This window comes from Pantoea sp. Tr-811, from assembly GCF_011752535.1.
Classification (GTDB): Bacteria; Pseudomonadota; Gammaproteobacteria; order Pseudomonadales; family Pseudomonadaceae; genus Aquipseudomonas.
In genome coordinates this window covers 284918-341856 of the sequence record NZ_VWXJ01000005.1, presented here as the reverse complement: position 1 = coordinate 341856, position 56939 = coordinate 284918, and the positions used below count along the sequence as shown (strand labels likewise).

Here is a 56939-nt window from a genome sequence, read left to right as displayed (position 1 = left end):
CTGTTCGACACGGTGGCCGCCATCGTCGAGCCGCTGCGCGGTGACTTCGACCCGGCCGACGCCCGTAACGGCAGCCTGCGCCTGGGCTTGGGCGAGGGCATTGCCCGGCAGGTGGTGCAACTGGTGGCCAGGGACGAACAACGGCGCAATTTTGCCTTGATGCGCAGCGGCAACGATATCGTCGTGCCAGGCGTGCACGCCAACATCGGCGGCGGTTACCCGGCATCCACCCGCGAGCAGGTGCTGTTGAGCAAGCCAGGTTCCAGCCGCGTGCCGCAACGGGTGCCGGCTGAAAAGACCCAGGCCTACGCCCAGGCCCAGGCGCTGCTGGCCGAGCTGGGCGAGCCTGGGGCACGGGTGCTGACCTGGGACGTGGCGCTGGGCGATGCCTGGGCGCGCCGGGACGCACCGGAAAAGCAGGTGTATGCGGCGGTGTACCGGGAGCGTGAAGTCAGCGGGCACCTGTCGCGGGTGTACCTGAGCATCATGCGTGAGCTTGGCCTGCGCGGCGGTGTGCCGTTCTTGCCACCGGGCGATGACGAGGCATACCGGGTGCCGGGCGAGTTGCAGGCCATCAGCGACCAGTTGCATGAGCAGGTGCTGGCCGGCGGGCGGGCGTTGTCGGCCGAGCAGGAGGCGTGGCTGCGCGAGCGGTATGTGCATGCCTCGGCGCATTGGAATGCGCTGAAGGGCGTGCGCAGCGGCGCGCTGGAGGTGTTGTTCGTCAACCGGCCTGCGCAGGGGGGCAGGGTGGTGCACGACAACCCGGTTTGACAATGCCAGCAGGCGCCCTGCAATTGCGTGGTTACAATTTTGGGTAGGAGCGAGCGTAGCTCGCGATGGGCTGCAAAGCAGCCCCAGCGTCATGAGCCGCGAAGCTGGGAACCTGGGGCCGCTGCGCGCCCCATCGCGAGCTACGCTCGCTCCTACAAGGGCGCGCTTGGGGCTCGGTGTCAGAGCTCGCTGACGAAAGTACCAGTGCCATCGAGGATATTGCGCAGGGTCAGCGCCACCTCTTCCAGGTCGGTTCCCGCCGATGTCAGCACGATCTCCAGCGCCTCGTCTCCCTTCAGCGCATCGCGGTCCCCGGCCGCCACCTCGATCAGCAGGCGCTGGGCGCTGAGCGTCACCTTCAAGCCATCGAGCGTCGACGGTTCGTCATCCAGGGTCAGGTCGACGGTGTCCTCGTCCGGGTAGCGGGTCAGCAGGAACATCTGCCCCTTGTCGCTGTGGCAGCACAAGGTGGCCATGTTGTCCTCCTCGTCATCGCAAGGGGTGGCGAACAGCACGGCGGTCTTGATTTGCATGGTTACGGCTCGGCTTGGCGGAAATGAAGGGGAATTCTGACAGCCTTGTACCCATCCATAAACGTAAAGTTGCCAGCCCTTGACCGAAATTGTCGCAGCACCGCAAGCGGCAATGACCGATCAGTCGTTAAGCTTCGGCGAGCCCGGAACGTGCCCGTCGCGTTCCCTGTCTGGTTTTTTGCCGTCCGCCTTGCCCGGTGTTGACTATCGTTGATCCGTAATTGGCGGACGCACGCGACGCTTCAACTACTACAAAGCCCAAGCGGAGTACCACAGATGGCGTTCTTCACCGCAGCCAGCAAAGCCGACTTCCAGCATCAACTGCAAGCGGCCCTGGCGCAGCACATCAGCGAACAGTCCCTGCCACAAGTGGCACTGTTCGCCGAGCAGTTCTTTGGCATCATCTCTCTGGACGAACTCACCCAGCGCAGGCTTTCCGACCTGGCCGGCTGTACCCTTTCTGCCTGGCGCATCATCGAGCGCTTCGACCCCGAACAGCCGCAGGTGCGGGTGTACAACCCCGACTACGAACGCAATGGCTGGCAGTCGACCCACACCGTGGTCGAGGTGCTGCACCATGACCTGCCGTTCCTGGTCGACTCGGTGCGCACCGAGCTCAACCGCCGCGGCTACAGCATCCATACCCTGCAAACCACCGTGCTCAGCGTGCGCCGTGGCGCCAAGGGCGAGCTGGCCGAGCTGCTGCCCAAGGGCAGCCAGGGCGAAGGCGTGCAGCATGAGTCGCTGATGTACCTGGAGATCGACCGCTGCGCCAATGCCGCCGAACTGAACGTGCTGGCCCGCGAGATCGAGGCGGTGCTGGCCGAAGTGCGCGTGGCGGTGGCCGACTTCGAGCCGATGAAGGCCAAGCTGCGCGAGGTGGTCGCCCTGGTGGAGAACACCGCCTACGGCCCGGCCCAGCACGAGAAGGGCGAGGTCAAGGCCTTCCTCGAATGGCTGCTGGACAACCACTTCACCTTCCTTGGGTACGAAGAGTTCACCGTGCAGGGCGATGCCGCCGGTGGCCAGATGGTCTATGACGAGCCGTCGTTCCTCGGCCTGCCGCGCCGCTTGCGCGTGGGCCTGAGCGCCGAGGAGCTGCGCATCGAAGACTACGCCGTGGCCTACCTCAACGAGCCGCTGCTGCTGTCGTTCGCCAAGGCCGCACTGCCTAGCCGCGTGCACCGCCCGGCCTACCCGGACTACGTGTCGATCCGCCAGCTGGACGCTGCCGGCAAGGTGGTCAAGGAACACCGCTTCATGGGCCTGTACACCTCGTCGGTGTATGGCGAAAGCGTGCATGCCATCCCGTACATCCGCGTCAAGGTCGCCGAAGTAGAGCGCCGTTCGGGCTTCGACCCGAAAGCCCACCTGGGCAAGGAGCTGGCCCAGGTGCTCGAAGTGCTGCCGCGCGACGACCTGTTCCAGACCCCGATCGACGAGCTGTTCAACACCGTGATGTCGATTGTGCAAATTCAGGAACGCAACAAGATCCGCGTGTTCCTGCGCAAGGACCCGTACGGCCGCTTCTGCTACTGCCTGGCCTACGTGCCGCGGGAAATCTACTCCACCGAAGTGCGGCAGAAGATCCAGCAGGTGCTGATGGAGCGCCTGAAGGCCAGCGACTGCGAATTCTGGACCTTCTTCTCCGAATCCGTGCTGGCGCGCGTGCAATTGATTCTGCGGGTCGACCCGAAGAACCGCATCGACATCGACCCGCAACAGCTGGAAAACGAAGTGATCCAGGCCTGCCGCTCGTGGCATGACGACTACTCGGCACTGGTGGTCGAGAACTTCGGCGAGGCCCAGGGCACCAACATCCTCGGCGACTTCCCCAAAGGCTTCCCGGCCGGTTACCGCGAGCGCTTCCCGGCGCATTCGGCGGTGGTCGACCTGCAGCATGTGCTGGCGCTGTCGGAAAGCAAGCCCCTGGCCATGAGCTTCTACCAGCCGCTGACCCGCCTGGGCGACCGCCTGCTGCACTGCAAGCTGTACCACGCCGATACCCCGCTGGCGCTGTCGGATGTGTTGCCGATTCTGGAAAACCTTGGCCTGCGCGTGCTTGGTGAGTTCCCCTACCGCCTGCGCCATGCCAGCGGCCGCGAGTTCTGGATCCACGACTTCGCCTTTACCTACAGCGAAGGGCTGGACCTGGACATCCAGCAGCTCAACGACACCCTGCAGGACGCCTTCGTCCATATCGTCAACGGCGACGCCGAAAACGACGCCTTCAACCGCTTGGTGCTCACCGCTGGCCTGCCATGGCGCGACGTGGCGCTGCTGCGCGCCTATGCCCGCTACCTCAAGCAGATTCGCCTGGGCTTCGACCTTGGCTACATCGCCAGCACCCTGAACAACCACACCGACATCGCCCGCGAGCTGACCCGGTTGTTCAAAACCCGCTTCTACCTGGCGCGCAAGCTGGCCAACGATGACCTGGACGACAAGCAGCAACGCCTGGAGCAGGCGATTCTCACCGCCTTGGACGATGTTCAGGTGCTCAACGAGGACCGCATCCTGCGCCGCTACCTGGACCTGATCAAGGCCACCCTGCGCACCAACTTCTACCAGCCCGATGGCAACGGGCAGAACAAGCCGTACTTCAGCTTCAAGTTCAACCCCAAGCTGATTCCCGAGCTGCCCAAGCCTGTGCCCAAGTTCGAGATATTCGTCTACTCGCCGCGGGTCGAGGGCGTGCACCTGCGCTTTGGCAACGTTGCCCGCGGCGGCCTGCGCTGGTCGGACCGCGAGGAAGACTACCGCACCGAGGTGCTGGGCCTGGTCAAGGCGCAGCAGGTGAAGAACTCGGTGATCGTGCCGGTCGGTGCCAAGGGCGGCTTCCTGCCACGGCGCCTGCCGCTGGGCGGCAGCCGCGACGAGATCGCCGCCGAGGGCGTGGCCTGCTACCGCATTTTCATCTCGGGCCTGCTCGACATCACCGACAACCTCAAGGACGGCGGCGTGGTGCCACCGGCCAACGTGGTGCGTCACGATGACGACGACCCCTACCTGGTGGTGGCTGCCGACAAAGGCACCGCGACCTTCTCCGACATCGCCAACGGCATCGCCATCGACTACGGCTTCTGGCTGGGCGATGCATTCGCCTCCGGCGGCTCGGCCGGCTACGACCACAAGAAAATGGGCATTACCGCCCGCGGCGCCTGGGTGGGCGTGCAGCGCCACTTCCGCGAACGCGGCATCAATGTGCAGCAAGACCCGATCACCGTGATCGGCGTGGGCGACATGGCCGGCGACGTGTTCGGCAACGGCCTGCTGATGTCCGACAAACTGCAACTGGTGGCGGCGTTCAACCACCTGCATATCTTCATCGACCCGAACCCGGACCCTGCCACCAGCTTCGCCGAGCGCAAGCGGCTGTTCGACCTGCCGCGCTCGGCCTGGAGCGATTACGACACCAGCATCATGTCCGAAGGCGGCGGGATCTTCCCGCGCAGTGCCAAAAGCATCGCCATCAGCCCGCAGATGCAGCAACGCTTCGCCATCGAAGCCGACCGCATGACCCCCACCGAACTGCTGCATGCCTTGCTCAAGGCACCGGTCGACCTGCTGTGGAACGGCGGCATCGGCACCTACGTCAAGGCCAGCAGCGAAAGCCATGCCGACGTTGGCGACAAGGCCAACGACGCCCTGCGGGTCAACGGTAACGAACTGCGCTGCAAGGTGGTGGGCGAGGGCGGCAACCTGGGCATGACCCAGCTCGGCCGGGTCGAGTTCGGCCTCAATGGCGGCGCCACCAACACCGACTTCATCGACAACGCCGGCGGCGTGGACTGCTCCGACCACGAGGTCAACATCAAGATCCTGCTCAACGAAGTGGTGCAGGGCGGCGACATGACCGAGAAGCAGCGCAACCAGCTGCTGGGCAGCATGACCGACGAAGTGGCCGGCCTGGTGCTGGGCAACAACTACAAGCAGACCCAGGCACTGTCGCTGGCGGCCCGCCGTGCCCGCGAGCGGATTGCCGAATACAAGCGCCTGATGGCCGACCTTGAAGGCCGCGGCAAGCTGGACCGGCCCATTGAGTTCCTGCCGTCGGAAGAGCAATTGGCCGAGCGCCTGGCGGCTGGCCAGGGCCTGACCCGCGCCGAGCTGTCGGTACTGATTTCCTACAGCAAGATCGACCTCAAGGAGCAGTTGCTCAAGTCGCAGGTGCCTGACGACGACTACCTGACCCGCGACATGGAAACCGCCTTCCCGCCGTCGCTGGTCAGCAAGTTCGCCGAGGCCATGCGCCGCCACCGCCTCAAGCGCGAAATCGTCAGCACCCAGATCGCCAACGACCTGGTCAACAACATGGGCATCACCTTCGTGCAGCGCCTGAAGGAGTCGACCGGCATGAGCCCGGCCAACGTCGCCGGGGCCTATGTGATCGTGCGCGACATCTTCCACTTGCCGCACTGGTTCCGCCAGATCGAGGCGCTGGACTACCAGGTACCGGCGGAAATTCAACTGACCCTGATGGACGAGCTGATGCGCCTGGGCCGCCGCGCCACCCGCTGGTTCCTGCGTAGCCGGCGCAACGAGCAGGATGCCGGGCGCGACGCCGCGCACTTCGGGCCGAAAATCGCCCAGCTGGGGCTCAAGCTCGACGAACTGCTGGAAGGCCCGACCCGCGAGCGCTGGATGGTGCGCTACCAGGGCTTCGTCGACGCCGGGGTGCCAGAGCTGCTGGCGCGCATGGTGGCGGGCACGACCCACCTGTACACCCTGCTGCCGATCATCGAGGCCTCGGACGTCACCGGGCACGATCCGGCGCAGGTGGCCAAGGCGTTCTTCGCCGTGGGCAGCGCACTGGACCTGACCTGGTACCTGCAGGAAATCAGCAACCTGCCGGTGGAGAACAACTGGCAGGCCCTGGCCCGCGAGGCGTTCCGCGACGACATCGACCTGCAGCAGCGGGCGATCACCATTTCCGTGCTGCAGATGGCCGATGCGCCAGAGGACATGGACGCCCGCGTGGCGCTGTGGGCCGAGCAGCACCGGGTGATGGTGGAGCGCTGGCGCGCCATGCTCGACGACCTGCGCAATGCCACGGGCACCGACTATGCGATGTACGCGGTGGCCAACCGCGAGCTGGTCGACCTGGCCATGAGCGGGCAGGCGGCGGTGGTGCCTTCCTGAGCCTTGCGGCCAGTGAGTAAAAAGCCCCGGCAGTGATGCCGGGGCTTTTTTTGTTCAGCTGTGCCGGCCTCTTCGCGGGGCAAGCCCGCTCCTACAGGTTGCTTGTAGGAGCGGGCTTGCCCCGCGAAGAGGGCCGCTCAGGATTACTTGAACCTGCGCTCCACACCTTTCTCCACCAAAATCTTCGCGGAAATTTCTTCCACCGAAAAATGCGTGGAATTGATGTTGGGAATGTTCTCCCGGCGGAACAGGTTTTCCACCTCGCGTACCTCGAACTCGCACTGGGCAAAGCTCGAATAGCGGCTGTTGGGCTTGCGTTCGTGGCGGATGGCGGTCAGGCGGTCGGGGTCGATGGTCAGGCCGAACAGCTTGTTGTGGTGCTTTTTCAGCACCGCCGGCAGCTGCAGGCGCTCCATGTCGTCCTCGGTGAGCGGGTAGTTGGCGGCGCGAATGCCGAACTGCATGGCCATGTACAGGCAGGTTGGGGTCTTGCCGCAACGCGACACGCCCACCAGGATCAGGTCGGCCTTGTCGTAGTAATGGGTGCGCGCGCCATCGTCGTTGTCGAGGGCGAAATTCACCGCCTCGATACGCTCCATGTAGTTGGAATTGCCGCCAATCGAGTGCGACTTGCCCACCGAATACGACGAATGGGCGGTCAATTCTTGCTCAAGCGGGGATAAAAACGTCGAAAAGATGTCGATCATGAACCCGTTCGACGTTGCCAGGATCTCGCGGATGTCCTGGTTGACGATGGTGTCGAAGATGATCGGGCGCATGCCATCGCGCTCTGCGGCCGCGTTGATCTGCTGCACCATGGTCCGCGCTTTGTCGGGCGTGTCGATGTACGGACGGGTGAATTTGTTGAACGGTATGCTCTCGAATTGTGCGAGCAGGCTCTGGCCCAGGGTTTCGGCAGTGATGCCGGTGCCATCGGAGATGAAGAACGCGGTTCTTTTCATTTGCGATATGGGCCTTAAGCTGATGACGTTTCTTGGATATGATAAGTTCGGTTTGCCGAATGCGGCTGTCGGCATTCTGACATATTTTGCGAACCTATTTTCCAGGTACAGGCCACAAGCGCCCGGCCCAGTCAAAGCAGGCAGGCGGGCGCCCTTGAGCTTTTCCAATACAGTTAGTGGAGAGATCACCTTGGTAGAGTACGTAGTTTCCCTCGATAAGCTCGGCGTCCATGATGTGGAGCATGTGGGGGGCAAGAACGCATCCCTGGGCGAGATGATCAGCAACCTTGCCGGTGCCGGCGTGTCGGTGCCGGGCGGCTTTGCCACGACGGCTCAGGCGTACCGTGATTTTCTCGAACAGAGTGGCCTGAACGACCAGATCCACGCGGCCCTCGACGCCCTCGACGTGGACGACGTCAACGCCCTGGCCAAAACCGGCGCGCAGATTCGCCAGTGGGTCATGGAGGCCGAATTCCCGGCCCGCTTGGATTCGGAAATCCGTACGGCCTTCGCTGAAATGTCCAAGGGCAACGACAACATGGCCGTGGCCGTGCGTTCCTCGGCCACCGCCGAAGACCTGCCAGACGCCTCGTTCGCCGGCCAGCAGGAAACCTTCCTCAACATTCGCGGCGTCGACAACGTGATCCGCGCGGCCAAGGAAGTGTTTGCCTCGCTGTTCAACGACCGTGCCATCGCCTACCGCGTGCACCAGGGCTTCGACCACAAGCTGGTGGCCCTGTCCGCAGGCGTGCAGCGCATGGTGCGTTCGGAAACCGGCACCGCCGGCGTGATGTTCACCCTCGACACCGAGTCGGGCTTCCGCGACGTGGTGTTCATCACCGGCGCCTACGGCTTGGGCGAAACCGTGGTGCAGGGTGCGGTCAACCCTGACGAATTCTATGTGCACAAGCAAACCCTGGAAGCAGGCCGCCCGGCCATCCTGCGCCGCAACCTGGGCAGCAAGGCGATCAAGATGGTCTACGGCGACGAAGCCAAGGCCGGTCGCTCGGTCAAGACGGTCGAAGTCGACCGCGCCGAACGCGCACGCTTCTGCCTGAGCGACGACGAAGTCAACGAGCTGGCCAAGCAGGCCATGATCATCGAGCAGCACTACCAGCGCCCGATGGACATCGAGTGGGCCAAGGACGGTGACGACGGCAAGCTGTACATCGTTCAGGCGCGCCCTGAAACCGTGAAGAGCCGCGCCAGCGCCAACGTCATGGAACGCTACCTGCTCAAGGAAAAGGGCAAGGTGCTGGTCGAAGGCCGCGCCATCGGCCAGCGCATCGGCGCCGGCAAGGTGCGCGTGATCAACGACGTGTCCGAGATGGACAAGGTGCAGCCAGGCGACGTGCTGGTGTCGGACATGACCGACCCGGACTGGGAACCGGTGATGAAGCGCGCCAGCGCCATTGTCACCAACCGTGGCGGGCGCACTTGCCACGCGGCGATCATCGCCCGTGAGCTGGGCATTCCCGCGGTGGTCGGCTGCGGCAACGCCACCCAGGTATTGAAAGACGGCCTGGGCGTGACCGTGTCCTGCGCCGAAGGCGACACCGGCTTCATCTTCGAGGGCGAGCTGGGCTTTGACGTCAAGCAGAACTCGGTGGACGCCATGCCGGAGCTGCCGTTCAAGATCATGATGAACGTCGGCAACCCGGACCGCGCCTTCGACTTCGCCCAGCTGCCGAACGAAGGCGTGGGCCTGGCCCGCCTGGAGTTCATCATCAACCGCATGATCGGCGTGCACCCCAAGGCGCTGCTGAACTACGCAGGCCTGCCGGCCGACCTCAAGGACAGCGTCGACAAGCGCATCGCCGGCTACAACGACCCGGTTGGTTTCTATGTCGAGAAGCTGGTCGAGGGCATCAGCACCCTGGCGGCGGCCTTCTACCCGAAAAAGGTCATCGTGCGCCTGTCGGACTTCAAGTCCAACGAGTACGCCAACCTGATCGGCGGCAAGCTGTACGAGCCGGAAGAAGAGAACCCGATGCTGGGCTTCCGCGGCGCCTCGCGCTACATCAGCGAGTCGTTCCGTGACTGCTTCGAGCTCGAATGCCGTGCACTCAAGCGCGTGCGCAACGAAATGGGCCTGACCAACGTCGAGATCATGGTGCCGTTCGTGCGCACCCTGGGCGAAGCCAGCCAAGTGGTCGACCTGCTCGCCGAAAACGGCCTGGCCCGTGGCGACAACGGCCTGCGCGTGATCATGATGTGCGAACTGCCGTCCAACGCCATCCTCGCCGAAGAGTTCCTGGAATACTTCGACGGCTTCTCGATCGGCTCCAACGACCTGACCCAGCTGACCCTGGGCCTGGACCGCGACTCGGGCATCATCGCCCACCTGTTCGACGAGCGAAATCCTGCGGTGAAAAAGCTGCTGGCCAACGCCATTGCCGCGTGCAACAAGGCCGGCAAGTACATCGGCATCTGCGGCCAGGGCCCGTCAGACCACCCGGACCTTGCCAAGTGGCTGATGGAGCAGGGCATCGAAAGCGTGTCGCTGAACCCGGATTCGGTACTCGAAACCTGGTTCTTCCTGGCCGAAGGCCAAGGCGCGGCCTGATGCGGTAAATTGCGGGGGCGCGTCTGGCGCGCCCCCGCCTGGTTTTTTCCAGGGCGAGCTCCAGTGATGGATCCCGCCCTTTTTTGTGCTATCTAAGCAACCTTATGCAAAGCAGCAGCAACCTATTTCCCGTGGCCCTGCTCAGTGCCGAACGCCGCGGCGACCTCAGCGAAGACGTGTACCGGATCAAGGCTGGCAACAGCCCGGACCCCAGCGTCGAACTGGCCGTGACCCGCCTGGGCCTGGCCGACCAGGGCCCGTGCCTGGGCGTGCCGGTGATTCTTGTGCACGGCAGTTTTTCCAACCGCAGGTTCTGGTATTCGCCCAAGGGCATTGGCCTGGGCGCCTATTTGGCGCGGGCCGGGTTCGATGTGTGGATTCCTGAAATGCGCGGCCATGGCCTGTCCCCGCGTAACCGTGACTGGAAACACAACAGCGTGGCCGCCTATGCCCGCGACGATTTGCCGCTGATTGGCGCCTTCGTGCGTGAGCAGTCCGGCCAGGCGCCGCACTGGCTGGGCCATTCCCTGGGCGGCACGACCCTGGCGGCGGCGCTGGGCGGCGGCTTCCTGGCAGCGGAGCTGGTGGCCAGCGTGGCGATGTTCGGCACCCAGATCAGCCGCGTCTACTGGCCGTTGAAGGTGCCGCCGGTGACCTGGGGCGCCAAGCTGCTGCTCAAGCGCTGGGGGCAGATTTCCGGGCCGCGGTTCAAGCGCGGCCCGGAAGACGAGCCCATCGGCCTGGCGTTGGAAAGCCTGCGCTGGCATGGCTTGTTCGGGCGTTTTGGCGACAAGCACGGCGACTGGTGGGCCGGGCTGGCAGAGGTCGATGTGCCGTTGCTGGCCGTGGCCGGGGCGGGGGACTTCCAGGACCCGGTATGGGCCTGCCGCAAGCTGTTCGACCAGTTGGGCGGGGCGCGCAAGCAGTTCCTGCGCCTGGGGCCTGAAGCAGGCTTCGAGGCGTTCGGGCATGTCGACATGCTGGTGAGCAAGGCGGCGCAGGTGCAGGTGTGGCCGCTGGTGGAGCGCTGGTTGCGTAACCCGCTGCTGCCGGTGCATGAGTCGACGGTGGTGCGTGAGCCAGTGCCTGTGGGCTGAATTTGGTTCGCCTGTGCCGGCCTCTTCGCGGGGCAAGCCCGCTCCTACAAAGATAATGCATGACGTGTGTAGGAGCGGGCTTGCCCCGCGAAGAGGCCGGCACAGGTTAACCACAACTGACTGCCCGGTCCCGGATGACGCCAGCAGCGTCTACGGTGTAGCCTTGTCCGACACCCGCTTTCGTTGTGACTGACAGGAGCTTCCCATGCAGCATTACGTAACGCCCGACCTGTGCGATGCCTACCCAGACTTGGTCCAGGTGCTTGAGCCGATGTTCAGCAACTTCGGTGGCCGCGATTCGTTCGGTGGCCAGATCGTTACCATCAAGTGCTTCGAAGACAACTCGCTGGTCAAGGAGCAAGTCGAGCAGGACGGCAAGGGCAAGGTCCTGGTGGTCGATGGTGGTGGTTCGCTGCGCCGTGCGCTGCTGGGCGACATGCTCGCCGAAAAGGCCGCCAAGCATGGCTGGGAAGGCCTGGTGATCTACGGCTGCGTGCGCGATGTCGACGTGCTGATCCAAACCGACGTCGGCGTGCAGGCCCTGGCCAGCCACCCGATGAGAACCGACAAGCGGGGCATCGGCGACCTGAACGTGGCCGTGACCTTTGCCGGGGTGACGTTCCGCCCAGGCGAATACCTCTATGCCGACAACAATGGCGTGATCATCTCGCCAAGCCCGCTGAAAATGCCGGAGTGATGCGCCGCACGCGCTGATGGAGTGTTGATGTTCGAGGAAGACAACGCGCAGTGGGGGCTGGTGCATGCCCTGGTGCTCGATGGTAAAGGCGGCGCGCGCCCGATTGCCCGCACCGAGCTGGACAACCTGCAGTTGCAGCCCCAGGAAAGCCTGTGGCTGCACTGGGACCGTAGCCATCCACAGACCCGTACCTGGCTGTTGCAGGACAGCGGCCTGAGCGAGTTCGCCTGCGAACTGCTGCTGGAGGAAAACACCCGGCCACGGTTGTTGCCCCAGCCAGGCGAGCAGATGTTGCTGTTCCTGCGCGGGGTCAACCTGAACCCCGGCGCCGAACCCGAAGACATGGTGTCGGTGCGCATCCATGCCCAGGCCCAGCGGGTGATTTCGCTGCGTCTGCGCCCGCTTCGGGCCAGCGATGAAATGCTCCAGCAGCTGGAAGAGGGCAGGGGGCCGAAATCGGCGTCCGAGCTGTTGCTGCTGATGGGTGATTTGCTCACCGAAAAGGTCCAGAGCCTGGTCAGCGACCTGTCGGAGCAGGTCGACCTGGAAGAGGAAAAGGTTGAATCCGACGAACGGTATACCCCTGAGCACGGCAGCCTGCAGCAGATCCGCCGCCGCGCCGCTGGCTTGCGCCGGTTCCTGGCGCCACAGCGCGACATCTATGCCCAGCTGTCGCGCAGCAAATGGAGCTGGTTCTGCGATGCCGATGCCGACTACTGGAACGAGCTGAACAACAGCCTGATCCGCTACCTCGAAGAGCTCGAACTGGCCCGCGAGCGCGCCGCGCTGCTGCTGGAGAGCGAAGACCGCCGGCGCAGCGAGCGGATGAACCGCACCATGTACCGCTTCAGCATCATCACCTGCATCTTCCTGCCCATGAGCTTTCTCACCGGGCTGCTGGGGATAAACGTGGGCGGCATTCCCGGCTCAAGCAGCCCTTATGGCTTCCTGGTCGCCTGCCTGATCGTGCTGGCCCTGGCGGTGGGGCAGTGGTGGATGTTCCGGCGGTTGCGCTGGGTATGACAATGCCATGCCTGCACCGCCCTCTTTGCTCCCACAAAGGCCCTGCGGATAACCCTGTGGGAGCGGGCTTGCCCGCGAAGAGGGCAGCGCGATGTGTGACCCATCGCCTGGCCACCTCGTCTCTGAGTGACATTGCGCGAGGTGCCCATGCACGATCCGTTTGAACAATCCCTGCGTGACCTGCTCAACGCGTCGCCGTCTGGTGAAGACCGTGACGACGCCGCCTGCCTGGGTCGCGTACTGAAAACCGCCAACCGCCAGGTGGGCGCCGGTGACCTGTTCAGCTTGCTTGGCCGTTGGAGCCAGGCGCTGCTGATCGCCGTGAACAATGGCTCGGCGCACGTTGCGCCGGTGCGCCGACACTCTACCCGCAACGCTGCCACTGGCAGCAAAGCAGATAAGGCCGATTGAATATGGAACTCGATCTCTGGACCCAGAGCCTGGTCACTGCCATGACCGCCCTATGGACCAAGGTGGCGAACTTCATCCCCAACCTGTTTGGCGCGCTGGTCGTGGTGCTGCTCGGGTTCGTGGTGGCCAAGCTGCTCGACACACTGCTCTCCAAGTTGCTGGCCAAGTTCGGCCTTGACCGCCTGATGGCCGGCACCGGGCTGACCAAGATGTTTGGCCGGGTGGGCATCCAGGTGCCGATCTCGACCTTGATCGGCAAGATCGTCTACTGGTTCGTGCTGCTGATCTTCCTGGTGTCGGCGGCCGAGTCGCTGGGCCTTGAGCGGGTTTCGGCGACCCTCGACATGCTGGCGCTGTACCTGCCCAAGGTGTTCGGCGCAGCGCTGGTGCTGCTGGCCGGCGTGATGTTGGCGCAGGTGGCCAACGGCCTGGTGCGCGGCGCCGCCGAAGGCATTGGCCTGGAATACTCGGCAGGCCTTGGGCGCATCACCCAGGGCCTGGTGATCATCATCAGTATCTCGGTGGCCATCAGCCAGCTTGAGGTCAAGACCGACCTGCTCAACCACGTGATCGTGATTGGGCTGATTACCGTTGGTCTGGCCGTTGCCCTGGCCATGGGCCTGGGTAGCCGCGAAATTGCCGGGCAGATTCTGGCCGGCATCTATGTGCGTGAACTCTACCAGGTCGGCCAGCAGGTGCGGATTGGAGAGGTTGAAGGGATGATCGAAGAGATCGGTACGGTCAAGACGACTTTGCTGACAGATGATGGCGAGTTGGTATCAATGTCCAACCGCGAATTGCTCGAGCAGCGGGTCAATAGCCGCTAACCGCCCAAAAGCTGTTAATGTATGCCGCCGCGAAATTCGGCCTACGGGGCCGAGCGGCGACATTGACCTGACTGTCGGCCAGATCCGTTTTGAATAAAGTTCATACGCCGCCCTTGCGTTACGACCCCCGCGAACTCACGGACGAGGAGTTGGTGGCGCGTTCGCACGAGGAGCTGTTTCACGTAACCCGCGCCTATGAGGAACTCATGCGGCGCTACCAGCGCACCCTGTTCAATGTCTGCGCGCGCTACCTGGGGAACGACCGGGACGCCGATGATGTCTGTCAGGAAGTGATGCTGAAGGTGCTGTACGGGCTGAAGAACTTCGAGGGCAAATCCAAGTTCAAAACCTGGCTCTACAGCATCACCTACAACGAGTGCATTACCCAGTACCGCAAGGAGCGCCGTAAACGCCGGTTGATGGATGCCTTGAGTCTGGACCCTGTCGAAGAGGCGTCCGAAGACAAGGCCCCGAAGCCGGAAGAAAAAGGCGGGCTGGACAAATGGCTCGTGCATGTGAACCCGATCGACCGGGAGATCCTGGTGCTGCGCTTCGTTGCAGAGCTGGAATTCCAGGAGATCGCCGACATCATGCACATGGGCTTGAGCGCGACGAAGATGCGCTACAAGCGTGCGCTAGACAAGCTTCGGGAGAAATTTGCAGGCCTGGATGAAACTTAGTCCCTTGTAAATATCTCTAACGAATCGGCGAGTTCTGCTAGACTTGCCGTCGAGTTGTCCCCCGGATTTTGGTGGGACTGCTTAACTATCACCAGATGGGGATTTAACGGATGAAATTGAAAAACACCTTGGGCTTGGCCATTGGTTCGCTTGTAGCCGCCACTTCGTTTGGCGCTCTGGCACAAGGTCAAGGCGCCGTCGAAACTGAAATCTTTGCCAAGAAAGAATTCTACGACAGCCAGCGCGACTTCAAGAACGACGGCAACCTGTTCGGCGGTTCGATCGGTTACTTCCTGACCGACGACGTTGAACTGCGTCTGGGCTACGACGAAGTGCACAACGTTCGTGGCGACGACGGCAAGAACATCAAGGGCTCGAACACCGCCCTGGACGCCGTTTACCACTTCAACAACCCGTACGACGCCATCCGTCCATACGTATCGGCAGGTTTCTCGCACCAGTCCCTGGGCCAGACCGGCCGTGGCGGTCGTAACCAGTCGACCTTCGCCAACGTTGGCGCTGGCGCCAAGTGGTACATCACCGACATGTTCTACGCCCGTGCCGGCGTTGAAGCCCAGTACAACATCGACCAGGGTGACACCGAGTGGGCCCCGAGCATCGGTGTTGGCCTGAACTTCGGCGGTAGCCCGAAGCACGCTGCTGAAGCTGCTCCAGCTCCAGTTGCCGAAGTCTGCTCCGACTCCGACAACGATGGCGTGTGCGACAACGTCGACAAGTGCCCAGACACCCCAGCCAACGTTACCGTTGACGCTGATGGCTGCCCGGCTGTTGCCGAAGTCGTTCGCGTTGAGCTGGACGTCAAGTTCGACTTCGACAAGTCGGTCGTCAAGCCTAACAGCTACGGCGACATCAAGAACCTGGCTGACTTCATGAAGCAGTACCCACAAACCACCACCGTGGTTGAAGGTCACACTGACTCCGTAGGTCCAGACGCTTACAACCAGAAGCTGTCCGAGCGTCGTGCCAATGCTGTCAAGCAGGTTCTGACCCAGCAGTACGGTGTTGAATCGAGCCGCGTTCAGTCGGTTGGCTACGGCGAAACCCGTCCGGTTGCCGACAACGCCACCGAAGAAGGCCGTGCTATCAACCGTCGCGTTGAAGCTCAGGTAGAAGCCCAGGCCAAGTAATTGGTTTGAAGCTTCAATGAAAAACCCGGCCTCGGCCGGGTTTTTCTTTGCCCAAAATTCATCCACACCACAATCCATACCCCCCTGGTAGGAGCGAGCGCAGCTCGCGATGCGCCGCGCAAAGCGGCGCCTATCTACAGCACCAACAACACCAAATTCACCAGCAACGACACCAACGCCACCGTGCGCCACACCTTCACAGGCTCGCGCTCCAGCAACGGCCGTGGGCGCCCAGCCAGTTCCTGGCGGTCTCCACGCTCAAGCAGCAACAACCACTGCTCGGCCGTTTCGAAACGCTGCGCCGGGTCTGCCGCCACCGCCTGCAACAGGTTGTGCTGGATCCACTCGGGCAGGTCGGGTCGATAGCGCGAGGGGTTCACCGGCTGGCCGAAGCGCGGCCGCTGAAAAGCTTCCACCTCACCATAGGGAAAATGCCCGGTCAGCAGCTGATACAGCGTGACGCCGACGGCGTACAGGTCTTGGCGCGGGCTCGGCGGCTCTCCCTCGAAGGCTTCCGGGGCAATGTAGGAAGGGGTGCCCGGCAGGTCGTGCCGGGACCTCTCGGAGAGCCCGGGGCAGTAGGCCAGGCCAAAGTCCAGCACACGCAGTTGGCCGTCTTCACCCACGTGCAGGTTGTCGGGCTTGATGTCACGGTGCAGCAGGTTGCGCCGGTGCAGCACGCCCACTGCCTGCAACAACTGGCGAGCCACCTCCAGCCATTTGGCCAACGGCAACGGGCCGTGCTCGGCAAGCTGCGTGGCGAGGGTTTGGCCGCGGTGCTCGCGCATCACGTAGTACAGGTGCTGGCGCTGGCTGGCGGCATGCACTTCCGGGAAATGGCGGCCAGCTACCCGGCGCAGGAACCATTCTTCCATCAGCAACCCTTGCGCGGCCCCTGGCTCCTGCTCGCGCTCGGCAGGCAGGGTTTTCAGCAGCCACGGCTGGCCCTGGCCGTCGCGCACCCGGTACAGCAACGACTGACGGCTGTGAGCCAGGCGGGTTTCGACCTGCCAACCGTCGATTGCCTGGCCATCGCGCAGGGCGCCGGGTAACGGCCATTGCTGCAGCTGCACCAGCGTGTCGCCCAGGTTTGCCGGGCCCAGTTGGTCGATGCGCACCAGCAAGGCGCTGGCATTGTCCTGGCTGCCATTGAGGTGGGCGCTGGCAACCAGGGTATCCACCGCCCGCTGCAGGTCGGGCTGCTCGCGCAGTACCGCCTGGATATGCCCATCGCCCAGGCTGGCCCACACGCCGTCGCTGAGCAGCAAATAGCACTCGCCCGGCTCAAGCTCACCGTCCAGGTAGTCGACCAGCAGGTGCTGGTCCAGGCCCAGGGCGCGCTTGAGCACATGCTGCATGCCGGGCTGGTCCCACACATGGTCTTGGCTCAGGCACTGCAGGCGGCCAGCGTGCCAGCGGTAAGCGCGGCAGTCGCCGACATGTGCCAGGGTGAAGCGACGCCCACGCAGCACCAGGGCACTCAGGGTGGTCAGTAACGGTTGGCTGCCCTGGGCGCGCAGCCAGCGGTTCTGCGCCAGCAGCAGGCGGTCCAGGGCCTGGGCCACGCCCCAGGTAGCGGGGGTGGCGTAATAGTCCATGGCCAGTGCCTGCAGGCTGGCGCGCGCGGCCAGGCCGCCATCGGCGCACTGGCTGACGCCGTCGGCAAGGGCGAACAGGTAACCCTTGCTGGCAGCCAGTTCAGGCGCCGGTGTAACCAGGCGCAGGGCATCCTGGTTTTCCGCGCGCGGGCCGGTGGCGCTGGCCTGGGCGAAACTCAGCTGCAGGCTCATCGGGCCACCTCAGACCCGCGCCGCCGTCACCGCCGCCGAACCCCAGGTGGTGCGCCAGCGCTGTTTTACCCCGTGCAGGCCGAACCAGGCCAGCAGCCCGAGGCTGGCAAACAGCCATAGGCCCAGCTGGTAGTCGCCGGTGTGTTGCTTGATGGTGCCAAGCCCTGCGGCCAGGGCGAAGCCGCCAATGCCGCCGGCCATGCCGATCAGCCCGGTCATCACGCCGATTTCCTGGCGAAAGCGCTGGGGCACCAGTTGGAACACCGCGCCATTGCCGGCGCCGAGGCCCAGCATGGCGCTGACGAACAGGGCCAGGGCCGCCGTGGCACTGGGCAGGTTGAAGCCCACGGCAGCGATGCACACCGCGGCCACGCTGTACATGCCCAGCAGGGTACGGATGCCGCCGAAGCGGTCGGCCAGGGCCCCGCCCAGCGGGCGCATCAGGCTGCCGGCGAAGACGCAGGCGGCGGTGTAGTAGCCGGCGCTGACCGGGTTCAGGCCGTATTGGTCGCTGAAATAGCCCGGCAGGGCACTGGCCAGGCCAATGAAGCCGCCGAAGGTAACGCTGTAGAAGAACATGAACCACCAGCTGTCGCGGTCACCCAGGGCCTTGAGATAGTCGGCCATGGCTTTGCGCTTGGGCCGTTGCGGTGCATTGCGGGCCAGCAGGGCAAACAGCGCCAGGGCCAGCAGCAAGGGCAGCACGGCAAAGCCGAACACGTTGCTCCAGCCATAGGCGGCCGCCAGCATGGGCGCCAACAGGGCGGCGAACACGGTGCCGGAGTTGCCCGCACCGGCGATGCCCATGGCTTTGCCCTGGTGCTGCGGTGGGTACCATTGCGAGGCCAGCGGCAACGACACGGCGAAGGACGCGCCGGCAACGCCGAGGAACACGCCCAGCAGCAGGGCTTGGCCGTAGGTGTGCACGCCCAGGTGCCAGGCGCTGGCCAGCGCCAGGATGACGATGACCTGGCCAATCAGCCCGGCGGTCTTGGGCGAGAGGCGGTCGACCAGCACGCCCATGATAAAGCGCAGCACCGCCCCGGCGAGGATGGGCGTGGCCACCATCAGGCCGCGTTGCTGGGGGCTTAGTTGCAGGTCGGCAGCGATCTGCACGGCCAGCGGGCCCAGCAGGTACCAGACCATGAAGCTCAGGTCGAAATACAGGAACGCAGCGAACAGCGTGGGCACATGCCCGGACTTCCAGAAGCTGGTACTCATCGAACACCTCACGGAGCAATGCAACGGAAACGAAAAAGACGCCGCTACCCGGTCCACTGGCGTGGAAGGGAGAGCGACGTCTTTGTCGGGAGTGTTTGAGGCAACCGCCGTTGGCTACCGGTGAGGAATGTTGAGCAAGAGCTGGGCCAACTCTTCCTCTCTAGGCCGGCACCGCCCTGGTAGGAGCGAGCGTAGCTCGCGATGGGGCGCGCAGCGGCCCAGGTTTCAGCTTCGCGGCTCATCAGGCCGGGGCTGCTTCGCAGCCCATCGCGAGCTTCGCTCGCTCCTACAGGGAATTGAGACGTGGTGGAGAGTCGCGATGCGGCGGGCGCCCTAGCCCAGCATTTCATGCATGGCGATGATCTGTTCGGCCACCTGGATCAGCTTCTGCTGGCGGCTCATGGCCTGGCGCCGCATCAGGGTGTAGGCCTGCTCCTCGTTGCAGTCCTTCATCTTCATCAGCAAACCCTTGGCCTGCTCGATACGCTTGCGCTCGGCCAGTTGCTGGTCGCGGGCCAGCAGCTGGGCCTTGAGCGCCTGGTCGCTTTCAAAACGCGCCATGGCCACATCGAGAATCGGCTGCAAGCGCGCGGCATGAATGCCTTCGACGATATAGGCGCTGACCCCGGCCTGGATCGCCTGGCGCATCACCCCAGGGTCGTGCTCGTCGGTGAACAGCACGATCGGCCGGGGTTGGTCGCGGCTGACCAGCACTACCTGTTCCATCACATCGCGGTCGGGTGACTCGGTATCGATCAGCACCACGTCCGGGCGCACCGTTTCAATGCAGGCGGGCAGGTCGATGGTCAGGTCTGGCGCTTCGATCACCTCGAAGCCGGCCTCGCGCAGGGCTGCCTTGAGGCGGCCAAGCTTGTTCCGGGTATCGTCGATCAGCAGGATGCGCAGCATGGCGATGGCCCTCACAGACCGGTACGGGCGGCTGGCGGCTCGCCCAGGGCATGCAGGCGGAAGCTGCGGGCGTAGCCATACGGGTCGCTGCCGTCCCAGCACGTGCCGTCGATCAGCAGGCTGCTGCGCATGGCGCTGTCGGGGCAGGGCACGTCAACGGCGGTGGCGGCGTCGCGGTACAGCGCCAGTTGCTGCACCTGTTGCGCAACGCCCAGGTAGTCGGGGTCTTCACGCAGCAGCCCCCAGCGGCGGAACTGGGTCATGAACCACATGCCATCGGACAGGTACGGCAGGTTCGCCCGGCCCTGGTCGAACAGGCGCAGGCCATGGCGGTCGTGCCAGCGGTGGCCAAGGCCGTCTTCATAATCGCCCAGCAAGCGCGGCTCGATGTTTTCCAGGGGCGTGTCCAGGTAGGCGCTGCCGCACAGCAGTTGCGCGGTGCTGCGGCGGTTCTCCGGGCTTTGCTCGATGAAGCGGCTGGCGGCAAGCACCGCCTTGACCAAGGCGCGGGCGCTGTTGGGGTACTGCTCGGCAAAGGCGCGGGCACTGGCCAGCACCTTTTCCGGGTGGTCCGGCCAGATCGACTGGCTGGTGGCCAGGGTGAAGCCCTGGCCCTGGGCCACGGCGGCGGCAGACCAGGGCTCGCCGGCACAAAAGCCGTCGATGCGCCCGGCCTGGATATGCGCGGCCATCTGCGCCGGTGGCACCACCACGCTGCGCACGTCATGCAAGGGGTGGATGCATTGGCTGGCCAGCCAGTAATACAGCCACATGGCGTGGGTGCCCGTGGGAAAGGTCTGGGCGAAGGTCAGCGGTGCGCCAGCCTGGTGCACGCGCAGGGCCAATGCTTCAGGGCTGGTCACGCCCTGGCGTTGCAGCGCCGGCGAGAGGTTGATGGCCTGGGCGTTCTGGTTCAGCCCCATGAGCACCGCCATGGGGCTGGCCGGCACCCCACCGATGCCCAGGTGCAGCGCGTACACCAGGCCATACAGGCAATGGGCGGCATCCAGTTCGCCACTGGCCAGCTTGTCGCGCAGGCTGGCCCAGGAGCCCTGGCGCTTGAGGTTGAGGGTCAGGCCGTGCTGCTGGGCGAAGCCTTGGGTGGCGGCCACTACCACCGAGGCGCAGTCGCTCAGGGCCATGAAGCCGATGTCGAGGCTGGGTTTCTCCGGCGCGTCGCTGCCGTTTACCCAGGCTAGGGGTGTTGTGTTCACGAAGGTCCTCGCCCGTACTGAATAGGCTGTGTGCAGGCGATGTAGCAACCCATGTGCCAAGGGCCTGTCATGCACGGCCCGCGCTGGCTATAATCGCACCCTCATTCACCCCGAGCCTTGCCCGCCCATGTATACCCTGGCCCGCCAGCTGCTGTTCAAGCTCTCCCCGGAAACTTCCCATGACCTGTCCCTGGACCTGATCGGCGCCGGTGGCCGCCTCGGGCTCAATGGCGTGCTGTGCAAGCAGCCGGCGGCGTTGCCGGTGAGCGTGATGGGCTTGAACTTCGCAAACCCCGTGGGCCTGGCCGCAGGCCTGGACAAGAACGGCGCCGCCATCGACGGCTTCGCCCAGCTGGGCTTCGGCTTCGTCGAAATCGGCACCGTGACGCCACGGCCGCAACCGGGCAACCCCAAGCCACGTTTGTTCCGCCTGCCCCAGGCAACGGCGATCATCAACCGCATGGGCTTCAACAACCTGGGGGTCGACCACCTGCTTGAGCGCGTGCGTGCCTCGCGCTACGACGGCGTGCTGGGCATCAACATCGGCAAGAACTTCGACACCCCGGTCGAGCGTGCGGTGGACGATTACCTGATCTGCCTGAACAAGGTGTACACCGACGCCAGCTACATCACCGTCAACGTCAGCTCGCCGAACACCCCTGGCCTGCGCAGCCTGCAGTTCGGCGATTCGCTCAAGCAACTGCTCGATGCCCTGGCCGAGCGCCGCGAGCAACTGGCCAGCGAGCATGGCAAGCGCGTGCCACTGGCCATCAAGATCGCCCCGGACATGAGCGACGAGGAAACCGCGCTGGTGGCGTCGGCATTGATGCAGTCGGGCATGGATGCGGTGATCGCCACCAACACCACCCTGGGCCGTGAAGGCGTCGAAGGGCTGGAGCACGGTGGCGAGGCCGGTGGCCTGTCGGGTGCGCCAGTGCTGGAGAAAAGCACCCATATCGTCAAGGTGCTGGCGGGCGAGTTGGCGGGCAAGTTGCCGATCATTGCCGCTGGCGGCATTACCGAGGGGCGCCATGCGGCTGAGAAGATCGCCGCCGGTGCCAGCCTGGTGCAGATCTATTCGGGCTTCATCTATAAAGGCCCGGCGCTGATTCGTGAAGCGGTGGATGCCATTGCCGCGATGCCGCGCTGATCGGGCCCATAAAAAAGGGCCCCTTCAAGGGGCCCCTGGGCCGTAGCCCGCCGCACGGATAGTGCGCGCATGGTGACTCGAATTCAGTGTCCTCGTTCAGCCAACGGCGTGATTTTCGTTGAGTCTATGGATGCCAGCGGTGCCAGTCATGCCGTCCCAGTTATCACCGCGACCTTCGCGCCAGCCGTTGATCCAGGCTTGGCGAACGGAAGGAAGATTGAAAGGGCAAAGTTCGCGGGATTTGCCGGTGACCCCGTATTGGTAGCCACGTGAATATGCTCTTTCCAACGGATCACGCTTAAGTCTTCTCATAGGGTGTTGCCCTCACTTGTTGACTGTAATGTCCCGTCGGCCTCTCCGAGGCCGGGCAGAGTCTTTCTGCCGGTTTGCGCTCGCTGCCGGCGTGGCGAGCTGAATGTGCCGCCTCGTTGCGAAGCGGCCTAGGACCAGTTCTAACGAATGCAGGTCACGGTGTGAATGATCGATTTGTCATAAGCACGTAACCTTTCCGAGGGTGAGGGGATAAGTAAATAAATGCGACTCAACCCTGTTTGGCGTTGGGCCCGCTATGATCGGGGTTTGCTGAACCTTGACGTCATTTCGCCAGCGTTGCTGAGCGATGACAGTAATAATTTGAAATGCGACGAAGGGTCACATCGGCCCTGAAATCGGCGGAAATTATTCGTACTGCCTGATGATCTAAGCTGTTCCTGCCACCTGGCACGCGGCGGATCGTTCAGGCGGCCCGGCCCGCGCACTGCAACCCTGCAGCGTGAAGGCCACTCGAACGCCTGCTGGAAGGGCGTTCGGGCAAACATCGGCGGGGCGATGCGTCGCCCCGTCACTTAAATAGCCCAAGGCGCTGGAATACTCATGTCGGACCGTTTCGAACTCTATCTCACTTGCCCCAAAGGCCTGGAAGGCCTGCTTGCCGAAGAGGCCAAGGGCCTTGGCCTGGATGATGTGCGTGAGCACACCTCGGCCATTCGCGGCGCCGCCGACATGGAAACCGCCTACCGCCTGTGCCTGTGGTCACGCCTGGCCAACCGCGTGTTGCTGGTGCTCAAGCGCTTCTCCATGAAAAACGCCGACGACCTCTACGACGGCGTGCATGCGCTCGACTGGGCCGACCACCTGGCTGCCGACGGCACCCTGGCCGTGGAGTTCAGCGGGCACGGCTCGGGCATCGACAACACCCACTTCGGCGCCCTGAAGGTCAAGGACGCCATCGTCGACAAACTGCGCAACCGCGAAGGCCTGCGCCCCTCGGTGGAAAAGGTCGACCCGGATGTGCGCGTGCACCTGCGCCTGGACCGTGGCGAGGCGATTCTGTCGCTGGACCTGTCGGGCCACAGCCTGCACCAGCGTGGCTACCGCCTGCAGCAAGGCGCTGCGCCGCTGAAGGAAAACCTGGCCGCCGCGGTACTGATCCGTTCCGGCTGGCCACGCATTGCCGCCGAGGGCGGCGCCCTGGCCGACCCGATGTGCGGCGTGGGTACCTTCCTGGTGGAAGCGGCGATGATCGCCGCCGATATTGCACCGAACCTCAAGCGCGAGCGTTGGGGTTTCAGCGCCTGGCTGGGTCATGTGCCGGCCACCTGGCGCAAGGTTCATGAAGAGGCCCAGGTCCGCGCCCAGGCCGGCCTGGCCAAGCCGCCGCTGTGGATTCGTGGCTACGAAGCCGACCCGCGGCTGATCCAGCCCGGGCGCAACAACGTCGAGCGCGCAGGCCTGGGTGACTGGGTGAAGATCTACCAAGGCGAAGTCAGCACCTTCGAGCCGCGCCCGGACCAGAACCAGAAAGGCCTGGTCATCAGCAACCCGCCGTACGGCGAACGCCTGGGCGACGAGGCCAGCCTGTTGTACCTCTACCAGAACCTGGGCGAGCGCCTGCGCCAGGCCTGCATGGGCTGGGAAGCGGCGGTGTTCACCGGTGCCCCGGAGCTGGGCAAGCGCATGGGCATTCGCAGCCACAAGCAGTACGCCTTCTGGAACGGCGCCTTGCCGTGCAAGCTGCTGTTGTTCAAGGTGCAGCCTGACCAGTTCGTGACTGGCGAGCGCCGCGAGGCCCAGGCCGACAGCGGCGACGCACGCCGCCAGGTGCCCCAGGCCAGCGAGCCGGCGCGCCTGTCGGAAGGTGCGCAGATGTTCGCCAACCGCCTGCAGAAGAACCTCAAGCAGCTGGGCAAGTGGGCCCGCCGCGAGCAGGTCGACTGCTACCGCCTGTACGATGCCGATATGCCCGAGTACGCCCTGGCCGTCGACCTGTACCAGGACTGGGTACACGTGCAGGAATACGCCGCCCCCCGTTCCATCGACCCGGAAAAGGCCCAGGCGCGCCTGCTCGATGCCTTGGCGGCCATTCCCCAGGCGCTGAACATCGACCCCCAGCGCGTGGTGCTCAAGCGCCGCGAGCGTCAGAGCGGCACCCGCCAGTACGAGCGCCAGGCCACCGAAGGCCGCTTCCAGGAAGTCAACGAAGGCGGCGTCAAGCTGCTGGTCAACCTGACCGACTACCTCGACACCGGGCTGTTCCTCGACCACCGCCCGATGCGCATGCGCATCCAGCGCGAGGCTGCCGGCAAGCGCTTCCTCAACCTGTTCTGCTACACCGCCACGGCCACCGTGCACGCGGCCAAGGGCGGCGCACGCAGCACCACCAGCGTCGACCTGTCGAAAACCTACCTGGACTGGGCACGGCGCAACCTTTCGCTGAACGGCTTCTCCGAGCGCAACCGCCTGGAGCAGGGCGATGTCATGGCCTGGCTGGAAGCCAACCGTGACAGCTACGACATGATCTTCATCGACCCGCCGACCTTCTCCAACTCCAAGCGCATGGAAGGTGTGTTCGATGTTCAGCGCGACCACGTGCAGTTGCTGGACCTGGCCATGGCGCGCCTGGCACCGGGCGGCGTGCTGTATTTCTCCAACAACTTCCGCAAGTTCCAGCTCGATGAGCACCTGAGCGCGCGCTACGCGGTGGAGGAAATCACGGCGCAGACGCTGGACCCGGACTTCGCCCGCAACAACCGTATCCACCGCGCCTGGCGCCTGCAGTTGCGCTGAAGCGACGAGGCGTGTTGCGCGGTTAGTGGCCAATAGCTATAACTCTGCACAGGGCCATGATGTTCGCAGGACGCTGACGAGATGAGATCGATCTATGTCGAAGTGGGGCGTTCGTGCGAGGGTGTTGCACCTGTGCAGCGAGGCGATGGCTGCCTGGGCGGTGGCGTTGGTGGCGTTGGTCGCTGGCGTGCTGCTTTCGGCGGCCTTGGCGCTGGCCACCGAGGCCTTCTACAAGCAGCAGCTGCGCCAGCGCTTCGAGCTGCTGGCCGCTGAGCGCGCCAGCCGCATTGCCGAGCGTTTCGAGGAGCAAACCCAGCGCCTGGATGGCCTGCGGCGGTTCTTCGACTATTCCGACGAGGTTACCTCACGCGAGTTCGATGGCTATGCGCGGCCGTTGCTGCACCGCACCCAGGCCTATTCCTGGGCGCCGCGGGTGGACGCCGGGCAGCGGCGCGCCTTCGAGCGCGCGGCCAGTGCCGGGCTTGGCCATGACTATGTGATTCGCGAGCAGGATGCCCAGGGGCAATGGCAGCCGTCGCCGACGCGCGACCATTACTACCCGATTCTCTATTCCCAATCGACCCAGGCCCAGGGCCAGCCCTACGGCCTCGACCTGCGCAGCCAGCCGGCCCGCGAGCAGGCCCTGGGCCGGGCGCAGCAGCCGGGCAGCATGGCGGTGTCCGCGCCCCTGGACATGATCAATGTCGAGCCTGGTTTGAGTCGCGGCTTGCTGATGGTGGCCCCCGTGTTTTCCGACGACCACGCCAGTGGCCTGCCGACGGGCTATGTGATGGCGTTGCTGAGCCTGCGCCAGCTGGTCAGCGAGGGCTTGCCGGTTGCTGCCGATGACAACCTGGTGGTGAGTATCGTCGACCCCAGCGGGCGTGACGGCCAGGAAGTGCTGTACGACTCGCAGAACCCCGCTGCGCCCTTGCCGCTGTCGAGCAGCCAGATGCTGCACCTGGCCGACCACCAGTACCAGCTCGATATCCGCCCCAGCCAGGCGTTCATGCAGGCCAACCGTTCTGCAGCGGCGCCGGCGGTGGGCTTTCTCGGTGGCCTGCTGAGCCTGTTGCTCAGCGCCTTGCTGTACAGCCTGTTCAGCCAGCGCCAGCGGGCCCTGACCCTGGTCGAGCAGCGCACCGCCGAGCTGCGGGTCAGCGAGCAATCGTTGCGCGACACCCACAACCAGCTGCGCAGCGTGCTCGACGCTGCCACCCAGGTCGCGATCATCGCCACCAGCCTCAAGGGCGTGGTCAGCACCTTCAATGCCGGTGCCGAGCGCCTGCTGGGCTACGCCGCCAGCGAGGCCATCGGCCACCTGCACCTGGAAGACCTGATGCTGGCCGAAGAGCTCAACCAGCGCAGCCAGGCCTTGAGCCTGCGCTACGGCAGGCCGATTCCGGGTGGCCAGGCGATGTTCGCCGAAACCATCCAGGAACGCGGTGCCGAGCCTGGTGAATGGACCCTGGTGCGCAAGGATGGCAGCCAGCTGCTGGCCAACATGCTGGTCACGGCGGTGCTGGACGAGCAGGGGTTGTGGGTGGGCTACCTGGCCATTTGCATCGATGTCACCGAGCGGCGGCGCGTGCACGAGGCCTTGGCGATGCGTGACCGGCTGCTGGAAAAACTCAGCGCCGAGGTGCCCGGCGGCATCTACCAGTACCGCCTGGATGCCGATGGCCACTCGTGCTTCCCGTATGCCAGCCAGGGCCTGTTCGATATCTACGAGGTCGACCTGCAGGCGCTGCGCGACGATGCGTCGGTGGTGTTCGAGCGCATTCACCCCGATGACCTGGAGCGCGTGCGCCGCTCGGTGCGTTACTCGGCCGAGCACCTGACGCCGTGGCGCGAGGAGTACCGGGTGTGCCTGCCGCGTGCGGGGTTGCGCTGGGTGCGTGGCGAGGCCACGCCAGAGGTGGGTGAGCAGGGCTGCACGCTGTGGCACGGTTACCTCACCGACATTTCCGACCTCAAGGGCGTGGAGGAGGAACTGCGCGCGCTGTCGGTAACCGATGCCCTGACCGGCATTCACAACCGCCGCTACTTCCAGGAACGGCTGAAGGTGGAGCTGGACCGCGCCCAGCGTGATGACCAGGACCTGGCGGTAATCATGCTCGACATCGACCATTTCAAGCGCATCAATGACCAATTCGGCCATGCCGTGGGTGACCACGTGCTACGCAGCCTGTGCCAGCGCATCGGCCACCGCCTGCGCCGCACCGACGTGTTCTGCCGCCTGGGCGGCGAGGAATTCATGGTGCTGTGCCCCGGCAGCAATGCCGAGCAGGCGCGGGCGCTGGCCTTGGAGTTGTGGCAAGGGGTGCGCGGCGTGCCGGTGGAGGGGGTTGGCAAGGTGACCGCGAGCTTCGGCGTGGCCGGGTGGCGGCCGGGGGAGGGCGCCGATGCCTTGCTGCTGCGGGCCGATGCGGGGGTGTATGCGGCCAAGCAGGCCGGGCGTGACCGGGTTGAGGCAGAGTTGGCCTAACGGTTGGGCACCCGTCGAAGCCTGCGGGGTCCCGGTAGGAGCGAGCGTAGCTCGCGATGGGGCGCGCAGCGGCCCCAGGGTTTCAGCTTCGCGGCTTGTAACCCCGGGGCAGCTCTGCAGCCATCGCGAGCTGCGCTCGCTCCTACAATAATGCGATCCGCGAACTACAGCATCACTGCCCCACAGCCGCCGTAGCGCTGTTGTTCAGCTTGGGCTGGCGATACAGGTCGAGCAGCACCTGGTCGAGCACCTGCGACGCGCCCCATGGCTTGGGGTCATTGAGAATCGCCGACACCGCCCAGGTGTTGCCATTGCTGTCGCGGCTGAAGCCGGCGATCGCCCGCACGGTGTTCAGGGTGCCGGTCTTGATGTGCCCTTCGCCGGTCATGGCAGTGCGCTTGAGGCGCTTGCGCATGGTGCCATCCATGCCCACCAGCGGCATCGAACTGATGAACTCGGCAGCATACGGGCTGTTCCAGGCGGCCTGCAGCAGCGCGGCCATCTCGCGGGTACTGACGCGCTCGGCACGCGAAAGGCCCGAGCCGTTTTCCATCACCAGGTGCGGCGCGGTGATGCCTTTTTTCGCCAGCCACTGGCGTACCACGCGCTGGGCGGCACGTGCATCGTCACCGTCGGCATCGGTGCGGAACTGCGCGCCCAGGCTCAGGAACAGTTGCTGGGCCATGGTGTTGTTGCTGTATTTGTTGATGTCCCGAATCACCTCCACCAGGTCCGGCGAGAACGCCCGGGCCAGCAGGCGCGCGCTTTTCGGTACGTTCTCGATGCGGTCGCGGCCCTGGATGGTGCCGCCCAGCTCGTTCCAGATCGCCCGCACCGCACCGGCGGCGTAGGTCGGGTGGTCGAGCAGCGACAGGTAGGTTTGCGAGTTGCAGCCGTCGGCCAGCTGGCCGGTGACGGTCACGCTGATGCCATCGGCCTGCTGCACCGGGTTGTAGCGCACATCGCCGCTGCACTGCTTGGCAGCCACGGCCTTGACCTGGTTGTCGATATGAATGCTGGCGATCGGCGGCTCGACGGCCACGGTCACCTTGCCGCCGTCGTTGCGGGCAACGAAGCGCAAGGCCTTGAGGTTGATCATCAGCGAGTCGGGCTTGACCAGGAACGGCTTGTTGACGTCGCCACCGTCGTCGTCGAACTGCGGCAGGTTGGGCTGCACGAAGTGGCTGCGGTCCAGTACCAGGTCGCCGGTGACGGTGCGCACGCCGTTGGCGCGCAGGTCACGCATCAGCAGCCAGAGCTTTTCCATGTTCAGCTTTGGGTCGCCACCGCCCTTGAGGTACAGGTTGCCATTGAGCACGCCGTTGCTCAGGGTGCCGTCGGTGTAGAACTCGGTTTTCCACTGGAAGGTCGGGCCGAGCAGTTCCAGGGCGGCGTAGGTGGTGACCAGCTTCATGGTCGAGGCCGGGTTCACCGACACATCGGCGTTGAACACCGTGGCGGTGCCCGGGCCGTTGAGCGGCAGCATCACCAGCGACAGTGCGCTGTCTTGCAGTTTGTTGGCCTTCAGGGCCTGCTGCACTTTCGCTGGCAGGGTGGTATTGACGGCAGCAGCCTGGCTGGGCAGAGCGAACGGCAACAGCAGGCCGGCGAGAACGAGGGGACGGAGCGCTTTGATCATCTGGGATAAATACCCTGCGGACGAGGGAAAATGAAATTGGGGCTATAAGAAATGGTGGCCCCACGACGAAATATAGCGGCCATTATGCCCCAAGCGCAGCGTTGATGGGCCACGTTCGACGGAAAAGCGCCTTTGTAGCGTGGAAACTGGTAAAGTGCCGCGCGTTATTACTCAAGAGGATTGTTTCATGGCTACCAACCGTTCCCGTCGTCTGCGCAAGAAGCTGTGCGTGGATGAATTCCAGGAGCTGGGTTTCGAACTGAACCTGGGTTTCAAGGAAGACCTGTCCGACGAAGCCATCGATGCCTTCCTCGACGCCTTCCTGGCAGAAGCCATGGATGCCAACGGCCTGGACTATGTCGGCGGTGATGATTTCGGCCTGGTTTGCTCGGCCAAGCGTGGCTCGGTCAGCGAAGAGCAGCGCGCCACTGTCGAAGCCTGGCTCAAGGGCCGCAGCGAACTGACCACCATCGAAGTCAGCCCGCTGCTGGACGCCTGGTACCCGGAAAAGCCGATCAACCCGGCTTCCTGATCCGCCTGGGCGGCCGCCGTTCGGCGTGCCGCTTCAGCTGGCCCTGGCCCTGTAGCTGGCCAGGGCCTTCTCCACACGGCACATGTGCCGTGCCAAGGCCTGGCGCCGTAGTTTAAGGCGCGCAACAGGTTCGTCTTGCGCTTCAAGTGCCTCACAGGCAGCCATTACCTCATGCGCTTTGAGCATGCGCGCTGCGCTGAGGATCTTGTGTGCCTGCTCGCTCAGTTCCTCCGGTGCGTTGTCCACATCGATCGCCATCAGCGCCGCCAGGTCTTCATGCAGGCTGCGGTGCAAGGCCTCGACGAAACGGGCGCGGCCACTGCTGCTGTCGCCGACGATACTGCCCAGGCCGCCGAGGTCGAACAGCGTTCGTTGCACCGTGGTAGCGCGCGGCGTAATACCGGCCAGGCGCAGGCTGAGGGTGCGCAGGGTGATGGGCTTGAGCAGGCAGTCGTCCATGCCGGCGCTCAGGCATTTCTGCTTCACCTGCGGCTGTGCGTTGGCGGTGTAGCCGAGGATGAGGCAGGGCGAGCGCTTGGCGTGGCGCTCTTCGGCACGCAGTGTGGCGGCCAGCTGGTAACCGCTCATGTGCGGCATGTTGCAGTCGAGTATGAGGACGTCGAAGTTGCCCGCGCGCCATTTGCCCAGGCCTTCCCGACCGTCGCTGGCACTGGCTGCGGTGAGCCCCAGGTAGCCCAATTGCTGGGTCAGTAGCAGCAGGTTGGCGGGGTGGTCGTCGATCACCAGAACCTTCAGTTGCGGGGCCGGCGTTGTGATGTCGTCGGCAGGCAGGGCGGCGGGCAAGGGGGCCTCGGCAGGCTCCAGCGGCAGTTGCAGGCACACCTGGGTGCCGAAGCCTGGCACGCTGTTGATGCTCAGCTCGCCCCCCATCATTTCGCACAGGCTGCGGCAGATCGCCAGGCCCAGCCCGGTGCCGGCACGCGATTGCCGGCTGTGCGGGTTGGCTTGCACGAACGGGTTGAACAGCCGTTGCAGGTCGTCCTGGTGGATGCCGATGCCGCTGTCGCGCACCTCCAGCGCCAGCCGCGCGGGGTTGGCGCTTCCCGCCTCGCGCAGGCCCAGGCTGACGCACACCTGGCCCTGCTCGGTGAACTTGATGGCGTTGCTGACCAGGTTGGACAGAATCTGCTTGAAGCGCAGGGGGTCGAGCAGTACATGGCAACGGGCGTCGGGGCTGATGTCGAGTTTCAGGGCCAGGCCTTTTTCCCGGGCCTGGCCGTCGAACACGCGGCCCACAGACTCCACCAAGGCGGCCGGGTCGACCGGCTCGGGGGCCAGGGACAGGTGGCCGGATTCGATGCGAACGATGTCCAGGATATCGCCGATCAGGCCCAGCAGGTCCTTGGCCGAATGGTGGGCGACCTCCAGCGAAGTCGCGTCGACCTGGCCTTGGCGGGCGCGGTTGACCGCCAGCTCCAGCATGCCGATCACCGCGCTCATCGGCGTGCGGATCTCGTGGCTGATGGTGGCGAGGAAGGTGCTTTTGGCGCGGTTGGCGTCGTCGGCCAGGCGTTTGGCCTCACGCAGTTCCTGCACCAGCTTGCGCCGTTCGCTGATGTCGATCCAGCCGCCGATGATGCCTTGTACCTCGCCCAGCGAGTCGCGGTACGGCAGGATCCAGTGGTAGATGGTGAGCTCGCGTTCGTTCATGCGCAGCGGGCGGTCGAGGATCAACGGAACACCGGCGGCCATCACCTGTTGGTAGTCGGCTTGCATCTGCCGGGTGTGCTCGCTGGTGGCGCAGTGGGTGTCTTCCAGGCGTTTGCCGATGACGTGCTCCAGGGGCGCCTGTAGCGCCTGCAGGTAGCTGGCGTTGCAGCTTTGCAGGCGGCATTCGCGGTCGCGCACGTACATCGGGTGCGGCGTGCCGTCGAGCAGGGCGCTCATGAACTCCAGCTGGTCACCCAGCGCCCGCTCGGCGCGCTGGCGCTGCTTGATCTGGCGCCGCAGGCGGGCATTCCAGAGCAATGCCAGTAACAGCAGCAGGCCTGCGCCGAGCAATATCTGGACGACCCGCTGGCGCACGGCTTGCCAATGGTTCTCGTCATGCCGCACATACCCCCGCCAGCGGTTGTCGATCACCCCCAGCTCCTCTGGCGAAATGCTGGTCAGGGCCTTGTCGAGGATTGAGGCCAGCGCCGTGGCCTGGGCGTTGGTGGCCATGGCGAAGGTCGCAGGCTCGCTGCCCAGTGTGCTGCGAATGACCAGGGCGGGGTCGACCTCCACGGCGTGGGTGGCATCGATCAGGGTGGTGATCACCGCATCCACGGCCCCAGCGCTCAGCAGGGCCATGGAATAGTAGGGGCTTTGCGTTTCGACCCAGCTGGTTTGCGGGTAACGCTCGGTTATCAGCCGGGCCGGGGTGCTGTGGCGGGCGATGGCGACGCGGCGCCCGCGCAGCTGTTCCAGCGAGCCGTACTGCGGGCGATCGGCACGGGTCACCAGCACCTGGGGGCTTTCCAGATAGGGCCGGCTCAGGCGTATCTGCGGGGCCGCGAGGCTGTCGACGGCCAGGGCGGCGATCATGCTGACCCGTTCGTCCTTGAGCCGGGTGAGCATGTCGGCAAAATCGCTGGCGCGCTGCACTTCGAAGCGCAGGCCCGTGCGCAGGCGGATCAGTTCCAGCAGGTCGGCGGTGATGCCGCGAAAATGCCCGTTGCCGTCGAAATAGGACAGCGGTGCGGCGGTTTCGTCGATGGCCACCTGCACCACCGGGTGCTGCTTCAGCCATTGCGCCTCGGCGGCCGACAACGGCAGCCTGAGGTCGCTGAGCAGCCGGTCGGCGCCAGCACTCCAGCGCTTGAAGATGCTGGCCCGCACGGCTTTGTCCTGGTGTTCGAGAATGCTGTCTACCAAGGCCTTGAGCTCGGTATCCTGCGCGCGCATGGCAAAACCGAAGCCGATGCTTTCGTGTTGGCCGAAGCTGGCCATGCGCAGGCGCGGCAGGTGGCCGCGGTTGAGTTGGTAGTGGGTCGACAGCGTGTCGCCGATGAACACGTCGGCCTGGCCGAACGCCACGGCATTGAGTGCCTGGGTGGAGGAATCGAAGGTCAGCAGTTCGGCCTTGGGGTAGGCCGCGTGCACCTCGGGGCGGGGCAGGTAGTGGTAGAGCATGCCCAGGCGCATGCCCTCAAGGTCGGTGTCGAGGGGGCGCTCTTCGTCCTCACGGGTGACCAGCACCGGTTGGTCGATGGCGTAGGGCAGCGACATGGCCAGGCCATCGGCCGCCGCTTCATAGCCATTGGCACTGCCCAGCAGGTCGATTTCGCCGCGCAGCAGCGCCTGCACTGCCGCTTGACGGTCTGGGTAGCGCAGCACCTTCACGGGCAACTGCAGGGCTTTGCCGACCAGGTTCGCGTATTCGGCGGTGAGGCCCTGGTAATCGCGCCCGCCGCGGGTGATGTCGAACGGGGGGTAGTCCGGGGCCGATGTGCCCAGTGTCAGCTGCTGGCGCCCGGCCAGCCAGGCCAGTTGTTGTGGCGCCAGGGGTGGCCCGGGGTCGGTGGGCGAGTAACGGGCCAGCAGCGAATAGGGCGTGGCTTCGGAAGCGGCAGCCAGCCCCCCCGCCCAGGCCAGTGTCAGGGTAAGGAGCAGGCGAGCGATGATATGCACCATGGCCGACCTCAGACCAGCGCATTGCGTTTGGCCATCTCGATCAGCTCGACCAAGGTTTCGACCTGAAGCTTTTGCATCAGGCGTTTCTTGTAGGTGCTGACAGTTTTGTTGCTGAGGAACATGCCCCGGGCGATCTCCTTGTTGCTGCGGCCCTGGGCGAAAAGTTGCAAGACCATCAATTCCCGGTCATTGACCAGGCGGAACAAGCGCAAGTCGGCGTCAGCTGTTTCGTGTTGCGGGTGGATGGCCTGGCTTGGGAAATAGTTATAGCCGGCAAGTACGGCCTTGATTGCGCTGAGCAGTTCGGTGAGGTCTTCGGCCTTGCACACATAGCCGGCAGCGCCGGAGTGCATGCAACGCATGGCGAACAGGGCTGGGGCCTGGGCGGTGAGCACCAGCACCTTCAGCGGCAGCGCCATGGCCTGGAAGCGCGCCAGCACTTCCAGGCCATCGAGCTTGGGAATACTGATGTCGAGAATGACCAGGTGCGGGTCCGTTTCGCGAATCAGCTGCATGGCGTCCACGCCATTGTCCGATTCACCCACCACCTTGTAGTTCTGGTTCTCCAACAGCATGCGAACGGCCAAGCGGACGACCGGGTGGTCGTCGACAATAAATACGGATTGCATGTTCAACTTCCCTGCGACGAATGACGGAGGCAGGTTCCACCATAACGCAGTTCAAACTCCTCGGGGGTATGAGGAATGGCGATTAGCGCTATATGGGAAATGGACTACAAAACATGGGTATTAAATCCACGAAGTGTAAGCGATTAATTCAAACTTTTAATATTTGTATCCAGAGTGCGGCTCGATGTTTATTAAATGTTTAACCCTGGGTCTGGGATATAGGAAATTTCCTACAATTCAGGCAGCCGCCCGGCGAGGCGCCGGGCGCTGACGCTCAGGCCGGGTTGGAGCGCCCGGTCATTTCACTGGCCATCTCGCTGGCGTAGCTGTCGGTCATGCCGGCGATGAAATCGATCATGCGCAGGAAGGCCTTGTGCAGCGAGTCGTGGGGGTGGGGAGCATTGTTGCCGAGCAAGTCGAGCACGCGCCGGCTCTTGAACGATGGCGTACGCCCGCCGTGCTGTTCCAGGGCGGCGGCGCAAAAGGTGTTGAGGAGAATTTCCAGTGTGGTGTAGGCGCCAATTTCATGCAGCGTCTTGCGCTTGTCCTGGAAGATCTTGTTGCGTGCCATGTCCTTGGCCTGCAGCACGCAGCGCTTGGCCGGGCCGTGCATGTGCTCGACCAGGTCGCCGTGCAGCTGCCCGGCGAGCAGTGCGGGTTGTTGCTCGACGAAGGCGCGGGCGGCGGCGTTGGTCAGGTGTTCGATGGCCTTGCCGCGCAGGATCGCCAGCTTGCGCCGGCGCGAATCGGCAGGCCCGAGCTGGCGGTAGGTTTCCGGCAGGTCGTCGCCCACCAGGTCGAGCAGCAGTGCCTCCACCTCGGCGTACTGCAGCAAGTCCATCTCCAGGCCGTCTTCGAGGTCGATCAGCGCGTAGCAGATGTCATCGGCGGCTTCCATCAGGTAAACCAGCGGGTGGCGCGCCCAGCGCTGGGCTTCGAGCTGCGGCAGGCCGAGCTTGCGGGCGATTTGCTCCAGTAGCCCCAGTTCGCTCTGGTAGCAGCCGAACTTGTGCTTCTTGTAGCCCAGGGCGTCGGCGTGGCGGGCGCTCCAGGGGTATTTGAGGTAGGTGCCGAGGGTGGCATAGGTCAGCCGGGTACCACCGTCGAACTGGTGGTATTCCAGCTGGGTGAGCACGCGAAAGCCTTGGGCGTTGCCTTCGAAATTGAGGAAGTCGGCGCGTTCGTCATCGCTCATGTCGTCGAGCCAACCGCGCCCGGCAGCCTGCTGGAACCAGTGGCGAATGGCGTCTTCGCCGGAGTGGCCGAAGGGCGGGTTGCCGATGTCGTGGGCCAGGCAGGCGGACTGCACGATCATCCCCAGGTCGCTGGGTTCGCACCAGGCCGGCAGGCTGTCGCGCAGGGTTTCGCCCACGCGCATGCCGAGCGAGCGGCCAACGCAGCTGACTTCCAGCGAGTGGGTGAGGCGGGTGTGGATATGGTCGTTGCTCGACACCGGGTGTACTTGGGTCTTGCGCCCCAGGCGGCGGAAGGCGCCGGAGAAGATGATGCGGTCGTGGTCTTTGTGGAAGGGGCTGCGCCCCAGTTCATCGGCGCTGTAGAGGGCTTTGCCGAGGCGTTCGCGGGTGAGCAGGGTGTGCCAGTCCAAGGCGCGGTCTCCTGTCGATCGAAGGGTATAGCTTCTGGTGTCTGGGTGGGTTGTGCAAGGGGGATTGGCGCCGCCGGGGCGGCGCATTGCGAATGCGCATGGAATTTGTGTAGGAGCGGGCTTGACCCGCGAACACCGGCGAAGCCGGTGCCATCCACCGCGTCGCCTGCTTCGCGGGGCAAGCCCGCTCCTACAGGGAATTGCGGCAGGTTCGCCACGACAGCGCATTACGCTGGAAGGTGTAGCTGGCGTCAGGGCCGGCGGCCGCTTTGCATGAACAGCTTCACCAAAGGCAGCAGGCTGGCGCCCAGGCGCACCAGGCGGGAAAGGTTGCCGCTGCGCACGCCCTTGCCGGTGAGAAAGCCCAGCGCTACGACCGCGCCAACGCCCCACAACGGCGCATGCTTGATGCCCAGCCCATCGCCCAGCGAGCTGCCCACCCCACGCAAGCGCTGCAGCGGTTGCAGCAATTGCCCCGATTCGTGGCGGATTTCCTGGCGGTGCATTTCCATGCGCAGGCGCAGCAGCGCCTTGCGCATTTCACGCGGGTTTCGCGTGTTCGGCATTTCAGGCAGGCTCATGGCAACAGGCGCTCCCGGTCCTTGGCCAGTTCCTCGAGGGTGGCGTGGAAGGGCGAGGATTCATCGAACACCGCTGCTTTCAGGCGCAGCGCGCAATACAGCGCGGCAAGGCCGTAGAACACGCACAGGCCGATAATCCCGGCCAGGCGGTAGCTGTCCCACAGCAGCACCAGCAGCAAGCCCGACAGGGCGGTGAGCAGCAACAGCGCAAATACCAACGCCAGGCCTGCGAACAGCAACAAGCTCAGGGTGCGGCCTTTCTGCTCCTGCAGTTCGATGCCGAACAGTTCGATATGGCTGTGCAGCAGCCCCAGCAGCGCGGCGCCCAGGCGCCGGCCCGAGGCACTGGTGCCAATGGCATCATTGTCCATGTGGGCTCCTTAGCGCCGGTTGGCCAGCAGGCCGATCAACAGCCCCACGCCTGCAGCGATGCCGATGGCCTGCCACGGGTTTTCCTGAACGTACTGCTCGGCGCTGCCCAGTGCCGCTTGCCCGCGGTCGAGCACCGAGTCCTGGGTCAGTTGCAGGGTTTCCCGGGCCTGGCTCAGGCGCTCGTGAATCTGCTCGCGCAATTCGTCGGCCTGGTCGCCCGCAAGGTTGGCGGTGTCGGCCAGCAGTTTCTCGGTATCGCGAACCAAGGCCTGGAAGTCAGCCATGAGGATTTCTTGTGCAGTCTTTGCCGATTTGCTGGCCATTGGGGCTCTCCCTGTGCAGGTGTGTAGATCATTCGAGTGACGCGGCGCGTGGAAGGTTCAGTCGGCGCTGGTATGCGCCTTGCTAAGGACAATTGCCACAACGCGGGGCACGGCCCTGGGGCGCTGCGCCGATTCAGGGCGCCGGCCCCGGCGGATACCGGTAAACCTTAACCCAATCCACGACAAACCCAAGAAAAAACCACGCAGGCCACACCCGCTTCACGGTGAAGGGGTGACAGGCTGGCACCGATTCGGTGCAGGGATGCAGGTTCTTGAACTGTCCTGGTGCCTTTTTCAGCAGGTCTGCCTTCTACATGGAAAATACGCTCAGCGCGATGGACTCCCTGGTCCACGGTTCCAATACCCTGTTCATCCTCATGGGCGCCATTTTGGTGCTGGCCATGCATGCCGGCTTCGCCTTCCTGGAAGTGGGCACGGTGCGCCACAAGAACCAGGTCAATGCCTTGTCGAAGATCCTCAGCGACTTTGCCATCTCGGCGCTGGTGTACTTTTTCATCGGCTACTGGATCGCCTACGGCGTGAACTTCCTGCAGCCAGCGGCTGCACTGGCTGCCGACCATGGCTATGCGCTGGTCAAGTGCTTCTTCCTGCTGACGTTTGCCGCAGCGATCCCGGCGATCATTTCCGGTGGCATCGCCGAGCGCGCCCGCTTCGTGCCGCAGTTGTGCGCCACGGCGCTGATCGTGGCGTTCGTCTACCCGTTCTTCGAGGGCGTGGTGTGGAACGGCAACCTGGGTATCCAGGCCTGGCTGCAGGCCCGCTTCGGTGCGCCGTTCCATGACTTTGCCGGCTCCGTGGTGGTGCACGCCATGGGCGGCTGGCTGGCGCTGGCGGCGGTGCTGCTGCTGGGCGCGCGGCGCGGGCGTTACCGCGAGGGCCGGCTGGTGGCCTTCGCGCCATCGAGCATCCCGTTCCTGGCGCTGGGCTCGTGGATCCTGATCATCGGCTGGTTCGGCTTCAACGTGATGAGCGCACAAACCCTGCAAGGGGTCAGTGGCCTGGTGGCGATCAACTCGCTGATGGCCATGGTCGGTGGCACCCTGGCCGCGCTGCTGGCGGGGCGCAACGACCCAGGCTTCCTGCACAACGGCCCGTTGGCCGGGCTGGTGGCGATCTGCGCCGGTTCCGACCTGATGCACCCACTGGGCGCATTGGCCACCGGCCTGGTGGCGGGGGTGCTGTTCGTGTGGAGCTTCACCGCTGCGCAGAACCGCTGGAAGATCGACGACGTGCTGGGCGTTTGGCCACTGCACGGCCTGTGCGGCGTGTGGGGCGGCATTGCCTGCGGCATCTTCGGCCAGGCCGCGCTTGGCGGCATGGGCGGTGTGAGCCTGGCCAGCCAGTTGCTCGGCACCCTGGGCGGTATCGCGGTGGCGCTGGCCGGTGGTTTTGCCGTGTACGGGTTGATCCGCAAGGTACTGGGCCTGCGCCTGAGCCATGAGCAGGAGTTCCAGGGCGCCGACTTGTCGCTGCACCGTATTGGTGCCACCAGCCAGGATTGACCGGGGCCGGGTGCACAAGTGGGCAGGGCGGGCCTAGAATGGGCTTCATCCCACAGCCAGATCGAGTCCTGCCCCATGCTGCCTGAATGCCAACTCTTCGGTACCAGCGGGTGCCATTTGTGCGAAGTGGCCGAGTCGGTGCTGATGCCCTTCGCCGACCGCGGCCTGCTCATCGAACTGATCGACATCGCCGAGGACGAGACGCTGTTCGAGCGCTATGGGCTTATCATTCCGGTGCTGCGCCGCTGCGACACGTCGGCCGAGCTGCACTGGCCATTCGATGCCGAGCAGGTGGTGGCCTTTCTCGGCCAATGACGGCCAGGTGAATTGACGGCGGTGCCTGCCACTTCGTATGCTGTATATAAATACAGTATCGAGGTAACCCCATGCACAACGTCGAGCAACTCAAGTACAGCGTCAACCGCATGCCGGTGGAGCGGGTGTGCGAGGCGGTGCTGGAGCTGCGCCTGGAAGGCCTGGTTCTCGATGAGCGCACGCCGTTTGGCAAGGTTCATTTCAACACCTGCTTCGCCGAGATCGAGGCGCTGTTCCAGCGCGCCGGTTACCACCGCGGGCTGGACGTGGTCGGTTACCAAGGCCTGCTTTATGCCCTGTACGATCCTGGGCGCTGGGAGGCGGTGCAGGTGCTGCGCTGGCTGAAGGAACGCAGCGAGGCCATGGCCGAGGCTGGTTGAGCTGCCGGGCTTGGGCGATAATGCGCGGCCTTGCCTGTTTCGAGCCCCGCCATGACCCCGCCATTCGACCCTGCCCGCCAGCAAGCCAGCACGGTTTGCCTGCCCCCCGGCCACTGGGCCACGGTGCTCGACTGCCTGTGTGACCACTTCAAGGCCATCGACCGGGCCGTGTGGCTCGACCGTTTCGCCCGTGGCCGGGTGCTGGATGCTGCAGGCCAGGCGGTGGCTGCCAGCCTGCCGTACCGCCGGGGCATGCGCCTTCACTATTTCCGGGAAGTGCCCAACGAGAAGCCGATTCCGGTGCAGGAAACCATCCTGCACATGGACGAGCACCTGGTGGTGGCCGACAAACCGCATTTCCTGCCGGTGACCCCGACCGGCGAATACGTCGAGCAAACCCTGCTGCGGCGGTTGATTCGCCGCCTGGACAACCCGCACCTGGTGCCGCTGCACCGCATCGACCGGCACACTGCCGGGTTGGTGCTGTTCTCGGCCAACCCGGATACCCGCAGCGCCTACCAGCGGCTGTTCCCCGAGCGGCGTATCGACAAGCGCTACCAGGCCATTGCCGCCGCCATGCCGCAACACCGCTACCCCTTGGTGCACAAGAGCCGGCTGGTGCACGGCGAGCCGTTCTTCCGCATGCATGAGGTCGAAGGGGAGAGTAACAGCGAAACCCTGGCTGAGGTGCTGGAGCGCAATGGCGAACTGTGGCGCTACGGGCTGTCGCCGGTCACCGGCAAAACCCATCAGCTACGGGTGCACATGGCGGCGCTGGGGGCAGGGATCTGCAACGACCCGTTCTACCCGCACTTGCTCAAGGAAGATGACGACTACCAGCGGCCGCTGAAGCTGCTGGCCCACAGCTTGCGCTTCAGCGACCCGTTGACGGGCGAAGAGCGGTATTTCGAGAGCCGTTTGACGCTGGATTGGTAAACGCTTCATCGCGAGCTGCGCTCGCTCCTACCGGCGGGGATTCGCGGCCCTGGTAGGAGCGAGCGAAGCTCGCGATGCGCCGCAAAAAGCGGCGCTCGTTCAGCGGTTGAACCGCTCCACCAGTGAATACTGGCCACCCGCCGTACTGCTCAGCTCTTCACTCAACTGCGCCGAATGCTGGGCCTGTTCGGCGGTTTGGTCGGCCAGTGCGGCGATGGTGCTGATATTGCGGCTGATCTCATCGGCCACCGCGGTCTGCTCCTCGGTCGCGGCGGCGATCTGCGTGGCCATGTCGGTGATGTTGGCCACCGCTTCGCTGATGCCAACCAGCGCCTGGTCGGCCTGCATCACCCGGTCTACACCTTCCTGGGCCTGGCGGTGGCCGGTTTCCATGGTCAGCACGGCGTTGTTGGCGGTTTGCTGTAATTTGGCGATCAGGCCGTGGATTTGCCCGGTCGACTCGGCAGTACGCTGGGCCAGTTGGCGCACTTCGTCGGCAACCACGGCAAAGCCACGGCCCATTTCACCGGCGCGGGCCGCTTCGATGGCGGCGTTGAGCGCCAGCAGGTTGGTCTGGTCGGCGATGCCCTTGATCACATCCACCACGCCGCCAATCTCGTCGCTGTCCTTGGCCAGTTGGGTCACGGTGGCGCCGGTTTCGCCCACCGCCGTCGACAGGCGCTCGATGGCATCGCGGGTTTCCCCGGCGATCTGCCGCCCTTGGCTGGTCAGGCGGTTGGCTTCCTGGGTGGCATCGGCAGTGCGTTGCACGTGGTTGGCCACTTCCTGGGTGGTGGCGGCCATCTGGTTGACCGCGGCGGCCACTTGTTCGGTTTCCACTCGCTGGCGCTCCAGGCCCGAGGAGCTCTTGTGGGCCAGGGCATCGGACTGGCGCGCCTGTTCACTCAGATGCTCGGCGCTGTCCTGCAGGCGGGTGAGGCAGGTTTTCAGGCGCGCATCCTGGCTGAGCATGGCCATTTCCAGGCGCGCCTGCACGCCGCGGCTGTCGGTGTACATCTGCGCGATCAGCGGGTCGGAGGTGGTTTGTTCGGCCAGGCGCAGCAGGCGCTTGAGGCCGCGTTGCTGCCAGGTCAGGCCCAGCAGCCCCAGGGGCACCGAGAGGCCAGCGGCAATCGCGAAGCCCCAGGAGTGGCCAAGCCAGTTGCCGATCAAAAAGCCCACCTGGCTGACCAGGATGAACGGCAGCCAGTCCTGCGCCACCGGCAGCCAGCGGTCGCGGCGCGGCACCGAGGTCTTGCCCTGGTTGATGCGCTGGTACAGCGCTTCGGCGCGGCGGATTTGCTCGGCGGTGGGCTTGACCCGTACCGATTCGAAGCCGACCACCTGGTTGTTGTCGAAAATTGGGGTGACGTAGGCGTTGACCCAGTAATGGTCGCCGGACTTGCAGCGGTTCTTGACGATACCCATCCACGGCAGGCCCTGCTTGAGGGTTTGCCACATGTGCGCGAACACCGCCGACGGCACATCGGGGTGGCGCACCAGGTTGTGCGGCGCACCGGTCAGCTCCTCGCGGGTGAAACCACTGATCTCGATGAAGGCATCGTTGCAGTAGGTGATCACACCCTTGGCGTTGGTGGTGGAGATCAACCGCTGCTGGGCAGGGAAAGTCCGTTCTCTCTGGGTAATCGGCTGGTTGTTACGCATGGGTCGAGTAATCCGCAAGGCTTTCGACAGATATCGGCAAGCCACTGGTTTTATTGAACGAATAATTAATTTGCTTGATCTGGGGCAAGGTGGGTGGCGCTGGGGTGCAGTAGAGGCGCGGGGTTTATGACCGTTTTGTGACTGCTTGGGCCTATGATGACTGAGCGGCCATCAAAGTGCTACTGGTGGAAGATTCGGGGGGGCGGCGCCGCTGTGCGGCGCATCGCGAGCTATGCTCGCTCCTACGGAGATAGACGTTATCGAATCAATACGATTTATTCCGTAGGAGCGAGCGCAGCTCGCGAAGGGCCGTCAGGCGCGGATCATCTGCCGCAAAACGTAATGCAGAATCCCGCCCGCCTTGAAGTACTGCACCTCGTTCAAGGTATCGATCCGGCACAGCACCTCGATGTCCTGCTGCCCCCCATCCTCACCGGTGATGCGCAAGGTCAGGTTCATGCCCGGCTTGAGCGCCGCGCCGTCCAGCCCCAGCACATCGATCTGCTCCTTGCCGGTAAGCCCCAGCTGCTTGCGGTTGGCGCCAGCCTTGAACTGCAGCGGCAGTACACCCATGCCCACCAGGTTGGAGCGGTGGATACGCTCGAAACTCTCTGCCAGCACCGCCTTGACCCCCAGCAGGTTGGTGCCCTTGGCCGCCCAGTCGCGGCTGGAGCCGGTGCCGTACTCCTGGCCGGCGATCACCACCAAGGGCGTGCCCTCGGTTTGGTAGCGCATGGCGGCATCATAGATCGACAGCTTTTCCCCGCTGGGCACATGCAGGGTGTTGCCGCCTTCCTCGCCGCCAAGCATTTCGTTGCGAATGCGGATGTTGGCGAAGGTGCCCCGCATCATCACCTCGTGGTTGCCGCGCCGCGAACCGTAGGAGTTGAAGTCGCGTGGCTCCACGCCCTTGTCACGCAGGTAGCGCCCGGCTGGGCTGTCGGCCTTGATGTTGCCCGCCGGCGAAATGTGGTCGGTTGTCACCGAATCGCCGAGCAGGGCGAGGATGCGTGCACCCTGGATGTCCTTGATGTCGGGCAGGGGCCCGGCGATGTCGTCGAAGAACGGCGGGTGCTGGATGTAGGTCGAGGCCTCCTGCCACACATAGGTGGCGGCCTGTGGCACCTCGATGGCCTGCCACTGGGCATCGCCGGCAAACACTTCGGCGTACTCCTTATGGAACATTGCGGTGTCCACCTTGGCCACGGCCTCGGCAATTTCCTGCTGGCTGGGCCAGATATCACGCAGGTACACCGGCTGGCCATCCTTGCCCGTGCCCAGCGGGTCGCGGGTGAGGTCCACGCGCACGCTGCCGGCCAGGGCATAGGCCACCACCAGCGGCGGGGAGGCCAGCCAGTTGGTTTTCACCAGGGGGTGCACGCGGCCTTCGAAGTTGCGGTTGCCCGACAGCACCGACGCCACCGTGAGGTCGGCGCTGCCGATGGCTTTTTCGATGGCCTCATCCAGCGGGCCGGAGTTGCCGATGCAGGTGGTGCAGCCATAGCCGACCAGGTCGAAGCCGAGCTGGTCGAGGTAGGGCGTAAGCCCGGCGGCCTGGTAGTAGTCGGTGACCACCTTGGACCCAGGGGCCAGCGAACTCTTCACCCAAGGCTTGCGCTGCAGGCCTTTTTCCAGGGCCTTCTTCGCCACCAGGCCGGCTGCCATCATCACGCTAGGGTTGGAGGTGTTGGTGCATGACGTGATGGCCGCGATCACCACGGCGCCATCGCGCAGGGTGTGGGTTTGGCCGGCGTGGTTGTAGGCAATTTCGCCGGCCTGGTCGGCGTTGCCCACCGCCACGCCACCGCCGCCTTCGCTTTCCAGGCGGCCGACTTCCTTGGCCAGCGGCTTGGGCTGCAATTCGATGAACTGGTCGAACGCCTGGCTCACCTGGCCCAGGGCAACCCGGTCCTGGGGCCGCTTGGGCCCGGCCAGGCTGGCTTCGACCTCGTGCATGTCCAGTGCCAGGGTATCGCTGAACGTTGGCTCCTGCCCGCTTTGACGCCACAGGCCCTGGGCCTTGCAGTACTGCTCCACCAGTGCCACGGCCTCGCTCGGCCGGCCCGACAGGCGCAGGTAGTCGAGGGTTACCTGGTCGACCGGGAAGAAGCCGCAGGTGGCGCCGTATTCAGGTGCCATGTTGGCGATGGTGGCGCGGTCGGCCAGGGGCAGGTCGGCGAGGCCATCGCCATAGAACTCGACGAACTTGCCCACCACGCCTTTCTTGCGCAGCATCTGCGTGACCGTCAGCACCAGGTCGGTGGCGGTGATGCCTTCGCGCAGTTTGCCGGTGAGCTTGAAGCCGATGACCTCGGGGATCAACATCGATACCGGCTGGCCCAGCATCGCCGCTTCCGCCTCGATGCCGCCGACGCCCCAGCCGAGCACGCCGAGGCCGTTGATCATGGTGGTGTGCGAGTCGGTGCCCACCAGGGTGTCGGGGAAGGCATAGGTGCGGCCATCGGCTTCGCGGGTCCACACCGTGCGGCCCAGGTATTCCAGGTTGACCTGGTGGCAGATGCCGGTGCCCGGCGGTACCACGCGGAAGTTGTCGAAGGCGCTTTGGCCCCAGCGCAGGAAGGCATAGCGCTCGCCGTTGCGCTGCATCTCGATGTCGACGTTCTCGGTGAAGGCCTGGGGGGTGGCGTAGCGGTCGACCATCACCGAGTGGTCGATCACCAGGTCCACCGGCGACAGCGGGTTGATGCGCTGTGGGTCGCCGCCGGCCTTGGCCATGGCCGCGCGCATGGCGGCCAGGTCCACCACGGCGGGCACGCCGGTGAAGTCCTGCATCAGCACCCGCGCCGGGCGGTACTGGATTTCGCGGTCGGAGCGGCGTTCCTGCAGCCAGGCGGCGAGGGCGCGCAAATCGTCGCCGGTGACGGTTTCGCCGTCTTCCCAGCGCAGCAGGTTTTCCAGCAGCACCTTCAGCGACATGGGCAAGCGCTGCAGGTCGCCCAGCTGGCTGGCGGCCTCGGTGAGGCTGTAGTAATGGTAGGTGCGGTCAGCCACCTTGAGGGTCTTGAGGGTGTTCAGGCTATCGAGCGAGGGCATTGCCGACTCCTTGTGCCGCGGGGCCCGGCATTCGTTGGGGGAGGCCGGTGCCACCGCGCTGTTCTGGTCCGCACGGCACGGACCTGGCTGAATGGTCAGGTTAGCGCCGTTTGGCGCCCCTGGCTCTTTTCTGGACCGGCGGGGCATGTCGCAGGTTCCGAACTTCCTTTATCATCGCCGCCCTGCCGGCGCCTGAGGCGCCAGCCGTAGTGGAGTGAGAAATGAATACCCTGTTCATGCATTGCCGGCCCGGTTTCGAGGGTGAGGTGTGCGCCGAGATCAGCGAACATGCGGCCCAGCTGGGTGTGGCCGGCTATGCCAAGGGCAAGCCGCAAAGCGCCAGCGCCGAATTCGTCTGCGCCGACGCCGAGGGGGCCGAGCGGCTGATGGCCCAGTTGCGTTTCGCGCAGCTGATCTTCCCGCGCCAGTGGGCCCGTGGCGCCTATATCGAACTGCCGGAAACCGACCGCATCAGCGTGCTGCTGGCGCACCTGGCCGAGCAGCCTGTTTTTGGCAGCCTGTGGCTGGAAGTGCTGGACAGCAACGAAGGCAAGGAGCTGTCGACCTTCTGCCGCAAGTTCGAAGTGCCGCTGCGCAAGGCCCTGGAAAAGGCCGGCCGCCTGGTGGACAACCCCAGCCTGCCGCGCCTGCTGCTGACCTTCATCAGCGGCCGCCGGGTATTCGTTGGCGTGGCCGAGGCCAACAACAGTGCGCTGTGGCCCATGGGCATTCCGCGCCTGAAGTTCCCCCGCGAGGCGCCGAGCCGTTCAACGCTCAAGCTCGAAGAAGCCTGGCACCAGTTCATCCCGCGTGAGCACTGGGCGCAGCGCCTGGGCGATGACATGACCGGGGTCGACCTGGGCGCCTCGCCGGGGGGCTGGACGTACCAGCTGGTGCGCCGCGGCATGCTGGTGACGGCCATCGACAACGGCCCGATGGCCGAGAGCCTGATGGACACAGGGCTGGTGCAGCACCTGATGGCCGACGGTTTCACCTGGCAGCCCAAGCAGCCGGTGGACTGGATGGTGTGCGACATCGTCGAGAAGCCGGCGCGTACCACCTCGTTGATCGAAGCCTGGCTGGGCGAGGGGCTGTGCCGTGAGGCGGTGGTCAACCTGAAACTGCCGATGAAGCAGCGCTATGCCGAGGTACGGCGTTTGCTCGACCGCATGGACGCGACCTTCAAGGCGCGCAAGATCAAGGTGTCGATTGCCTGCAAGCAGCTCTATCACGACCGTGAAGAGGTGACGTGCCACCTGCGCAGGCTCGATTTGAAGCCGCGTTGAGGTAACCCGCGCCGCAGTGGCGGCGCATCGCGAGCGTTGCTCGCGCCTACAGGGGCCGCGCCGCGGCCCCCTTGGTCGATGCGCTGCGATGCGCCACAATGACCGATCATTTGCGGAGCCCCCCATGACCGATTTCACCCCCGACGCCATCCTCGATGCCACTGGCCTGAACTGCCCGGAGCCGGTGATGATGCTGCACCAGCACGTGCGCAACCTGGCTGCTGGCGGCCTGCTCAAGGTCATCGCCACCGACCCGTCCACCCGCCGCGACATCCCCAAGTTCTGCAACTTCCTCGGCCACGAACTGCTCGAACAGCAGGAAGATGCCGGCACCTACCTGTACTGGATCCGCAAGAAGGCCGACTGAACCGCGCTGGAACCGGCTTCTCGTTGCGCCTACACTGCGTTCCCCAGACAGGAGAGCGCCATGCTGATAGTTGCCGACGAGAATATCCCGCTGCTCGATGCCTTCTTCGAAGGTTTCGGCGAGATCCGCCGCTACCCCGGTCGTAGCCTCGACGCGGCCAGCGTCAAGGATGCCGACGTGCTGCTGGTGCGCTCGGTAACCAAGGTCGACCGGCAATTGCTCGCAGGCAGCAAGGTGCGCTTCGTCGGCACCTGCACCATCGGCACCGACCACCTGGACCTGAACTACTTCGCCGAAGCCGGCATCCACTGGAGCAGCGCGCCCGGCTGCAACGCCCGTGGCGTTGTCGACTACGTGCTGGGCAGCCTGCTGACCTTGGCCGAACTGGATGGCGTGGCCTTGCCCCAGCGTACCTACGGGGTGGTCGGCGCAGGTGAAGTCGGTGGCCGGCTGGTGCGGGTGCTGCACGGGCTGGGCTGGAAGGTGCTGGTGTGCGACCCGCTGCGCCAGGCGGCCGAGGGCGGCGACTATGTCAGCCTGCAGACGATTGTTGAGCAATGCGATGTCATCAGCCTGCACACTCCGCTGCAGCGCAGCGGCGAGCACCCGACCTGGCACTTGCTGGGCCAGGCGCAGCTGGCCCAGCTGCGCCCGGGCGCCTGGCTGATCAACGCCAGCCGTGGGCCGGTGGTGGACAACGCCGCCCTGCGCGAGCTGCTGCTGGACCGCGAAGATGTGCACGCGGTGCTGGACGTGTGGGAGGGCGAGCCGCAGGTCGACCTGCAACTGGCCGACCTGTGCACCTTGGCTACGCCGCATATCGCCGGTTACAGCCTCGATGGCCGCCAGCGCGGCACGGCGCAGATCTACCAGGCGTTGTGCCGGTTTCTCGGCGAGGCCGAGCAGGTCAAGCTGGCTGACCTGCTGCCGCCGCCACCCTTGGCGCAGATTGAGCTCGATGCGGGCGCCGATATCGCCTGGTCCCTGGCGACCTTGTGCCGGGCGGTGTATGACCCGCGACGTGACGATGCCGATTTTCGTCGCAGCCTGAGTGACGATGTGGCGCAGCAGCGGGCGGCGTTCGACCAGTTGCGCAAGCAGTATCCGCCGCGCCGCGAGGTTGAAGGGCTGGCGGTGCGGGTACGCGGCGAGGCGCCACAGCTGGCGCAGATGGTCAGTGCCCTGGGTGGTGTGTTGGTTTGATGGTCGCGTGAACCTGTGCTGGCCCCCCCTTGTAGGAGCGGGCTTGCCCCGCGAAAGGGCCAGCACAGGCCATAAAAAACCCGGCACTGGGCCGGGTTTCAAGAAATTCGCGCCTCAGCCTTTACGCACTTTCTCCACGCGGCTTTCTTCCAGGGCCTTGCAGGCCTGCTGGATCATCTGCTCGGTGATCTCGACCTCGCGCCCCTGGGCGTCGATGATCGAGCCACAGGCCTTGGGCTGCGTCTTGTTCTGGGGTTTCACGCTATCGCTGTTGTGTTGCAAGCTCATTGGCGATCTCCTCATCAGGGCACTGCATCTACAGTCCACCAGAAAGCACGGCAAAGCTCCAGACCCTGGTTAGAACGATGTGCTATAGCCACCATCGACAGTCAGGAGTGGTAGTCTTCGGGCTCCTCTGTTTTTTGTGAAGCGCGCCATGCCCAACCCGGATTCCTCCCGTCAACGCCGCGCCCTGCAGCTGGGTTGGCAGTACCTGCGCCCCTATCGCCGGCAAGCGCTGCTGGCCTTGCTGGCACTGATCGTCACCGCTGCCATCACCCTGTCCATGGGCCAGGGCATTCGCCTGCTGGTCGACCAGGGCTTCATGACCGGCTCAGCGCACCAGCTCAACCAGACCATCGGCCTGTTCCTGGTGCTGGTGCTGGCCCTGGCGGTGGGCACCTTCAGCCGCTTCTACCTGGTGTCGTGGATTGGCGAGCGTTGCGTGGCCGACATCCGCCGCGCGGTGTTCGACCACTTGATCGGCCTTCACCCGGGTTTCTTCGAGGACAACCGCAGCTCCGAAATCCAGTCGCGGCTAACCGCCGACACCACCTTGCTGCAGACGGTGATTGGTTCGTCGCTGTCGCTGTTCCTGCGCAACGCGCTGATGGTGCTTGGTGGCGTGGTGTTGCTGTTTATCACCAACCCCAAGCTCACCAGCATCGTGGTGGTAGCCTTGCCCCTGGTGCTGGCGCCGATTCTGCTGTTCGGCCGGCGCGTGCGCAGCCTGTCGCGCCAGAGCCAGGACCGGGTGGCCGACGTGGGCAGCTACGTGGCCGAGACGCTGGGGCAGATCAAGACGGTTCAGGCCTACAACCACCAAGGGCGTGACCGCGAGCTGTTCGCCGGCACGGTCGAGGCGGCGTTCGCCGTGGCCCGCCAGCGTATCGCCCAGCGTGCCTGGCTGATTACCCTGGTGATCGTGCTGGTGCTGGGCGCCGTCGGGGTAATGCTGTGGGTGGGCGGCATGGACGTGATCGCCGGGCGCATCTCGGCGGGTGAATTGGCAGCGTTCGTGTTCTACAGCCTGATCGTCGGCAGCGCCTTCGGCACCCTCAGCGAGGTGATCGGCGAGCTGCAGCGGGCCGCCGGCGCTGCCGAGCGCATTGCCGAACTGCTGGCGGCGCAAAGTACCATCTTGGCGCCGCAGCAACCCCTGGCGCTGCGCCCCCAAGGTGGCCGTATCGCCCTGGAAGAGGTGGTGTTCGCCTACCCTTCGCGACCCTCGGTGGCTGCCATCGACCACCTCAGCCTGGCCATCGAGCCCGGCCAGACCGTGGCACTGGTGGGGCCGTCGGGCGCAGGCAAGTCGACCCTGTTCGACCTGCTGCTGCGCTTCTACGACCCGCAACAAGGCCAGATTCTGCTCGACGGCCAGCCGATCACCGCGCTGGCCCCGGACACCTTGCGTGCCCAATTCGCCCTGGTGGCACAGAACCCGTCGCTGTTTCGGGGTACGGTCGAAGCCAATATCCGCTACGGCCGGCCCGAGGCGAGCCTGGCCGAGGTGGAGGCGGCGGCCCGCGGTGCCCATGCCGACGAATTCATCCGGCAACTGCCCCAGGGTTACCAGACACCCTTGGGCGAGGGCGGTGTCGGGTTGTCCGGTGGCCAGAAGCAGCGCCTGGCAATTGCCCGCGCGCTGCTGGTGGATGCGCCGATCCTGCTGCTCGACGAAGCCACCAGTGCCCTCGATGCGCAGAGCGAACACCTGATCCAGCAGGCCTTGCCGGCCCTGATGGAAGGGCGCACCACGCTGGTGATCGCCCATCGCCTGGCCACGGTGCAGCATGCTGACCGCATCGCGGTAATCGACAAGGGGCGCCTGGTGGCCGTGGGCACGCACCGGCAATTGATCGAAGAAAGCCCGCTGTACGCCCGGCTGGCTGAGCTGCAGTTCACCACAGGCTGATGGTCGCTTTTCTGTAACATTTCTGTAGCATTTGCCTGAGAGTATTGGCTCAACTGTTGCGTAAGTGCTCGACCTGGCTGCTATCGACTGATGGCAGCTTTTTTTTGCCCTGTGAACGAGGACAAGGATGTCTGGCGGCGCTGCCAATGGCGCTGTTTCCCTTTTCCTTTTTGACTGGCTCCGAGACCCGCGATGCTGCGTAAATCCCTCCGCGTGCAAATCCTCACCCTGCTTGGCAGTAGCCTGGCGGCGATGCTGCTGATCGCCCTGGTGTGCTTCCAGTTCCTGTCCTCCAGCGTGCGCAACTATGCCGAGCTGGTGGACGGGCCTCTGCGGGCCTCGCAGTTGATCGACGAGGCCAACCTGCAGTTCAAGATCCAGGTGCAGGAATGGAAGAACGTGCTGTTGCGCGGTCGCCAGCCGGCCGAACTGGACAAGTACTGGCAGCAGTTCCAGGCCCGTGAACAGCAGGTACAGCAGTTGCTGGGCGAGCTGATCGACAGCAGTGACGCCAAGCTCAAGGCACCGCTGCAGCAACTGCGTGACAGCCACCGGCAACTGGGTTTGGCGTATCAGCAAGGGCGCCAGGCGTTTCTGGCTGCAGGCGGCGACCCGGTGGCTGGCGACCAGGCCGTGAAGGGCGTGGACCGCGCCGCCAGCGAGCAGATGAGCGCGCTGGTCGAGCAACTGCGAGCCGACGCCCGTGCCCGCGCTGGCGATATCAGCGCCAGTGCCGAGCGCACGGTGTGGCTGGGCGTGCTGGTGATGCTGGGCTCGGCCCTGCTGGTGGGGCTGCTCAGCCTGTGGCGGGTGAACCGCAGCCTGGTCGAGCCGATTCGCCAGCTGATCGAGTACGTGGCGCAGCTGAGCCAGGGCCGTTTCGCGGCCCGGGTCGACAGCCGCCGGGAAGATGAACTGGGCCGCCTGGCCCGTGCGGCGAACACCCTGCGCGATTTTTTGGCCGACACCGTTGGCCGCCTGAAAGACAACGCCCAGGAACTGGAAGGCGCCAGCGGCCAGTTGCGTAGCATCGCCGGCGACATGGCCCGCGGCACCCAGGACCAGTTCCAGCGCACCGACCAGGTGGCCACGGCCATGCACGAAATGTCCGCCACTGCCCAGGAGGTCGCCCGCCATGCCGCCGAGGCGGCGCGCGCCGCGGATGACGCCGACCACAGCGCCCAGGCGGGTGAGCAGGTGATGCAACAGACCATCGATATCATTGGCGTGGTCAACCGCGAGATTGCCGGCACCGCGGCGGTGATACGCGACCTGGAAACCGACAGTTCACGCATTGGCAAGGTGCTGGAAGTGATTCGCGGCATTGCCGAACAAACCAACCTGCTGGCGCTCAACGCCGCCATCGAGGCCGCCAGGGCCGGCGAGGCCGGGCGTGGGTTCGCGGTGGTTGCCGACGAGGTGCGCAGCCTGGCCCAGCGCACGGCGGCGTCGATCGCTGAAATTCACCAGATCATCGAGGCGGTGCAGTCGGGCGCGGTGGAGGCGGTCAAGGCCATCGAAAGCGGCCAGCAGCGCAGCGAGGAGGGCGCCGAGCAGGTGCAGCAGGCCGGGCAGATGCTGCAGCGCATCACCACGGCGGTGGAGGCGATTCGCGACATGAACCGGCAGATCGCTACGGCCGCCGAGGAGCAGACCAGCGTGGCCGAGGACATCTCGCGCAACCTGATCGAGATCACCCGTATCGCCACGGCCAACCAGGAAGCGGTGCAGCACACCGAGCAGGCGGGGCAGCGGCTGCATGGGTTGTCGGGGCAGTTGGGCGAGGTGACGTCGCGGTTGACGGCGTAGGTAGGGGCGGCGCTGCTGGCGCAGCGCTTCGCGAGCTACGCTCGCTCCTACCAGGCCCTGCGCAAATCCCGTAGGAGCGAGCGTAGCTCGCGAAGCGCTGCGCCAGCAGCGCCCCTCACCCCAAAATACAAAAAGCCCGCGCAAGGCGGGCTTTGGCTAAGGATCTGGTCGGAGAGACAGGATTCGAACCTGCGGCCTTCTCGTCCCGAACGAGACGCGCTACCTGGCTGCGCTACACTCCGATGAACAAAATCCTACTGCATCCATTTTTCGCCTGCAAGCCCTTGCCACGGCAGGGGCTCATGCCCGAAAAACGGCTCTGTTCAGAGCTCTTTGACGGTACGGATCTGGTCTTTGTTCAGGCGCGTGCGCTTGCCGTCGAGCTGTTCGAATTCGTAGAAACCGGAGTCCTCGTCATACTTCGGGGTATCGGTGGCCTGGATCTCGCGGCCGTCGTTCAGCGTGATCACGGTAGGCGTGGCGCACCCGGCGAGCGCACCGAGGCCCAGGGCGAGCAGAAAGGCAGGAAGGGTCCGTTGAATCATCGTGTATCTCCAATGCGAGGGTGCTAGATGACGTTATGACGCAGTGTGTCCGTGCAAGTTCCTTCACAGTGCAGCATAGCGCCAATCGCGCCGTATTGATCCAGGTCTGCCTGCGCTGCCTGCCGGGCCGCCTGTGATATAAATGCCCCATCCCCATTTTCCCGCGACGGACCCCCATGAAAGCCAAGGCAGATACCCCCTTCGTGCCGCTGAACATCGCCGTGCTGACAGTCAGCGACACCCGCACCTTCGACACCGACAGCTCCGGCCAGACCTTCGTCGACCGCCTCACGGCCGCGGGCCACCACCTGGCCGCGCGGGTACTGCTCAAGGATGACCTGTACAAGATTCGCGCCCAGGTCGCCACCTGGATCGCCGACGACAGCGTGCAGGTGGTGCTGATTACCGGCGGCACCGGCTTCACTGGCCGCGACAGCACCCCGGAAGCGGTCGCCTGCCTGCTGGACAAGCAAGTGGACGGGTTTGGCGAGCTGTTCCGGCAGATTTCCGTGGCCGATATCGGCACCTCCACCGTGCAGTCGCGGGCCCTGGCGGGCCTGGCCAATGGCACCCTGGTGTGCTGCCTGCCAGGTTCGACCAACGCAGTGCGTACCGGCTGGGACGGCATCCTCGCCGAACAGCTCGATGCCCGCCACCGGCCCTGCAACTTCGTGGCGCACCTGAAGCAGGCAGCGGCCTGTGACAGCCGTGGCTGAGGCGCCGCAAGCCCGGCCGTTGATGCCGGTGGAAGAGGCCCTGGCGCGCTTGCTGGCGTTGGCCGAAGCCGCGCCTATCAGGGAAATCGAACGGGTTTCCCTGGCCGAAGCCGATGGCCGAGTGCTGGCCAGCGACCTGGTGGCCTCGCTCGACCTGCCGCCCTGGCCAAACAGTGCCATGGACGGTTACGCCCTGCGCCTGGCCGACCTGCAGGGCGAGCCGCTGAGCGTAAGCCAGCGGATTTTTGCTGGCCATGCGCCGCAGCCCTTGCAGCCGGGCACCTGCGCGCGGATCTTCACCGGTGCGCCCATGCCTGCCGGTGCCGATTGCGTCGAAATGCAGGAGAACACCGAGGTGCTGGCCGATGGCACGGTGCGCTTTCTCGAACCCTTGAAGCCAGACCAGAACGTGCGTCCCCAGGGCCAGGAAACCCGCCAGGGCGAGCAGGTGCTGGTGGCCGGCACGCGCCTGGGGCCGATCGAACTGGGCCTGGCGGCCACCCTCGGGCATGGCGAGCTGCAGGTGGTGCGCCGGGTGCGGGTGGCGGTGTTGTCCACCGGTGACGAGCTGGTCGAACCCGGCCTGCCGCTGGGCCCGGGGCAAATCTACAACAGCAACCGGCGCTTGCTGGTCAGCTGGTTGCAGCGCCTGGGCTGCGAGGTGCGCGACATGGGCATCCTGCCCGATGACCTGGCGCGCACCCGTGAGTGCCTGGGCGGCTTGGGCGATGTCGACCTGATTCTCTCCACCGGCGGCGTGTCCGTGGGCGAGGCCGACTACCTGGGCGCAGCGCTGCGCGAGGCGGGCGAGCTGGCCCTGTGGAAGCTGGCGATCAAACCGGGCAAGCCGTTGACCTTTGGCCACTACCGCGGTGTGCCGGTGATCGGCCTGCCAGGCAACCCAGCCTCGACCTTGGTCACCTTCGGCCTCCTGACCCGCCCGTACCTGCTGCGCCGCCAGGGCGTGATGGCGGTGACGCCACTGCGCTTCGACATGCCGGCTGGCTTCGACTGGCCCAAGGCCGGCACCCGCCGTGAGTACTTGCGGGCGCGCATCGACAACGGCCAGGTGCAGATCTACAAGAACCAGAGCTCCGGGGTGCTGCGCAGTGCTGCCTGGGCCGATGGCTTGGTGGAAGTGCGCGAAGGCAGTACGCTCAAGCCGGGTGACAGCGTGCCGTTCATTCCACTGAGTGAACTACTCGGCTGAGCGCCCCAGCCAGGCGCTGCCGCCTTGGCCAGCATTGGCCGGGGCTGCCTGGGTCAAGCGCATGTGCACGGTTTCCAGTTGCTGCGCCGCCACGCTCCAGTCATGGCGCTGGCGGGCGAACTGGCGGCCGGCTTCGCTCAACTGGCACATGCGCCAGGGCTGGTTGAGCAGTTGGGTAATCAACAGCGCTAGCTGGTCGGGGTCGTCGCTGCCCAGGTAATGCTCACCCTGGTTCGCCGCAAGGCCCGACATGCCCTTGCCGGTGCTGATTACCGGTAGCCCGGCGGCCATGGCTTCGAGGATCTTGACCTTGGAGCCGCCCGGGTAGCGCAGCGGGGCGAAGAACAACGCCGAACGCCGTTGCAGCTCGCGCAGGTCGGGGCGGTAGCCGACCCACTCGATGCGCGGGTCGTTCCAGTGCAGTTTCCAGCTGGCAGGCAAGGCATGCCCGGCGATCGCCAGGCGTACGGCGGGGTTGCTCATCCACACCTGCGGCAGGATTTCTTCCAGCGCCCACTCCACCGCCTCTTGATTGGCGCCACACTCGAAATTGCCGACGAACAGCAGGCGCTGGCTGTGCAGGGCCGGTTGCACGTGCTGGTAGAAGTCGCAATCCACGCCGTTGACCACCACGTTCACCCGGCGCCCGCTGACCTGGCTGATCAGCTCGGCATCATGCGGGCTTACCGCCACCACTTCGGTGGGCTGGCGCAGCACGCGCTGTTCCCAGCGCCGGTAGCGCCAGCGGTCGAAGGCGTTAAGGGGGCGCAGCCACAGGGGCAGGCGGTCGTGGCAGGCCGCGCCGGTGACCGATTCCAGGTTGTGCTCGCTGAGCATGTAGGGCAGGCCACGGGCTTGCAGGGCTTTCTCGAAGGGCTGGAAGCTGTAGCTATGCTCGATCTGGATGACGTCCCAAGGCTCGTCCAGCAGCTGTTCGAAGCGGTGCCGCAGGTTCGGCGCCAGGCCATTGATGATCGCCCGCATGGGGTAGTCGATGATGGGCGAGGCCAGCAGGTTGAGCGGGTTGTTCAGTGCCCGCCGGGGCAGCACGATCAGGCGTTCGACGCAGGGTTCCAGGGCTTCGCGGATGGCATCGCTCAGGGGAATCTTCGACTGCACCAGCAAGGTGATCCGGTGGCCTTGCTGGGCCAGGGCGCGCAGCAGGTGGTATTGCCGGGTCTTGCAGCCACTGGTGGTGGGCCAGGGCAGGTAGGGCAGTGTCCAGAGAATGCGCATGGCCCGGAATCCTCGCAAAGGGCTGCGGACAAAAAACGCGCTGGGGCGATCAGCCCATGGCTGCTCCCGGTGCGCGTCCGTCTTATCAGTAAAGCGCACTTCTCGGTGCCTGCCCGGTCAGAGGGATTTTTTGCCGGCATGCAGCATTCTGCGTGCGCGTGTGGTCGAGATCTGCACGCAACGGTTTGCGGGGGAGAAGGGCAATGAGCAAGGCAATGCTGATTTTGCACGGCAAGCAGGCCGCGAACGAGGACGTGCGCCAGGCGGTGCTGGGCCTGCGCGAGCGGGGCTGGCAGCTGGATGTGCGGGTCACCTGGGAAGGCGGCGATGCCCAGCGGCTGGTGGGCGAGGCGCTGGCGGCCGGTTACAGCCATGTGGTTGCAGGCGGTGGCGACGGCACCCTGCGCGATGTGGCCGAAGCCATGGGGCAGGCCAATACCAAGGCCAGCCTGGCCCTGTTGCCGCTGGGCACGGCCAATGATTTTGCCCGGGCCGCCGGCGTTTCGCTGGTGCCTGCCGAGGCGCTGGCCCTGCTGGACATGCCGGCGATGCCGATCGACCTTGGGCGGGTGGGCGACCAGTTGTTCCTGAACATGGCCACCGGCGGCTTCGGCAGCCAGGTCACGGCCAGCACCTCCGAAGACCTGAAGAAAATGCTGGGCGCCGCCGCCTACCTGTTCACTGGCCTGACGCGCTTCAGTGAACTGCAAGCCGCCTCGGTGCGCGTGCGCGGGCCGGATTTCAACTGGCAGGGCGAGTTGCTGGCACTGGGCATCGGCAATGGCCGCCAGGCCGGCGGTGGGCAGGTGTTGTGCCCGCAGGCGCAGGTGGATGACGGCTTGCTCGACATCGCCATCCTGCCGGCGCCGCAGGAAATGGTCGGTGCGTTGCGTGACTTGCTCGCAGGCGACGGGCTGTTTGTGCGTACGCGCTTGCCGTGGGTGGAAATCCACTGCTCGCAGGGGTTGGACATCAACCTCGACGGTGAGCCGCTGCAGGCCGACAGCCTACGGTTCGAGGCAGTCCCGGCGGCGTTGCGCGTGCACTTGCCGGCGAACTCGCCGCTGCTCAGTCGTCCAGGCTGATGATTTTTTCGCGCACGGCGAACAACACCAGGCCGGCCACGTCGTAGATCTGCAGGCGCTTCATGATCTGCGAGCGGTGGGTTTCCACAGTCTTGATCGAAAGGCCAAGGCCCGCGGCGATCTCGCGGGTGGACTTGCCGCGCACGATCAGGCGCAGGATTTCCAGTTGCCGGGCGGTCAGGTTGTGGCGGTCGCTGTTGGCCTGCTTGCCGTGCTGGGCGCGCATCAGGGCCTGGTTGATCACCGTATGGGCAATGGCCGGGCTCAGGTAACGCTCGCCCGCCCGCAGCGCGGCCAGGGCCTGCTCCAGTTCGGTGGCGGTGGCGTCCTTGAGCAGGTAGCCGTGGGCGCCGCTTTCCAGGGCGCGCATGATCAGGTCCGGGTCGGTGTGCATCGACA

General features: G+C 65.0%; 46 protein-coding genes and 1 tRNA gene (2 of these 47 running past the window's edge). 26 read left to right on the top strand and 21 right to left on the bottom strand.

The features are described from left to right. Nucleotides 1-774, top strand: partial view of a DUF2235 domain-containing protein gene (locus tag F3J44_RS10500; RefSeq protein WP_167272117.1) — the 3' portion only. 429 nt of this gene lie to the left of the window's left edge; the window shows 774 of its 1203 coding nt (coding positions 430-1203); its start codon lies off the left edge, out of view; it ends in the stop codon at nucleotides 772-774. A 179-nt stretch (nucleotides 775-953) separates the two neighbouring features. Here F3J44_RS10500 and F3J44_RS10495 read toward each other — a convergent pair whose 3' ends face one another. Continuing rightward, nucleotides 954-1307 (bottom strand): hypothetical protein, encoded by a 354-nt coding sequence (locus F3J44_RS10495; RefSeq protein ID WP_167058024.1) that lies wholly within the window; start codon nucleotides 1305-1307, stop codon nucleotides 954-956. Nucleotides 1308-1583: 276 nt separating this feature from the next. On the opposite strand from F3J44_RS10495, the gene F3J44_RS10490 reads away from it, so the two are divergent. After that, nucleotides 1584-6449 carry an NAD-glutamate dehydrogenase gene (locus F3J44_RS10490; protein ID WP_167272114.1) on the top strand — a complete coding sequence of 1622 codons (4866 nt, stop codon included), beginning with the start codon at nucleotides 1584-1586 and terminating at the stop codon, nucleotides 6447-6449. A 143-nt stretch (nucleotides 6450-6592) separates the two neighbouring features. On the opposite strand, the gene F3J44_RS10485 is transcribed toward F3J44_RS10490, so the two are convergent. Next, the gene (locus F3J44_RS10485) at nucleotides 6593-7411 is read right to left on the bottom strand and encodes a pyruvate, water dikinase regulatory protein (RefSeq protein WP_167058017.1); all 819 of its coding nucleotides are present in this window, start codon (nucleotides 7409-7411) and stop codon (nucleotides 6593-6595) included. A gap of 190 nt (nucleotides 7412-7601) precedes the next feature. Here F3J44_RS10485 and ppsA point away from each other — a divergent pair, with 190 nt between their 5' ends. The 8 genes from ppsA (at nucleotide 7602) to F3J44_RS10445 (ending at nucleotide 15860) form a co-directional block, all read left to right on the top strand. Then, nucleotides 7602-9977: a phosphoenolpyruvate synthase gene (gene ppsA / locus F3J44_RS10480; RefSeq protein WP_167058014.1), complete on the top strand. Its 2376-nt coding sequence runs from the start codon at nucleotides 7602-7604 to the stop codon at nucleotides 9975-9977. Nucleotides 9978-10081: 104 nt separating this feature from the next. Further along, on the top strand, nucleotides 10082-11074 hold the full coding sequence (locus F3J44_RS10475) for an alpha/beta fold hydrolase (protein ID WP_167272111.1): 993 nt from the start codon (nucleotides 10082-10084) through the stop codon (nucleotides 11072-11074). A gap of 205 nt (nucleotides 11075-11279) precedes the next feature. Further along, entirely contained in the window at nucleotides 11280-11771 is a 492-nt protein-coding gene (gene rraA / locus F3J44_RS10470; protein WP_167272109.1) for a ribonuclease E activity regulator RraA, read from the top strand. A gap of 27 nt (nucleotides 11772-11798) precedes the next feature. After that, on the top strand, nucleotides 11799-12794 hold the full coding sequence (locus F3J44_RS10465) for a zinc transporter ZntB (RefSeq protein ID WP_167058005.1): 996 nt from the start codon (nucleotides 11799-11801) through the stop codon (nucleotides 12792-12794). Nucleotides 12795-12941: 147 nt separating this feature from the next. Next, nucleotides 12942-13205: a CrfX protein gene (locus tag F3J44_RS10460; protein WP_167272106.1), complete on the top strand. Its 264-nt coding sequence runs from the start codon at nucleotides 12942-12944 to the stop codon at nucleotides 13203-13205. 2 nt (nucleotides 13206-13207) lie between these two features. Beyond that, complete coding sequence (locus F3J44_RS10455; RefSeq protein WP_167057999.1) at nucleotides 13208-14032, top strand: mechanosensitive ion channel domain-containing protein; 825 nt, start codon at nucleotides 13208-13210, stop codon at nucleotides 14030-14032. Between the two features lie 113 nt (nucleotides 14033-14145). Further along, complete coding sequence (gene sigX / locus F3J44_RS10450; protein WP_085625211.1) at nucleotides 14146-14712, top strand: RNA polymerase sigma factor SigX; 567 nt, start codon at nucleotides 14146-14148, stop codon at nucleotides 14710-14712. 110 nt (nucleotides 14713-14822) lie between these two features. After that, complete coding sequence (locus F3J44_RS10445; protein ID WP_167057996.1) at nucleotides 14823-15860, top strand: OmpA family protein; 1038 nt, start codon at nucleotides 14823-14825, stop codon at nucleotides 15858-15860. Between the two features lie 134 nt (nucleotides 15861-15994). Here the strand turns inward: F3J44_RS10445 and F3J44_RS10440 are convergent, their stop codons facing one another. From F3J44_RS10440 to F3J44_RS10425, 4 genes are all read right to left on the bottom strand, one after another. Next, nucleotides 15995-17650, bottom strand: coding sequence for a bifunctional protein-serine/threonine kinase/phosphatase (locus tag F3J44_RS10440; protein ID WP_167272104.1), 1656 nt, complete (start codon nucleotides 17648-17650; stop codon nucleotides 15995-15997). A gap of 9 nt (nucleotides 17651-17659) precedes the next feature. Beyond that, nucleotides 17660-18871, bottom strand: a complete 1212-nt coding sequence (locus F3J44_RS10435; RefSeq protein ID WP_167272101.1) for a NarK/NasA family nitrate transporter — start codon at nucleotides 18869-18871, stop codon at nucleotides 17660-17662. Nucleotides 18872-19204: 333 nt separating this feature from the next. After that, on the bottom strand, nucleotides 19205-19780 hold the full coding sequence (locus tag F3J44_RS10430) for an ANTAR domain-containing response regulator (protein ID WP_167272098.1): 576 nt from the start codon (nucleotides 19778-19780) through the stop codon (nucleotides 19205-19207). Between the two features lie 11 nt (nucleotides 19781-19791). Next, nucleotides 19792-20994: a CmpA/NrtA family ABC transporter substrate-binding protein gene (locus F3J44_RS10425; RefSeq protein ID WP_167272095.1), complete on the bottom strand. Its 1203-nt coding sequence runs from the start codon at nucleotides 20992-20994 to the stop codon at nucleotides 19792-19794. 127 nt (nucleotides 20995-21121) lie between these two features. Between F3J44_RS10425 and F3J44_RS10420 the strand changes: the two genes are divergently transcribed. Then, nucleotides 21122-22144 carry a quinone-dependent dihydroorotate dehydrogenase gene (locus F3J44_RS10420; RefSeq protein ID WP_167272093.1) on the top strand — a complete coding sequence of 341 codons (1023 nt, stop codon included), beginning with the start codon at nucleotides 21122-21124 and terminating at the stop codon, nucleotides 22142-22144. 96 nt (nucleotides 22145-22240) lie between these two features. On the opposite strand, the gene rmf is transcribed toward F3J44_RS10420, so the two are convergent. Beyond that, entirely contained in the window at nucleotides 22241-22456 is a 216-nt protein-coding gene (gene rmf, locus F3J44_RS10415; protein WP_003248687.1) for a ribosome modulation factor, read from the bottom strand. A gap of 561 nt (nucleotides 22457-23017) precedes the next feature. Here rmf and rlmKL point away from each other — a divergent pair. Then, the gene (gene rlmKL, locus F3J44_RS10410) at nucleotides 23018-25210 is read left to right on the top strand and encodes a bifunctional 23S rRNA (guanine(2069)-N(7))-methyltransferase RlmK/23S rRNA (guanine(2445)-N(2))-methyltransferase RlmL (protein ID WP_167272090.1); all 2193 of its coding nucleotides are present in this window, start codon (nucleotides 23018-23020) and stop codon (nucleotides 25208-25210) included. 94 nt (nucleotides 25211-25304) lie between these two features. Continuing rightward, nucleotides 25305-27698: a diguanylate cyclase gene (locus F3J44_RS10405; RefSeq protein ID WP_167272087.1), complete on the top strand. Its 2394-nt coding sequence runs from the start codon at nucleotides 25305-25307 to the stop codon at nucleotides 27696-27698. Between the two features lie 172 nt (nucleotides 27699-27870). On the opposite strand, the gene dacB is transcribed toward F3J44_RS10405, so the two are convergent. Further along, entirely contained in the window at nucleotides 27871-29337 is a 1467-nt protein-coding gene (gene dacB / locus F3J44_RS10400; protein ID WP_167057970.1) for a D-alanyl-D-alanine carboxypeptidase/D-alanyl-D-alanine-endopeptidase, read from the bottom strand. Between the two features lie 187 nt (nucleotides 29338-29524). Between dacB and F3J44_RS10395 the strand changes: the two genes are divergently transcribed. Continuing rightward, a complete protein-coding gene (locus F3J44_RS10395; protein ID WP_167057967.1) occupies nucleotides 29525-29869 on the top strand; it encodes a YggL family protein in 345 nt (114 codons plus the stop codon). Nucleotides 29870-29902: 33 nt separating this feature from the next. Here the strand turns inward: F3J44_RS10395 and F3J44_RS10390 are convergent, their stop codons facing one another. The 6 genes from F3J44_RS10390 to F3J44_RS10365 form a co-directional block, all read right to left on the bottom strand. Next, nucleotides 29903-33505, bottom strand: coding sequence for a transporter substrate-binding domain-containing protein (locus F3J44_RS10390; RefSeq protein ID WP_167272085.1), 3603 nt, complete (start codon nucleotides 33503-33505; stop codon nucleotides 29903-29905). Between the two features lie 8 nt (nucleotides 33506-33513). Then, complete coding sequence (locus F3J44_RS10385) at nucleotides 33514-34134, bottom strand: response regulator transcription factor (RefSeq protein ID WP_167272083.1); 621 nt, start codon at nucleotides 34132-34134, stop codon at nucleotides 33514-33516. A 274-nt stretch (nucleotides 34135-34408) separates the two neighbouring features. Next, entirely contained in the window at nucleotides 34409-35740 is a 1332-nt protein-coding gene (locus tag F3J44_RS10380) for a deoxyguanosinetriphosphate triphosphohydrolase (protein WP_167057958.1), read from the bottom strand. A 251-nt stretch (nucleotides 35741-35991) separates the two neighbouring features. Then, nucleotides 35992-36321 carry a hypothetical protein gene (locus F3J44_RS10375; protein WP_167057955.1) on the bottom strand — a complete coding sequence of 110 codons (330 nt, stop codon included), beginning with the start codon at nucleotides 36319-36321 and terminating at the stop codon, nucleotides 35992-35994. Further along, nucleotides 36318-36692, bottom strand: a complete 375-nt coding sequence (locus tag F3J44_RS10370; protein ID WP_167057952.1) for a phage holin family protein — start codon at nucleotides 36690-36692, stop codon at nucleotides 36318-36320. The genes F3J44_RS10375 and F3J44_RS10370 overlap by 4 nt, the downstream gene beginning before the upstream one ends. A 9-nt stretch (nucleotides 36693-36701) precedes the next feature. Next, complete coding sequence (locus tag F3J44_RS10365; RefSeq protein WP_167057949.1) at nucleotides 36702-37016, bottom strand: YqjD family protein; 315 nt, start codon at nucleotides 37014-37016, stop codon at nucleotides 36702-36704. A gap of 314 nt (nucleotides 37017-37330) precedes the next feature. Here F3J44_RS10365 and F3J44_RS10360 point away from each other — a divergent pair, with 314 nt between their 5' ends. From F3J44_RS10360 to F3J44_RS10345, 4 genes are all read left to right on the top strand, one after another. Beyond that, a complete protein-coding gene (locus F3J44_RS10360) occupies nucleotides 37331-38539 on the top strand; it encodes an ammonium transporter (protein ID WP_167057946.1) in 1209 nt (402 codons plus the stop codon). Between the two features lie 75 nt (nucleotides 38540-38614). Further along, nucleotides 38615-38854 (top strand): glutaredoxin family protein, encoded by a 240-nt coding sequence (locus F3J44_RS10355; RefSeq protein WP_167057943.1) that lies wholly within the window; start codon nucleotides 38615-38617, stop codon nucleotides 38852-38854. Between the two features lie 71 nt (nucleotides 38855-38925). Then, nucleotides 38926-39234, top strand: a complete 309-nt coding sequence (locus F3J44_RS10350) for a transcriptional regulator (protein ID WP_167057939.1) — start codon at nucleotides 38926-38928, stop codon at nucleotides 39232-39234. Nucleotides 39235-39285: 51 nt separating this feature from the next. Continuing rightward, nucleotides 39286-40170, top strand: coding sequence for a pseudouridine synthase (locus tag F3J44_RS10345; protein WP_167272080.1), 885 nt, complete (start codon nucleotides 39286-39288; stop codon nucleotides 40168-40170). A 99-nt stretch (nucleotides 40171-40269) separates the two neighbouring features. Here the strand turns inward: F3J44_RS10345 and F3J44_RS10340 are convergent, their stop codons facing one another. Further along, entirely contained in the window at nucleotides 40270-41835 is a 1566-nt protein-coding gene (locus F3J44_RS10340; protein ID WP_167057933.1) for a PAS domain-containing methyl-accepting chemotaxis protein, read from the bottom strand. Between the two features lie 312 nt (nucleotides 41836-42147). Beyond that, a complete protein-coding gene (gene acnA / locus F3J44_RS10335) occupies nucleotides 42148-44889 on the bottom strand; it encodes an aconitate hydratase AcnA (protein ID WP_167272078.1) in 2742 nt (913 codons plus the stop codon). Between the two features lie 221 nt (nucleotides 44890-45110). On the opposite strand from acnA, the gene rlmM reads away from it, so the two are divergent. The 3 genes from rlmM to pdxB all read left to right on the top strand — a co-directional run bounded on the left by rlmM (nucleotide 45111) and on the right by pdxB (nucleotide 47745). Next, the gene (gene rlmM, locus F3J44_RS10330; protein ID WP_167272076.1) at nucleotides 45111-46175 is read left to right on the top strand and encodes a 23S rRNA (cytidine(2498)-2'-O)-methyltransferase RlmM; all 1065 of its coding nucleotides are present in this window, start codon (nucleotides 45111-45113) and stop codon (nucleotides 46173-46175) included. Nucleotides 46176-46299: 124 nt separating this feature from the next. Next, the gene (tusA, locus tag F3J44_RS10325; protein WP_167057924.1) at nucleotides 46300-46542 is read left to right on the top strand and encodes a sulfurtransferase TusA; all 243 of its coding nucleotides are present in this window, start codon (nucleotides 46300-46302) and stop codon (nucleotides 46540-46542) included. A 60-nt stretch (nucleotides 46543-46602) separates the two neighbouring features. Then, entirely contained in the window at nucleotides 46603-47745 is a 1143-nt protein-coding gene (pdxB, locus tag F3J44_RS10320) for a 4-phosphoerythronate dehydrogenase PdxB (protein ID WP_167272074.1), read from the top strand. 114 nt (nucleotides 47746-47859) lie between these two features. Here the strand turns inward: pdxB and F3J44_RS10315 are convergent, their stop codons facing one another. Then, the gene (locus tag F3J44_RS10315) at nucleotides 47860-48033 is read right to left on the bottom strand and encodes a PA1571 family protein (RefSeq protein ID WP_167057917.1); all 174 of its coding nucleotides are present in this window, start codon (nucleotides 48031-48033) and stop codon (nucleotides 47860-47862) included. A 148-nt stretch (nucleotides 48034-48181) separates the two neighbouring features. Between F3J44_RS10315 and F3J44_RS10310 the strand changes: the two genes are divergently transcribed. After that, on the top strand, nucleotides 48182-49939 hold the full coding sequence (locus F3J44_RS10310) for an ABC transporter transmembrane domain-containing protein (protein ID WP_167272072.1): 1758 nt from the start codon (nucleotides 48182-48184) through the stop codon (nucleotides 49937-49939). A 192-nt stretch (nucleotides 49940-50131) separates the two neighbouring features. Beyond that, a complete protein-coding gene (locus F3J44_RS10305; RefSeq protein WP_167057911.1) occupies nucleotides 50132-51748 on the top strand; it encodes a methyl-accepting chemotaxis protein in 1617 nt (538 codons plus the stop codon). Between the two features lie 165 nt (nucleotides 51749-51913). On the opposite strand, the gene F3J44_RS10300 is transcribed toward F3J44_RS10305, so the two are convergent. Together F3J44_RS10300 and F3J44_RS10295 are read right to left on the bottom strand one after the other, a co-directional pair. Continuing rightward, nucleotides 51914-51990: transfer RNA gene (locus F3J44_RS10300), tRNA-Pro, on the bottom strand. An 81-nt stretch (nucleotides 51991-52071) separates the two neighbouring features. Continuing rightward, nucleotides 52072-52293 carry a YgdI/YgdR family lipoprotein gene (locus tag F3J44_RS10295; protein WP_167272070.1) on the bottom strand — a complete coding sequence of 74 codons (222 nt, stop codon included), beginning with the start codon at nucleotides 52291-52293 and terminating at the stop codon, nucleotides 52072-52074. 176 nt (nucleotides 52294-52469) lie between these two features. Here F3J44_RS10295 and moaB point away from each other — a divergent pair, with 176 nt between their 5' ends. Next, nucleotides 52470-53009, top strand: coding sequence for a molybdenum cofactor biosynthesis protein B (gene moaB, locus F3J44_RS10290; RefSeq protein ID WP_167057908.1), 540 nt, complete (start codon nucleotides 52470-52472; stop codon nucleotides 53007-53009). Next, nucleotides 52993-54219, top strand: coding sequence for a gephyrin-like molybdotransferase Glp (gene glp / locus F3J44_RS10285; protein WP_205299811.1), 1227 nt, complete (start codon nucleotides 52993-52995; stop codon nucleotides 54217-54219). Before moaB ends, glp begins: the two co-directional genes overlap by 17 nt. Here the strand turns inward: glp and F3J44_RS10280 are convergent. Continuing rightward, the gene (locus F3J44_RS10280) at nucleotides 54208-55455 is read right to left on the bottom strand and encodes a glycosyltransferase family 4 protein (RefSeq protein ID WP_167057902.1); all 1248 of its coding nucleotides are present in this window, start codon (nucleotides 55453-55455) and stop codon (nucleotides 54208-54210) included. The genes glp and F3J44_RS10280 overlap by 12 nt on opposite strands. Nucleotides 55456-55658: 203 nt before the next feature. Between F3J44_RS10280 and yegS the strand changes: the two genes are divergently transcribed. Continuing rightward, nucleotides 55659-56540 carry a lipid kinase YegS gene (gene yegS / locus F3J44_RS10275; protein ID WP_205299810.1) on the top strand — a complete coding sequence of 294 codons (882 nt, stop codon included), beginning with the start codon at nucleotides 55659-55661 and terminating at the stop codon, nucleotides 56538-56540. Here yegS and F3J44_RS10270 read toward each other — a convergent pair. Further along, on the bottom strand, nucleotides 56524-56939 hold the 3' portion of the coding sequence (locus F3J44_RS10270; RefSeq protein WP_167272068.1) for a response regulator transcription factor. 244 nt of this gene lie beyond the right edge of the window; the window shows 416 of its 660 coding nt (coding positions 245-660); the start codon falls outside the window, past its right edge — the gene reads right to left on this strand; its stop codon occupies nucleotides 56524-56526. The genes yegS and F3J44_RS10270 overlap by 17 nt on opposite strands.

What these genes read in the sequence shown, in the direction of transcription:
- F3J44_RS10440 (WP_167272104.1), bottom strand. Translation starts at nt 17,650, where the DNA reads ATGAGCCTGCAGCTGAGTTTCGCCCAGGCCAGCGCCACCGGCCCGCGC.
- F3J44_RS10495 (WP_167058024.1), bottom strand. Translation starts at nt 1,307, where the DNA reads ATGCAAATCAAGACCGCCGTGCTGTTCGCCACCCCTTGCGATGACGAG.
- F3J44_RS10340 (WP_167057933.1), bottom strand. Translation starts at nt 41,835, where the DNA reads ATGCGTAACAACCAGCCGATTACCCAGAGAGAACGGACTTTCCCTGCC.
- tusA (WP_167057924.1), top strand. Translation starts at nt 46,300, where the DNA reads ATGACCGATTTCACCCCCGACGCCATCCTCGATGCCACTGGCCTGAAC.
- F3J44_RS10395 (WP_167057967.1), top strand. Translation starts at nt 29,525, where the DNA reads ATGGCTACCAACCGTTCCCGTCGTCTGCGCAAGAAGCTGTGCGTGGAT.
- F3J44_RS10430 (WP_167272098.1), bottom strand. Translation starts at nt 19,780, where the DNA reads ATGCTGCGCATCCTGCTGATCGACGATACCCGGAACAAGCTTGGCCGC.
- moaB (WP_167057908.1), top strand. Translation starts at nt 52,470, where the DNA reads ATGAAAGCCAAGGCAGATACCCCCTTCGTGCCGCTGAACATCGCCGTG.
- F3J44_RS10385 (WP_167272083.1), bottom strand. Translation starts at nt 34,134, where the DNA reads ATGCAATCCGTATTTATTGTCGACGACCACCCGGTCGTCCGCTTGGCC.
- acnA (WP_167272078.1), bottom strand. Translation starts at nt 44,889, where the DNA reads ATGCCCTCGCTCGATAGCCTGAACACCCTCAAGACCCTCAAGGTGGCT.
- F3J44_RS10295 (WP_167272070.1), bottom strand. Translation starts at nt 52,293, where the DNA reads ATGATTCAACGGACCCTTCCTGCCTTTCTGCTCGCCCTGGGCCTCGGT.
- rlmKL (WP_167272090.1), top strand. Translation starts at nt 23,018, where the DNA reads ATGTCGGACCGTTTCGAACTCTATCTCACTTGCCCCAAAGGCCTGGAA.
- F3J44_RS10465 (WP_167058005.1), top strand. Translation starts at nt 11,799, where the DNA reads ATGTTCGAGGAAGACAACGCGCAGTGGGGGCTGGTGCATGCCCTGGTG.
- F3J44_RS10370 (WP_167057952.1), bottom strand. Translation starts at nt 36,692, where the DNA reads ATGGACAATGATGCCATTGGCACCAGTGCCTCGGGCCGGCGCCTGGGC.
- F3J44_RS10315 (WP_167057917.1), bottom strand. Translation starts at nt 48,033, where the DNA reads ATGAGCTTGCAACACAACAGCGATAGCGTGAAACCCCAGAACAAGACG.
- F3J44_RS10455 (WP_167057999.1), top strand. Translation starts at nt 13,208, where the DNA reads ATGGAACTCGATCTCTGGACCCAGAGCCTGGTCACTGCCATGACCGCC.
- F3J44_RS10345 (WP_167272080.1), top strand. Translation starts at nt 39,286, where the DNA reads ATGACCCCGCCATTCGACCCTGCCCGCCAGCAAGCCAGCACGGTTTGC.
- F3J44_RS10355 (WP_167057943.1), top strand. Translation starts at nt 38,615, where the DNA reads ATGCTGCCTGAATGCCAACTCTTCGGTACCAGCGGGTGCCATTTGTGC.
- F3J44_RS10360 (WP_167057946.1), top strand. Translation starts at nt 37,331, where the DNA reads ATGGAAAATACGCTCAGCGCGATGGACTCCCTGGTCCACGGTTCCAAT.
- F3J44_RS10365 (WP_167057949.1), bottom strand. Translation starts at nt 37,016, where the DNA reads ATGGCCAGCAAATCGGCAAAGACTGCACAAGAAATCCTCATGGCTGAC.
- rraA (WP_167272109.1), top strand. Translation starts at nt 11,280, where the DNA reads ATGCAGCATTACGTAACGCCCGACCTGTGCGATGCCTACCCAGACTTG.
- F3J44_RS10490 (WP_167272114.1), top strand. Translation starts at nt 1,584, where the DNA reads ATGGCGTTCTTCACCGCAGCCAGCAAAGCCGACTTCCAGCATCAACTG.
- F3J44_RS10375 (WP_167057955.1), bottom strand. Translation starts at nt 36,321, where the DNA reads ATGAGCCTGCCTGAAATGCCGAACACGCGAAACCCGCGTGAAATGCGC.
- F3J44_RS10475 (WP_167272111.1), top strand. Translation starts at nt 10,082, where the DNA reads ATGCAAAGCAGCAGCAACCTATTTCCCGTGGCCCTGCTCAGTGCCGAA.
- F3J44_RS10485 (WP_167058017.1), bottom strand. Translation starts at nt 7,411, where the DNA reads ATGAAAAGAACCGCGTTCTTCATCTCCGATGGCACCGGCATCACTGCC.
- F3J44_RS10280 (WP_167057902.1), bottom strand. Translation starts at nt 55,455, where the DNA reads ATGCGCATTCTCTGGACACTGCCCTACCTGCCCTGGCCCACCACCAGT.
- rlmM (WP_167272076.1), top strand. Translation starts at nt 45,111, where the DNA reads ATGAATACCCTGTTCATGCATTGCCGGCCCGGTTTCGAGGGTGAGGTG.
- F3J44_RS10350 (WP_167057939.1), top strand. Translation starts at nt 38,926, where the DNA reads ATGCACAACGTCGAGCAACTCAAGTACAGCGTCAACCGCATGCCGGTG.
- rmf (WP_003248687.1), bottom strand. Translation starts at nt 22,456, where the DNA reads ATGAGAAGACTTAAGCGTGATCCGTTGGAAAGAGCATATTCACGTGGC.
- F3J44_RS10305 (WP_167057911.1), top strand. Translation starts at nt 50,132, where the DNA reads ATGCTGCGTAAATCCCTCCGCGTGCAAATCCTCACCCTGCTTGGCAGT.
- F3J44_RS10445 (WP_167057996.1), top strand. Translation starts at nt 14,823, where the DNA reads ATGAAATTGAAAAACACCTTGGGCTTGGCCATTGGTTCGCTTGTAGCC.
- F3J44_RS10420 (WP_167272093.1), top strand. Translation starts at nt 21,122, where the DNA reads ATGTATACCCTGGCCCGCCAGCTGCTGTTCAAGCTCTCCCCGGAAACT.
- F3J44_RS10310 (WP_167272072.1), top strand. Translation starts at nt 48,182, where the DNA reads ATGCCCAACCCGGATTCCTCCCGTCAACGCCGCGCCCTGCAGCTGGGT.
- F3J44_RS10460 (WP_167272106.1), top strand. Translation starts at nt 12,942, where the DNA reads ATGCACGATCCGTTTGAACAATCCCTGCGTGACCTGCTCAACGCGTCG.
- yegS (WP_205299810.1), top strand. Translation starts at nt 55,659, where the DNA reads ATGAGCAAGGCAATGCTGATTTTGCACGGCAAGCAGGCCGCGAACGAG.
- F3J44_RS10435 (WP_167272101.1), bottom strand. Translation starts at nt 18,871, where the DNA reads ATGAGTACCAGCTTCTGGAAGTCCGGGCATGTGCCCACGCTGTTCGCT.
- dacB (WP_167057970.1), bottom strand. Translation starts at nt 29,337, where the DNA reads ATGATCAAAGCGCTCCGTCCCCTCGTTCTCGCCGGCCTGCTGTTGCCG.
- F3J44_RS10405 (WP_167272087.1), top strand. Translation starts at nt 25,305, where the DNA reads ATGTCGAAGTGGGGCGTTCGTGCGAGGGTGTTGCACCTGTGCAGCGAG.
- F3J44_RS10390 (WP_167272085.1), bottom strand. Translation starts at nt 33,505, where the DNA reads ATGGTGCATATCATCGCTCGCCTGCTCCTTACCCTGACACTGGCCTGG.
- pdxB (WP_167272074.1), top strand. Translation starts at nt 46,603, where the DNA reads ATGCTGATAGTTGCCGACGAGAATATCCCGCTGCTCGATGCCTTCTTC.